Below are 53,942 nucleotides of genomic sequence, written 5' to 3'. Positions count from 1 at the left end.
TGGGGGATCGTCTTGTCGTTCTCGTGCACGAACTCGCCGTTCTGGGAGATCAGCACCGCCCACGTGACCGCGACGTCGTAGTTGTACGTGGTGCTCTTCATCCGGCGTGAGGCTTCCTTCTGCTGCACCACGTGGATACCGGAGCGGCTCACCCGGCCCGGGACGCTCTCCTTGCCGTAGGACGCGGGGAAGTTGTGCAGCAGCGTGCCGTCGCGGTAGATCTCGAACCGCTTGGTCTGCGTGTTCGCCTTGGCCACCAGCGCGCGGTCCGCGATCTTGAACTGCGCGTGCATGTCCGCCTTGCCGTACGCACCGCCGCCGAACGGCACGCCGTAGACGTCGACGTCCAGCTTCACCTCGGTGCTGGGCTTCCAGTACTCCCGCGGCCGCCAGTGCGCCTCGGTGTCGGACAGCCACGCCCACGCGCCCTCGGTCGGCACGGACGTCGTGACGGTCATGGCCTTCTGCACGGAGGCCTTGTCCTGCACCGGCGCGCTGAAGGTCACCTTCAACGGCATCGCGACGCCGTACGTCTGGTTGTCGCCGACGTTCAGCTTCGCGCTGGTCAGCTTGGCGGGCTTGACCGTGCGGAACGAGCCGCTGACCGGCACCTCCGCGCCGTCCTCGCCCTTGGCCGAACCCGACCACGTGTAGAGCCTGTCGTAGCCCAGGTCCTCGGTCGCGACCCAGCGCCCGGCGGTGAGTTCCCCCTGCACCGCCTTGCCCTCGGCGTTGGTGAGCGCGACGGTGGTGAGCGCGCCGCCGGTCACGCCGACCTCGAACGGACCGGCCGGGCTGATCCCCTCACCCGACGCCGGCGTGACCGTCACAGCGGCCTTCGCCTTCTCCTGCGTCTGCTCGACCGGTGCGGTCGACGCCCCCTCGGGCGCGGCGCTGCACGCTGTCAAACCCAGCAGTGCAACCAAAACCAGTGGCCTGAACACGTGCTCCCCCAAGATCCCCTCGCCTGATGCTGAAGAGGACGCACGGCGGTGGAACACGTTGCTTCGCAGATTGCGATCACCCACCTGGACCAGCGGCTTTGCGCCTATTGAGGCACGCAACTGGCCGGTAATGACCTGTAGTGCTATGACCAATCACACGTTAGGCTGACCCGCGCAGGCCGTGGTTTCTGTGTTCGTGCTTCACACGCTCGCGGAACGACACGCGGGCGTGCGGTGCGCTCTCAGCGAGTTTGCCGAACGCCCCCGGGACGGCCGGGGTTGCAAAGTGCAGCCCCAAGCTTTCCTGCGATGGAGGCAGGTTCATGGCACAGGGCACTGTCAAGTGGTTCAACTCCGAAAAGGGCTTCGGCTTCATCGCCCAGGACAACGGCGGCGCTGACGTCTTCGTCCACTACTCGGAGATCCAGGGTCAGGGCTTCCGCACCCTGGAGGAGAACCAGCGAGTGGAGTTCGAGGTCGGCCAGGGCACCAAGGGTCCGCAGGCCCAGAACGTCCGCGCGGTCTGAAGTCTGTAAATAGCCGCAATAGAGCCGTACGTGAGAAGGACCCTCTACCGGGCTCGGTAGAGGGTCCTTCTTCGTTGTTGTCGCCCGGTCTAGTGGCCGCGCTGGCGCGCTTCCCACTCCAGGCGCTGCATGACCCACTCCGTGGCGAGAGCCTGCGGGGAGGTCTGACGTTCGGCGGCGAGCTCCTTGAGCTGCTCGTTGGCCATGAGTTGCAGCCTCAGCTGGTACACCTGCGCACTGCCGAAGCCCGACGCGGTCGTTTCGTTGTCCGCGTCCGGGGCCAGGGCGGCCAGGTATGAGGTCAGCTCCTCGTCGTGCGACGTCTCCGCCTGCTGCGGTTCTTCCGCATCGCGGTGACGGCCGGACTTGGAGCGTCCGAGAGATCCGATAGGCACCGGAACACGATAACGGCTCGGTCACGGAACCCAAACCCCTGTGAGCCGGGTCACCCCAAGGTGTAAATGGCGCTACTCAGAGTGGATCTGCCGCGGGGCTCCCGGATTGCGCGCGAGTGCGACTACGAGCGCGCCGGCCGCCGGGATGGTGCGCCTGATGGGGGTTCGGGGGCTTGCCCCCGAGCCGGGGGTCTGGGGGCGCGGCCCCCAGATGAACACTCCGAATCCGCGAGGCAGCGAAGGCGGAGCCGAGCAGCCTCGCGGACGCGGAGAGGCCCCCGCGCCAGGGGGAGGAACGCGGGGGCCGGAGGGGATCTCCACAGGCGCTGACCGGGGGTGTGTCAGCTTTTGGATTGTTGCACGCGCACGCGGCGGTTGGGGAGTGTTCGCAACGAAGTTCTTATGTTGCCGATGGACGGAAACCCCGTAGTCGCAAGCTATTGGTAACAACGAACACGCTGCTGAAGGCCATTGCGGCCCCCGCGATCATGGGGTTCAGCAGCCCCAGTGCCGCGAGTGGGAGTCCAGCGACGTTGTAGGCGAACGCCCAGAACAGATTCCCCTTGATCGTGCCCAAAGTCTTGCGGGACAACCGGATCGCGTCGGCCGCCACGCGCAGGTCGCCGCGCACCAGGGTCAGGTCGCTCGCCTCGATCGCCACGTCGGTGCCGGTCCCCATGGCCAGCCCCAGATCCGCGGCCGCGAGGGCCGGCGCGTCGTTCACGCCGTCGCCCACCATCGCCACAACTCGGCCCTGTGCCTGGAGATTCCGGACCGCTTCGACTTTGCCGGACGGCAGGACCTCGGCGATCACCTCGTCGATGCCGACCTCGGCGGCGACCTGGCGGGCCGTGGAATCGTTGTCACCGGTCAGCAGCACCGGGTGCAGGCCGAGTTCCTTGAGTTCCGCGATCGCTTGTGCGGACGTGGGTTTCACGACGTCCGAGACGGCGATGAGCCCGACAACCTTGTCATCAAAGGAAACCGCGACAACAGTCCGAGTTGTGTGGGCGGCCAGGGCCTCGGTCAGTTCCCGGGAAAGGGGAACGTCGCGCACCCGGCCGACGGTGACGCTCCGTCCTTCCACGACTCCGCTGACACCGACGCCGTCCGTGGAAACGAAGTCCGACACCGGCGGCACCTCGGGAGCCGCGCGCACGATCGCGGCGCCGATGGGGTGTTCCGACGCGTTCTCGACGGCCGCGGCGAACCGCAGCACCTCGTCGCGGTCCCAGCCGTCGGCGGGCAGCACGTCGACCAGCGTCAGCCGGCCGGTGGTCACGGTGCCGGTCTTGTCCAGCACGACGGTGTCCACCCGCCGCGTCGACTCCAGCACCTCGGGGCCCTTCACCAGGATCCCGAGCTGGGCGCCGCGGCCCGTGCCGACGAGCAACGCCGTGGGGGTCGCGAGGCCCAGCGCGCACGGGCAGGCGATCACCAGCACCGCCACCGCCGTCGTCACCGCGAACTCGAGCGGCCGTCCGGCGAGCAGCCAGGCGCCGAACGACGCCAGCGCGATCAGCACGACCACGGGGACGAACACGGCGGACACGCGGTCCGCCAGCCGTTGCACCTCGGCCTTGCCCGCCTGGGCCTGCTCGACCAGCCTGGCCATCCGCGCGAGCTGGGTGTCCGCGCCGACCGACGACGCCTCGACGACCAGCCGGCCGCCCGCGTTCACGGTCCCGCCGACCACCTGAGCGCCCACGCCGACCTCGACCGGCACCGATTCGCCGGTCACCATCGAGCGGTCCACGGCCGAACTGCCCTCGACCACCAGGCCGTCGGTGGCGATCCGCTCACCCGGACGGACCACGAAACGATCGCGAACCCGGAGCAGGCCGACCGGCACGCGGGTCTCCACGCCGTCGCGCAGCACCGCCACGTCCTTGGCGCCCAAGGCGAGCAACGACCGCAGGGCCGCACCCGCGCTGCGCTTCGACCGGGCCTCCAGCCAGCGCCCGAGCAGCAGGAACACGGTCACGCCGACCGCGACCTCGAGGTAGATGTCTCCAGAGGTCGTCGGCCGCGGCAGCAGGCTGAACTCGTGCCGCATGCCGATGACGCCGGCCTCGCCGAACACCAGCGCGTATAGCGACCACAGGTACGAGACCGTGACGCCCATCGACACCAGGGTGTCCATGGTGCTGGCGCCGTGCCGCGCGTTGACGGCGGCCGCGCGGTGGAACGGCCAGCCGCACACCCACACGACGACGCTCGCCAACGCCAGCGACACCCACTGCCAGGTGGGGAACTGCCAGGCCGGGACCATCGAGAACGCGATCACCGGCACGCCGAGCGCGGCGGCCAGCACGACCCTCAGCCGCAGCTCACCGGCCTCGTCCACCTCGGGAGCCTCCGGCTGGGGCTCCTCGGCGTCGTAGCCCGCCGCCCGCACCGTCGACACGAGGTCGTCCACCCGCAGGTTCTCCGGGAACTGAACGCTGGCCTTCTCGGTCGCGTAGTTCACGGTGGCGGAGACGCCGTCGAGCTTGTTCAGCTTGCGTTCGATGCGGTTCGCACAGGAAGCGCACGTCATGCCGCTGATCGAGAGCTCGACGTGGCGAGGCTCGGTGGTGGTCATGCGACCTGGTACCCGGCCTCGGTCACGGCGGCGACGACCTCGGCGCGGTCGAGTTCGCGGTCGCTGGTCACGGTGACGGCGCCGGTCTCGAGGACGACGTCGACGCCCGTGACGCCGGCGACCTCGGTCAGCTCCTCGGTGACGGAACTGACGCAGTGGCCGCAGGTCATGCCGGTCACGGTGTAGGTGGCGCTGACGCTCATCGGAGCCCTTTCTCTCTACGGGGCTCCGAGTCTATACCCCCCTGGGGTACGGGATCTACTGAGGACTCTCGGGTTTGGGCTGGTCCAGCTTCTGGAGATCGGTCTCGATCTTGTTGACCAGGTCGTCCAGGCCTTCGAGCATCTTGTCGAGCTCGGCCATCCGGGAACCGAAGGCGGACTCGATGTCGGCGTCGATGGTGTTCAGGTCGATGCCGCTGAGCGCCTTGAAGATCGCCTCCTGGTCGACCTCCGGAGGTGTCTGGGACGCGTTTTGGCCCTCTGCTTCGGGGGAAGGCTCCGGCGTGGGGTCGGTCATGGGTCCATCATCCCCTGGCGACTTCCTCACCAGAAACCTGCCGCACCTGTACGGAAAGTAACGCTGGGTGGCGGTGGAATCACTCTGCGGGGGGCTGCGGCCGTTGTCCCAGGTCGCTTAGCCTCCCGACACACCTCAAGTCGGGGAGGGTGCTATGAGCGGGTCGCTGGAAGTGCGGAAGTTCCTGTTCACCCAGGACGACGGCATGTCACAACGGGGTGGGCCCAACGTGCCCGCCCAACGCAACGGAGAACCGTCGCGGATCTCGGACGACCAGGTCCACCGGGCGAGGCTCGCGGTCGCGCGCAGTGCTCTCGGCACGGAGGACTGCCGGATGCTGCTCGACATGCTCGGGCTGTCGCCGGGCGAGGACGGTGGGGCGCCTCCGGTGCAGCGGTGAACGCGAAGGCGGCCCTGACTCGAGGCGCGCACCCCCCGGAGCGCGTCTGTCGGAACAGGGCCGCATCCCGAAACATACCCACGGGTCTCTTTCGCGGCAACGGCTAGTGTTCGGGCCATGCCCCAGCAGGACAGGGCGCACGCGACGCGTGAGGCGATACTCCACGCCGCTGCGGAGGAGTTCGACCGGCTCGGCTACGAGCGCACGTCGCTGACCGCCGTGCTCGCGCGGGCCGGGCTGACCAAGGGCGCGTTCTACTTCCACTTCCCCTCCAAGGAAGCGGTCGCCGACGCGCTGGTCGAACGGCAGAGCGAACTGTGGGCGCGGGTGCGGGAGGCGTGGCGGGAACGCGGCGCCGATCCGCTGAGCACCCTGCACGGGATGTTCGTGGAGTCGGCCGACCGGATGGCGGCGGACGTCGTGCTGCGCGCCGGCGTGCGGCTCAACGCCGATCGCGAGGTCGGTTATCCGGGGGTGCCGAGCACGCACGTCATGTGGGAGAAGCTCGTCGCCGCGTACGTGATCGAGGCGGCCGAACGCGGAGACCTCCGTCCCGGTGTCGATCCCGAGGCCGTCGCCCGCACGTTGTGCAGCGCCGCCCTCGGTTCGCGGTTGATCTCTTCGGCGACGACGGCCTGTGCCGATTACCCGGAACGGATGCGCGAGGTTCTGGGGTACGTGCTGCCGTGCGTGACGGCGGCCGGGTGGAAGTTGTCTGGATCACAAACTGCGTCTGAACCGGCGTGACGGGGCTCCGAGGCCCTGAACAGGCGTTTGTTGATCTGACTGTTTCCGCTCTGGGGCGGGTTTGAGCAGGTCAGCACATAAGTGGGACCCCCGTTTTGGAGGTGCGCGGACCTATGGCATATGCTTACGATGCTTCCAGAGACCAGCTAGTCCCCATCATCTAGCGGCCTAGGATCCCGCCCTTTCAAGGCGGTCGCGCGGGTTCGAATCCCGTTGGGGGCACGCAGTGAGATGTAGTACTGTACGACAAGCAAGAGCAAGGCCCAGTGGCGCAGTTGGTTAGCGCGTCGCCCTGTCACGGCGAAGGTCGCGGGTTCGAGTCCCGTCTGGGTCGCTTTTTCTTCTCATGGCCAGGTAGCTCAGTTGGTACGAGCGACCGCCTGAAAAGCGGTAGGTCGGCGGTTCGACCCCGCCCCTGGCCATCCTTCTTGGAAAGAAGCCCCGCAGTTCGCTGCGGGGCTTCTTTCGTTATGCGGTGAAGGAGATTCGCGCGATCGCTTGGTCGTCGTGCGTTTTGTAGCGCGGCCACCGCCGGTGCTCCGAATCACCGCGTTCCGCTTCCCGGATTCGGTCGAGCACTTCGCCCAGTGGCAATTGCTTCAGGTCTTCCCACGCGAAGAGCCCGTACTCGGACACTCCACAGGAGACACCGTCTGTGAGAGCGATCACACTCGTGATCTCGTTGCGGCGCCAGGAGGTCGTGAGGGCCTGGTGTCCCGCAACGGGATCGGCCTCCGCGACCCAGTAACCGCCCGGCTTGTTCTTCCAGCGGAGGATGTCCGGGTCGGGCCTCAGGTCTTCGAGCCGCGTGTCCTCGAGGACGTGGGGGGACTGTCCGAACGCGACCACCGGGGTGTCGCACAGGACGAGGGCGTCGATCGTCTCGTCGTTCCAGCGGACGATCGAGGCCGTCGACGACGGGGAGTCGCCGGGGGTGAGGCCGTGTTCCCCGGTGAGGTTCTCGATCGCCTGCGCGAGGAGGTCGGTCAGCGGGTCGTCGTTCATCAGCCGCGCCAGTTCGTCGGCGAGTTTCCCGGCGTACCAGCCACCGTTGCGGTCGGGCGGCCTGGTGCGCGAGGTGACGCCGTCGAGCACGATCACGGCGTTGGGGGTGATCCGGATCCGGTCCTCGTTGGTGTGCCCCGGTGCTGCCTGTTCAGCAGTCTCGATCTTCACCCGGCCACCGTACGTGTCAACCTTGGTTGACGAACTGGTGTTGTCAACGTACGTTGACATCATGACGGAAGCGACGGATCTCGCCACAGCGGCCGGTGATCGCGACCCGAAGGTCGGGTTGCGCGCCGTCAGCGCGTTGCGGCGGCTGCTGGAACACCTGGAGGCCGCCCAGGTCCGCAGTGCGCGGACACAGGGTTGGTCGTGGCAGGACATCGCGGCGGAACTCGGGGTGTCCCGCCAGGCGGTGCACAAGAAGCACGGGGGTCGATGATGATCGCGGAGCGGTTCACGAAAGAAGCCCGCGAGGCCGTGAAGGCCGCGGTGAAGGAGGCCGAACGGGTGCACGCACCCGAGGTCGGCGTGGAACACCTGATGCTGGCGATCCTCGACGCGCCGGTGCTCGCCGGGTTCGACCTGCCGCGCGAGGAGCTGGAGACGGCGTTCCGGGACTACCGGCGCAAGGGCGGGCTGACCAAGGCGGACGCGGAAGCGTTGCGGGGCCTGGGGATCGACGTCGACGCGGTGATCGAGACCGCGGAGCAGTCGCTCGGCGAGGGGGTACTGCGACCGGGGCCGCGCCGGCGGTGGTTCGGGATGCCGCTGGAGCCGGACTTCAAGAAGGCGCTGGAGAACTCGTTGCGCGAGTCCCGCGACCTCCGCCACAACTACCTCGGGGTGGAGCACGTCCTGCTGGCTCTGTTGCAGGGCAAGGGGATCGTGGCGGAGGTGCTGACCGAGCGGGGGGTCACGTACGGGGAGATCCGCAAGCGGGCCGCGAGCGCTCGCGCCACGTGAGCGCGGGCAGGAAGAGCTGCGCGAGCGGGCCGACGCCGAGCGCGTAGAGGACCGTGCCGATGCCGACCGTGCCGCCGATCAGCCAGCCGGTGGCGAGCACGACCAGTTCGAGCACGGTCCGCGTGACGCGCAGGGAAATCCCCGTGCGGCGGCAGAAACCGGTGACCAGGCCGTCGCGCGGGCCCGGTCCGAGGCGGGAGCCGACGTACGCGGCGAACGCCACGGCGTTGAGCACGATGCCCAGCGTCAGGAACACGATCCTCGGCAGAAGTCCTTGCGGGGCGGGCAGGATCGCGAGCGTCACGTCGACGCTGACCGCGATCAGCACGACGTTCGCGATCGTGCCCACGCCCGGCTTCTGCTTCAGCGGGATCCAGGCCAGCAGCACCAGGACGCCGGTGATCGCGGTGATCAGGCCGAAGCTCAGCCCGGTGCGCTTCGCGAGGCCCTCGTGCAGCACGTCCCACGGGTTCAGGCCGAGCGTCGCGCGGATCTGCAACGCCATGCTCGCGCCGTAGAGCCACAGGCCTGCGGCGAGCTGCGGGAGGCGGCGGGCGGGTGAGATCCGGACGGAGACCTGGTGGAGTGCGGTCATGGAGGCCATGTGGCCATGCTGCGCCTCGATTGGCCTGGTAATCCATAGCCAATTCGTCATAATTGGCCTCATGCTCCCACCAGGTGGACGTATGTCGGGTGCTCGGCTCGCGCGGTTGCTGGGCGAATGGCGGCGTGGAGGTGCCCGGCAGGGGTCCGTTGATCTCGCCGCTGCGCTGAAACTGCTGGTCGCGGACGGGCGCTTGCCGGTCGGGACGCGGCTGCCGTCCGAACGGGAGCTCACCGGCGCGTTGCCCGTGAGCCGCACCACCATCACCGCCGCGCTGGACCAGCTGCGCGTCGAGGGCGTGGTGGAGTCGCGCCGCGGCGCCGGGTCGTGGATCAACGGACCGGTCGGCACGGGCGGCGGCATCACCGGGGGCGACGACACGTTGATCGACCTGTCCCGCGCCGCGCCGGCGGCGTTGCCGTCCGTGCGGCTCGCCATGGACGTGGCGATGAGCCAGATGCCGGAGCACCTCGCGTCGCACGGGTACGACGAGCGAGGTCTGCTCGTGCTGCGGCAGCGGATCGCGGACCGGTACGCGGCGCGTGGGTTGCCGACCTCACCCGACCAGATCGTGGTGACGTCCGGGGCACAGCACGCGTGGGCGCTGGTGCTGCGGCTGTTCGTCGGGCCCGGTGACCGGGTGCTGGTGGAGCAGCCGAGCTACCCCAACGCACTGGAGGCCGTGCGGGCGTCGTTCGGGATCCCGGTGCCCGTGCCGATGCTGGCCGACGGGTGGGACCTGGACGGTTTCGAGGCCGCTTTGCGGCAGGCGGGCCCCCGTTTGGCCTATTTGATTCCCGATTTCCAGAACCCGACCGGACTTCGAATGTCGTCCGAGTCGCGGGAAATGCTTTCCGCCGTGCTGAGGAAAGCGCGTACTCCACTGGTCGTCGATGAGACCCTGGTGGAGCTGGCGCTGGATCCGGGTCCGTCGCCGTTGCCGATGGCGGCGTTCGGCGGGGACTCGGTGGTGACGCTGGGGTCCGCGAGCAAGTCGCACTGGGGCGGACTGCGGATCGGCTGGATCAGGGCTTCCGCCGACCTGGTGCACCGGCTGCTGTCGACGCGGGCGGCGATCGACCTGGGCACGCCGGTGTTCGAGCAGCTCGTGCTGGCCGCGTTGCTGGAGTCGCCGGAAACCGTTCTGGCGCAACGCCGTGCCGAGGCGCTGGTGCAGCGGGACGTGGCCGTCGCGACGCTGCGGGCACATTGTCCACAGTGGAGTTTTGAGGTGCCGGCCGGTGGGCTCGGGGTGTGGTGCACCCTCGACGGTCCGGTGAGCACCCGCGTCGCCGTCGTGGCGCAGAACCACGGCCTGCGCCTGGTTCCCGGTCCGCGGTTCGCGGTGCACGGAGGGTGCGAGCAGATGCTCCGAGTGCCGTACACGCAGTCACCCGAAGTGCTGCGTCTCGCGATCGGCCGTTTGGGTGTGGTGGCTGCAACCGTTGCAGGAACAGGCTTTCCGGCGGACGCCGACCTGTCGGTGCCGGTCGCGTGAGACACGTCGGCCCGGTCTCCCGCAGCGGTGGAGACCGGGCCGACGAACTAGCAAACGAGAGGCCTGCGGCGGGGGACGTCCCAGGGATTGGCGTCCCCCGTCCGCAGGTTTCCCGTGTGGTCCGAGACTGCGGGGGCAGCGCGGCACTCGGACCAGACCCGACCTGCCAGGGCGCGGTTGGCAGGTCAGGAAGACTGGGTTCCTTGCGTACAACGGGAAATGTGTTGCGGAGTTACTCGCGCGACGGAACGAGACGGTCACAAATCGCGCAGAAGGCAGACTTGTCCTGTCGGACTCAGTCGGGTGACGTTGCCGGAAGGCCCGGAATGCTGCCGGGCGCAGTGCCGTCGCGACGCTCCTCGACCGACCACGTGGTGGGCGGGAAGAGCGAGTTGTGCGACGTCAGGACGGCGAGCACGCCGCGCGTGCCGCCGGAGTTGTCGGTGTGGCCGGACGACACGGAGGCCGTCGCCACGACGGGAGCCTGCTGCTGAACGGGCAGCGGGGCGTCGGAGCCGGGAGCGGACCACGTGAGGTCGCTCACCGGAGCCGGAGCGGTCTGCTGGGGTGCCGCGACGGGAAGATCGGGCAGGAGCGGCACGAGCTTGCGGGCCACCGGGGCCGGCGGTGCGGGCGGCGGCGGAGGCAGCTGGACCTCGGCGGCCAGCCTCGCGGCGATCTTGGCGGCGCGCACCTGGGCCTTGGCCTGGACGACCTCGGGCGGCGCCTCGTTGCGGATGGTGCCGTAGCGCGTGTTGCCCTGCGAGCCGCTCTCGAAGTCGAGGGCCGGGCCCTCTTCCTCGGGCTCCTCGGGCTCGGTGACGACCGGCGCCTCGACGACCGGGGGCACGAGCTTCTCGGGCTGGTGCTTCTCGATGATCGACGCGGTGAAGGCCTGGGCCCACCCGGCGGGGTCCTCGAGCAACTCGGGTGCGGCGGTGGCGGCCTCGGACGGTGCTTCCGCCGTGATGTCGGCGACGGGGGGCGCTTCGGCCGTGATCTCGATGGCCGGGGGCGCTTCCACGGGGGTCTCGGGGCTGGCGGAGGCGGTCGCGCCGCTCAACAGCCAGGCGGCGGCGGTGAACCCGCCGAGCGCAGCGGCCCGCAGCAGCAGTGCACGTGCTCCACCACTCGCCACAGGATCACCACCCGTCCACCGTTTCAGGTCACCCTCAACGCACAGCGCCGTCGGAGGTCGACGTAGAGCTATGTCTAGCACCGGAGAGTGACTTCGTGAACCAACTCGCCGCGAAACACCCGGAAGGGCGGTCCTGTGCGGCTGTCCGTGTCGCCCTGATCAGGCATGAACACCGTCAGTGTCGTCATCGGATCGAGTGACTTTGCGCCTTGGTCCCCTGTGGACCGTGTCGCGGCGGGGGATGGTGTCCGTTGTGGACGCTCTCAAGCAGGTCGGCAGCCTCTCTGAGCTGGTCGATCACGCCACCCGCGCGGTGGGCCCGGTGGTGGTGCACGATCCTGCGGGACCAAACGAGTGCTTGGTCCGTTCGGGGGAACTGGTGGTGCTGCCGACGGATGCACCCACTGTGCGCAAGCGCTTGCGATCGGCCTACTCCCACGAGGAGATCGCCGCAGGTGCCATCCGCATCCACCTGAAGGCCGCCGATCGGGCGTCCGTCGTCCCGATCGCCCTGGAGGTCGGCGCCGCCCCGAACCACGTCCACCTGGCGTGCCCGATCATGATCGGCACTTCCCGCCCGGTGATCGGCGAACGCCTGCCCGACCTCCTCGGCGAGGGCACGGTCGCGTTGCTCGACACCCCTCTCGAAGCCCCGCACGGTGCGTTGGTCGCCGGTGTCCTCCGCCACCACGGCGCCACCGTCCGCTCGTTCCCCGTCCTGACCGCCCCGGGCTTCGGTGACGACCTGACCCTGGCCGCGGCCTTGAGGGCCACCCGCGACCTGCCGGTCGTCCTGGTCGCCTCCGGCACCTACACCTTCGACGACCGCTGTCCGCCGGTCCTCGCCGGCTGCGGCCGCAACGTGGTCGCCGCCGCGGGCAACGGCGGCTCGCCCCGCCCGTGGTGGCCGGCCGCCCTCCCGTCCGTGACGTCGGTGGGCTCCACCGACCCGTTCTCCGGACGCGGCCCCTGGGTGAACGTCCAGGCCCCGGCCGTGGACGTCCCCTCCTCCGTCGGCTCCTCCCAACTGCTGTGCACCGGCACCTCGTTCGCCGCGGCCCTTCACGCCGCCACCCTGGTGCCCGTGCCGTAGCAGCTGAACCCGAGGTGAGCGACGGCCCGCGCGGCCTCCACGGGGTGCGCGATCCGTTCATGCACCTGCTCCATGGCCACGCTGACCTGCGCATCCGGCACTTCGAGCACACTCGCGACGACCGCCCTGGTCCCCGCGTCGAGGAACGCCCGCGCCAGCCCCGACTCGCACGCCGACAGCACCACGGTGTCCGGCGGGTCCTCGATCCGCGCGAGGTCGTAGCCGTAAAGCGGCCCGTCTTCGAGTTCGAGGTAGGAGAACAACGGGTTTTCTTCGTTCACGTGCCCGTGCGCCGCAATGTGCGCGACTCCAGCCCCTTCGAGAGCTTTCAAGGTCTCGTCCACAGTGGATTTCGCGATGGTGCCGCCGTGCTTCTTCCGCAACGCGACCGCCTCTCGTCCCACCCGAGGCCCGGTGACCCACACCCGCTCCCCGGTCCGTCCTCCTCGCCAGCCGCTGAGGCTGGGCAGCACGTGCACCCTGGGCCCCAGCGCGGCCCAGGGCAGGTCGTGCAACACCCCGTCCGGCACCACGACGACCTCCTCGACGTCCGGCAGCAGGTCGAGTTCGACCGCCCTCCCGGCCCGCACCGCGAGCCTCGCCGTCCGGACCAGTTCGCCGGGGTCCTCCACCACCCGCATCCGGGCCCGGCCACCGATCACCGTGACCGCCTTCATCCGCCCGTCGTGCACGACGAAACTGACCAACGGCAGCCCCGTCCCCACCCCCGCCCGCGGCTTCCCCCGCGCCGCCAGAGCGAGCGACAACCGGCGAACGTCCCTCTCCGCCGACTCCACCGGCAACCCGAACGCCCGCGCCCGCCGCAACTCGGCGAGCGCCCGCGCGAGCGCGGGGTCGTTGGGGGGCAACGACACCGGCGCCCGGTGCCGTTCCGACCACTCCAGCACCTCCCGCGCCGTCCTGGCCAGCGTCAACGCGTGCCCGGTCAACTCACGGCGAGGCCAGTCGCCGTGGTGCTCGTCGAGCACCCGGATCCCGGCCCGGCACGCGGCGAGCGCACCCCGCCGATCCGACCGCCGGGCGTGCGCGAGCCACCCCAGCGCGCGGGTCTGCGCGGACCCGCGAAACCGATGTGCCGCAACGGCGTCGACCTTGCCGGCGGCGAGCATGAACTCGACGTCCGCCCCACCCAGCTGCACGGCGGGCCCGGGATCACCGTCCCTCAACGCACACCGCGCGCTCAACACCGCCAACTCCGGTACGTGCCGGTTGCACCGCCGCACCAACTCCATCGCCGGCGCCAACACCCGCCTCGCCTCGGCCGTGAGTCCGGCGGCCAGCAACGCCTCGGCCCGGTCGACGAGAGCCTCGGGCTTGCCGGCCGAATCCAGCCCGGCCCCGGCCGCCTCCTCGTACCGCCGCAACGCCAGCGGCAGGTCCCCGGCCAACATCGCCACGAAGCCCTTGTTGTGCAGGCACATCGCTGCCCGCCCGACCTCCCCCAGCGCCAGCAGCAGGGTGTGCGCGGCGCTGAAGTCCGCGTCGGCGGCCGCCAGCCTGGACGCTTTGCACCGGGCGATCCCGCGCCCGACCAGTGCGTTGGCGAGCCACCTCTGATCCCCGTACCGCCGCAGGTCCCTGATGACGGCGGTGAGTTCGGCGATCGCCAGCCGGGGTTCGGCCGACCCGCAGAGGTGCAACCCGCGCAGACACCTGGCCCGCGTCAACTCCGCACCCCGCAGGTGAGGCGTGGCCAGGTCGAGGTGCCGAAGGCTCTGCCTCGGTCGTCCCCGGTCCAGGTCGATCCACGCCAGCGTGAGGTGGAACCGAGCCTCGCCGGTCAGCTTCAGGCCGCGCTTCGCCAACCGGGCGGCGACGTCGAGGTGGCCGAGTTCGACGTGGGCGACGCTGAGGTCGTGCAACGCGTCGGCGCGCTGGGCCTCGGTGCCGCGGACCTCGGTCGTGGCGATGGTGGCCCGCGGGTCGGCGGTGGCGCTCATGCGACGAACCACCCCGTCGTGAGGCCCAGCTCCGGCACCGTCACGCACAACGGGCCGGGGCTGACGTCGGCGCGGAACCACCCTTCGGCGTCCGGTGCCAGGGCTCGCGTCGACTCCGGCGAGCGGACCTCGACGGGATGGACCTCGTCCAAGACACCGGTCAGGTGGAGGCCTGCCGGGGACGGATCGAGTTGGAGGTGGAGGCGGCCGGTGCCCACGTGGAAGGTGAGGTGGCGGGAGGAGCCGCGGACCGGTTCGTGGACGGGGTCCATCGGGTCGAGGCCCGTGGGGTGTGGGGTGAGCGCCGGTGGGGGTGTGTCGAGGCGGAAGAGGTCGGCGATCTCGTCGAGCAGCGAGTCCCTCATCGAGAACCTCCAGGCTTGCACTGGCTGTGGACTGCGGATGGGCGGTGGACTGCGGACGGGTTGTGGACTGCGGACGGGTTGTGGACTGCAGGTGCCGTCGCCACTTCGCCTGCGTTGTGGGTGGCGAGGGGGCTGTGGACAACGGGCACCGCCGCCACCTCTCCTGCGCTGTGGATGGCGAGCAACGAGGCCGTGTGGATGGCCGGCGCGGGGTCGATGCGGTCCAGCACCCGCGCCAGGCGGGGCAGCAGGTCGTCGGCGCTCATCGCAGGTCCGCCACCTTCCGTCGCAGGTCCGCGAGGCAACGGGTGCGTGTCGAGCCAACGCTCCCCACCTTCATCCCCAGGGCGTCGGCAACCTGTGCATAACTCAGTTCGGGGTTGTGGGCGGCGATCCGCAGCAGCCGCTGGCACCGTTCGTTCAAGGTCGTCAGCGCGGCCCACAGCCGACGCTGCCGCTCCGACGTGATCGCGGCCTCGTCAGGGGTGGGCAGCGGTGACGAGGGCTCCCAGAGGTCGTACGAGACCTCGCGGCCGCGCACCCGCAGGACCGCGATCGACTGCCGGGTGGCGGTACGGACCAGCCACAGGCCCAGCGCCTCGGGCGAGTGGATGCGGGAGAGGTGTTCGGCCAGGCAGAGCCAGGTGCACTGGTAGACGTCGCAGGCGTCGGCGTGGCTCAGGCGGAACGATCTGGGCACCGACCAGACCAGGCGTGAGTAGCGTTCGACCAGCGCGTCCCACGAGCAGGAACCGGTGCGCCAGCCGACGAGGAGTTCCGTGTTCGATTCCATGCCATTTGGAGTCGAACACGGTCCGGGAGGCTCCCGGCCTCACCCGAAAGTGGGTTGTCCACAGGTGTGGAGAAACTCATCCACACCTGTGGACAACTAGAGCTTGTGGAGGCGCTCCACGGCTTCGTCGATCACCGCGTCCTGCTTGCAGAAGGCGAACCGGATCAGGTGCTTCCAGTCGTCCGGGCGGTCGGTGAACACCTGGACGGGGACCGCCGCGACGCCGATCCGGGCGGGCAGGTCGCGGCACAACGACAACCCGTCGGAGTAGCCCAGCGGGCGGACGTCGGCGCAGATGAAGTAGGTGCCCTCGGAGGAACGGACCTCGAAACCGGCGGCGCGCAGGCCCTCGGCGAGGCGGGCTCGCTTCGAGGCCAGGGAGTCGCGCAGGGACGAGACCCAGTCCAGTTCGGCGGTCAGGGCGTGGGCGACGGCGGGCTGGAACGGGGCGCCGCCGACGAAGGTCATGAACTGCTTCGCGGCGCGCACGGCCGAGACCAGCTCGGCAGGCCCGCAGACCCAGCCGATCTTCCAGCCCGTGCAGTTGAACGTCTTGCCGGCGCCGGAGATCGACAACGTCCGCGACGCCATGCCGGGCAGGGACGCCAGCGGGATGTGGACCAGACCGTCGAACACCAGGTGCTCGTAGACCTCGTCGGTGATCGCCAGCAGGTCGTGCTCGACGCACAACGCGGCGATCGCTTGGAGTTCTTCCAAGCGGAACACCGTGCCCGTCGGGTTGTGCGGCGAGTTCACCAGCACGGCACGCGTTCGCGGCGTGACGGCCGCACGCAGGGCATCGACGTCCAACGCCAAACGGCCGGACGCGTCCTCACGCAGGCCAACGGTCACCCGCGTCGCACCGGCGAGAGCCACCGAAGCGGCGTAGGAGTCGTAGTAGGGCTCGATCAGGATCACTTCGTCGCCGGCCTCGACCAGGGCCAGCAACGAAGCCGCGATCGCCTCGGTCGCACCCACGGTGACCAGCACTTCCGAATCCGGATCGTACGAGAGTCCGTACCGCGAACGGTGCGCGGCGACGGCCCGGCGCAGCACCGGCATGCCGGGGCCGGGCGGGTACTGGTTCACCCCCGACGCGATCGCCGACTGGGCCGCCGCGAGCATCGACGCCGGACCGTCGGTGTCGGGGAAGCCCTGACCGAGGTTGACTGCGTCGTGCTGCACGGCCAGCGCCGTCATCTCCGCGAAGATGGTCGACGTGAACGGCTGCAACCGGGGAACTAGCGCTGGTACCCGCACAACGCAGGATCTTCACGGACAATGGTGTCGTGGAGCAACTGACCGCCGCTGACCAGCAGAAGCGCACCGACCTGCGCAAGATGAAGCTCGTCGCGACGAGCTTCCTGATAGGCGCGACGATCATCTTCTTCGGCACGCACGCGTTCGAGGGTGCCTGGGTCGGCTACGTCCGCGCGGCGGCCGAGGCGGGCATGGTCGGCGCGCTCGCCGACTGGTTCGCGGTCACGGCGCTGTTCCGCAGGCCGCTCGGGCTGCCGATCCCGCACACCGCGATCATCCCCGAGCGCAAGAACATGTTCGGCCAGACGCTCGGCGACTTCGTCGGCGTCAACTTCCTCAGCCCGGAAGTGGTGCAGGACAAGCTGCGCAGGGCCGGCATCGCGGAACGCGCCGGTGCGTGGATCAAGCAGCCCGAGAACGCCGAACGCCTCACCAACGAGCTGTCGAACGTCCTCAAGGGCGCGATCACCGTCCTCAAGGACGAGGAGGTCCAGGCCGTCCTGGAGCAGGCGATCGTCAAGCGGGTCACCGCGAAGCCGTGGGGCCCGCCGCTCGGCAAGCTGCTCGGCCAGGTCCTCAGCGACGGCGCGCACCACAAGCTCGTCGACCTCATGTGCGACCGCGCCTATGAGTGGGTGCGCGACAACTACGACAAGGTCAGCCTGATCGTCACGGACCGCGCGCCCACGTGGTCGCCCAAGTTCGTCGACGCCATGCTGGGCGACAAGGTCTACACCGAGCTCGTCAACTTCGCGTGGGCCGTCAAGACCGACGTCAACCACCCGATGCGCCTCGCCGTCGACCAGTTCATGATCGAGTTCTCGTCCGACATGCAGACCGACCCGGCCACCATGCAACGCGCCGAGCAGGTCAAGCAGCAGGTGATCAACCACCCCGACGTGCAGAAGGTCATCAGCAGCGCCTGGGGCACGGCCAAGAAGATGCTGCTCGACGCCGCCGAGGACCCGGGCAGCGAACTCCGCAAGCGCGTCACCCAGGGCATCATCACGCTCGGCACCAACCTCACCGACGACCCCGCGCTGCGCGCCAAGGTCGACGGCTGGCTGGAGCAGGCCGCCGGGTACGTCGTGCAGAACTACCGCGCGGAGATCACCACGCTGATCACGGACACGGTCGAGCGCTGGGACGCCGAGGAGACCTCGCGCAAGATCGAACTGCAGGTCGGCAGGGACCTGCAGTTCATCCGGATCAACGGCACCGTGGTCGGCGCGCTCGCCGGCCTGGTGATCTACACCGTGGCCAACGTGCTGTTCTGAAGATCTCGGGTGCGTTTTCGGAACGTGCGGGCCTTCTCGCGGTTCCCGCACACCTGCATCGAGCACCAGGTGCGCGAGCGGTTGCGCGAACGGTCGAAGAACGCACGCAGGCAATCGTCGGCCGGACAGATCTTGAAGCGTTCCCACGAGCCCAGCACCGCGAGGCGGGCCGAGGCGGCGAGCACCGCGCCGAGCGCGTCCGAGCTGGACAGCACCGGGACGCCGTCGGTGAGCTCGATGTGCACGACGCCCGCGGCCGTCTGGGGCCCTGAGGACCCCTCGATGGACGACCGCAGTGCCGCACGAGCGGCGCGCGCCTGCGCGAGTTCACTGCTCCGCCCGAGGCCGCGCTCGGTCACCCACGCGCGCCAGGAGGCTTCACTGTCCAGTACGTGTCGAGTGTTCAGGAAGTCGAGCAACAGCTCGACGTCGTGATCCCAGCCGACAGTCAGACCAGTCACCCCACCACTGTAGGCGCCACGGCGGTTGCCCGTCAGTGCATCGAGGAATACACCGGGTGTATACATCGTGTGTATAGTGCTCCTCATGTCGATCGGACATGCACTGTTGGGGCTGCTAGAGGGCGGTCCAAGGCACGGTTACGACCTGAAGCGCGCGTATGACGAGCGTTTCGGCCAGGACCGGCCGCTCGCGTACGGCCAGGTCTACTCGACCCTGTCGCGACTGCTGAAGAACGGTCTGGTGACCGAGGCGGGCGTCGAGGCGGGCGACGGTCCGGAGCGCAAGCGGTACGCCATCACCGACGCCGGGGTGACCGACGTCGAACGGTGGCTGGGCACGCCGGAGAAGCCGGAGCCGTACCTGCAGAACACGCTCTTCACGAAGGTCGTGCTGGCGCTGCTGTCGGGCCGCAGCGCGACGGAGGTGCTCGACACCCAGCGGGCCGCGCACCTCACGACCATGCGCGACCTGACCAGGCGCAAGGGTGACGGCGACCTCGCCGACCAGCTGATCTGCGACTTCGCCCTGTTCCACCTCGAAGCGGACCTGCGGTGGCTCGAACTCACCGCCGCCCGCGTCGACAAGCTCGCCGAGGAGGTCGCGGGATGAGCCTGTTGGTCGCGCAGGACCTGCACAAGTCGTTCGGCAAGACGCATGCGCTCGAAGGGGCCGCGCTGACGATCCGCGCGGGGGAGATCGTCGCGGTGATGGGCCCGTCCGGATCCGGCAAGTCCACGCTGCTGCACTGCATCGCGGGCATCCTGCCGCCGGACTCCGGCGTGGTCCGCTACGGCGACCGCGAACTCACCGCGATGTCGGACCGCGACCGCAGCGAGTTGCGGCGCACCGACTTCGGGTTCGTCTTCCAGTTCGGCCAGCTCGTGCCGGAGCTGACCTGCCTGGAGAACGTCGCCGTGCCGTTGCGGCTCAGCGGCACGAAGCGCAGGGACGCCGAACGCCTCGCGCTCGACTGGATGGCCAAGCTGGAGGTGGACACCGTCGCCGACCAGCGGCCCGGCGAGACCTCCGGCGGTCAGGGCCAGCGCGTCGCGATCGCCCGCGCCCTGGTCACCGGGCCGAAGGTGATCTTCGCCGACGAACCGACCGGCGCGCTCGACTCGCTGAACGGCGAGCGGGTGATGCACCTGCTCACGACGGCCGCGCGGGACACCGGTGCCGCGGTCGTGCTGGTCACGCACGAGGCCCGCGTCGCCGCCTACTCCGACCGCGAGGTCGTCGTGCGCGACGGCAAGGCCAGGGACGTGGAGTTCGCCGGATGAGGCACGTGTTCGACGACCTCGCCCTCGGGGTCCGGCTGGCCGTCGGGGGCAGCCGGAAGTCGTGGGGCCGGCTCGTGCTGCAAGGTGTCGGCATCGGCCTGTGCGTGGCGGTGCTGCTGCTCGCCGCCGCCATCCCGAACGCGCTGCAGGTGCGCGACGGCCGGGCGGACGCGCTCAACGACGTGAACCAGGGCAGCGGGCCGGCGCCGTTGCTGATGGAGGAGACGTACGTCCACTTCCGTTCGACCGACATCCCCGGCACGTTCGTCAACGCGCGCACGGAGAACGCCCCGGTGCCGCCGGGGCTCGACCGGTTGCCGAAGGACGGGGAGATCGTCCTGTCGCCGGCCCTCGCGGAGCTGCTCGCCTCGCCGGACGCCGCGCTGCTCAAGCCGCGGTTCCCCCAGGAGGTGATCGGCACGATCGGGCAGGCAGGCCTGATCGGTCCGCACGACCTGCTGTTCTACGCGGGCGACAGCACCATCGCCGACCGCGGGAACAACGGCGTGTACGCGTTCGGGGAGACCTTCGAACGGCGGGGCCCCGACCCGGTGCTGTGGATGTTCAGCCTCATCGGCATCGTCGTGCTGCTGTTCCCGGTGCTGGTGTTCGTCGGCGTGGCGACCCGGCTCGCGGCCGCCCAGCGCGACCGCAGGCTCGCGGCGTTGCGGCTGGTCGGCGCGGCCGCGGGCCGGGTGCGGCTGATCGCGTCCGGGGAGACGCTGGTCGGCGCGTTCGCCGGGCTCGCGTTCGGCACCGGGTTCTTCTTCGCGGCCCGGCCGCTGGCCGCCGACATCCCCGTCGCCGAACTCGCCGTCTACCCGAGCGACCTCCTGCCCACGCCAGGGCTCGCCGCGCTGGTGCTGGTCGCCGTGCCGGTGCTCGCGGTGCTCACGTCGCTGTTCGCCATGCGCCGCACGATCATCGAACCGCTCGGCGTGGTCCGGTACCAGAAGCCGGTGCGGCGCAGGCTGTGGTGGCGCCTCGTGCCGGCGACGGCCGGAATCGCCCTGCTGGTCAGCCAGTCCGGCGCTGTCGTCGCCGGGAACTCGTCGTACCAGTTCTACGTGGTCGCCGGTGTGGTGCTGCTGATGCTGGGCATCCCGGTGCTGCTGCCGTGGCTCGTGGAACGGGTCGCGAACCGGATGCGCGGCGCGACGCCCGCGTTGCAGCTCGCGGTGCGCAGGCTGCAGCTCGACGCGGGCACGGCGGCACGGGTCGTCGGCGGGGTGGCCGTGGTGCTCGCGAGCACGGTGACGTTGCAGGTCATCGTCGCGAGCGTGGAGAAGGACGTGCTCGCCGAGGAACAACGGGACTCGGTCCGCAACTTCGTCGCGCTGACGCCCAAGGACGGCTTCGCCACCACCTCGTTGCGGGAGGCGGTGGCGGCGAGCGACGGCGTGCGGTCCGTGCAGGTGATCGACCGCGTCGTCGGCGAGCTGCCGGGCCACCTCGGGGTGGACGTCGCCGTCGGCACGTGCACGGCGTTGAGGTCGCAGGCGGACGTCACGGACTGCACGGACGGCAAGGCCTACGTGGTGCGGTTCGCGCGGGCCACGGCCCAGCCGCGGTCCGGTGACGTGCTCACGGTCGGCGGCGAGGACTCGTGGACCGTGCCGCGGCTCGAGGAGGTGCCCGGCACCTGGCCCGGCATCTACCTCACCCCGGCCGCGGCCGCGGGCCTCGACCTGGCCACGTCCAAGCCGCAGTTCCAGGCGGAGCTGGACCTCGCGGTGCCGGACGCCGCCGAGCACCTGCGCAACGCCATCGCCCCCTTCGGCTGGCGGGTGCACGCGTACTACTTCGGCCAGGACGACACGTCCGAGGTCGAGATGATCTTCGGCCTGGTCCGGAAGGCGCTGATCGGGGGTTCGCTGCTCACCCTGCTGCTCGCCGGGGCGTCGTTGCTGGTCATGGCGTTGGAGCAGGTGCGGGAACGCCGTCGTTCGCTCGCCGTCATGGCGGCGAGCGGGGTGCCGCGCGGCACGCTCGCGCGGTCGTTGCTGTGGCAGAACGGCGTGCCGCTCGTGCTGTCCACCGCGGTCGCGGTGAGCACCGGCGTGCTGCTCGGCGTGATGGTCACGCGGGTGTTCGACGCCGAGGTCGCCTACGACTGGCAGGGCCTCGCCACGCTCACCGCCGCCTCGATGGCGCTGGTGTTCGCGGTCACTGCTCTGACGTTGCCTTCGCTGAGAAGGGCGACCGGAGCACTTGGCCTGCGGACCGAGTAGTCCGGCTCGTCGACTCGTGCTCTGCCAGGCGGTCCTGCACCAGTCCGTGCCGGAACTGGTAGCAGGCCCCCGCCCGGCAGAGCACGCCGAGCTTGCGGGAGTCCTCCAGGAACACCATGAGCTCCCACGGGAGCTTTCCACGCAGTGCCAACCAGATCCGCGCGACGGTGAACCACCACCAGCGCAGGTGCAGGACGGCCAGCGCGAACCCGAGCATCAGGCCGGAGGCGAGGCCGAGGCCGACCATGCCGGTCTGGCCCGGCCCGAACACCAGTGCCGCCGCCGAGCCGAAAACCACGGCCAGCACGAGAGAACCCGTCCACACCGCGATCCGGTCGCGCGCCATCGTCCACTGTGGACTCGATGCCTGCGAGAGTTCGGCGGCACTGGACAACGCGAACCGCAGCGCGGTCGCGACGGCCAGGCCGAGGCCGACCACGAGCCCGGCGGACAGCCCGTACAGGGCCCCGAAGACCAGACCGCCGGCCAGGCCGAGCACGCCGGGCACCAGCAGCAGGCTGCGCCAGATCCCCAGGCGCGGCTTGGCCCTGCGCTCCTGCGAGGCGGTCAACGTGGCCGCGCCGACGGCGATGCCCGCGACCAGACCGGTGATCGGGGCGAGCGACGGCGTGATCGAGTACGCCATCAGCCAGCCGACGCCGAACCCTCCGATCGCGCCCAGCACGAGCGCGCCGAGCACCGCGAGCCACGTGTTGCCGACCGAACGGCGCAGCTCCCACCAGGCCAGTTCGCGGATGCCGCGGTCGCGCATTTCGTGGGCCAGGAACTCGAGCCACCTGCGGGCCCGGTCGCGCGGCCAGACCTGCGTCGCCCCGGCGTGGTGCGCGAACGCCCTGTTGCCGTACGCGCGCGACACCAGCTCGTCGCAGAGGTGGTCGGAGATCGCCCGCGCGTCCGGGAAGCGGCCGCGGTCGAGCAGTTCGGTCGGTTCCGCCTCGCTGTCGGCGTAGACCATGCTGGCGAGCCACATGGTGAGCGGCGTCGACAGCGCGTCCGCGAGCCTGCCGTCGGGTTCCTCGCGCAGCTGGATGAACACCGGTTCCCAGCGGGCCGCGCCCCAGCTGTCCGCGCTCGCCCGCAGGTAGGCGGCGACCTCGTCCAGGTCGAGCGGGGCCAGTTCCACCACGTCGGCACCGGGCAGCGGACCGGCGAGCCGCACGGCTGCGGCGAACTCGTCGGTGCGGCAGGTCAGCACCATCGGGCGCTTGGCCCCGAACGCCTTGGCGATCCGGCTGAGGGCGTCCGCGCGCTGGTGCGCCGGGATGTCGTCCAGTCCGTCGAGCACGGGCAGGATCTTGTGCTGCTCCACCAGCAGATCACCGGCGTAGCTGCCGTACAGCTCGGTGTTGCGCAACGCCGGGTGGTCCTCGTAGAGCCTGCGGGTGAGCCACGTGCGGATGTCCTCGACCGCCGGGTTCCACGTCGACAGCGGCAGCAGCACCGGGACCATGCCGCCGTCGTAGCGGTCGAGCAGGCCGCACGTCAGCAGCATCGCGACCGTCGACTTGCCGGTGCCGGCCTCGCCGATGATCACCATGCGGCGGTTGACCTGCCGTTCGAACGCGCCCACGACGGCGTCGCTGCGTCCGGGCGGCGCGTCCGGCTCGTCGCTCACGTCCAGCTCGGGCGCGAGCCAGTGCAGGTCGAGCACGTCCGGGTCGGTGAGGCCGCGGGAGCGGACCTCCTCGTTCCACTGCGCCTGCAGGCCGACGGCGAGGGCGCGGCAGGCCGCGTCCAGGTGCTCGTCGGTGCTGAGCGCGGCGTTGTGCCTGCGCTTGACCCACGGGTCGAGCACGGCCAGCAAGCCCAGGAACGCCAGCGCGAGCACGATCAGCCACAGGTGCGGGTTGATGCCGTGGTCGGTGACGAACAGCCCGGCCGCGGTGAGCACGGCCGTCAGCACGCAGCCGGTCAGCAGCGCCTGCTGACGGAATCGGGACATGCGACGAATCATGACGCACCGCATCCACCCGGGGTCGATTCAGTGACCCGTGTCGTGACGTTTGGTTGTTGATCACAAATGCCAGTGCAGCCCGCCCAAAGTCAGGTGCTGGGCGTCCGCGGTGATCGTGACGCCGAAGTCCTGCCGGCGGGGTTCGCCCAGGTCGTGCCACTGCGCGGCGGCCTGCTCGGCCAGGTCCCAGAGCCTGCGCGGGCCGCCCTGGTCGACGTGCGAACCCCGGTGGCGCACCCAGGACCCGTCCGAATGGGCGAGCCAGTCCTGACCCGCCACCACTTCAGGCAGCGCAATGCCCGCGAAGAACTCGAACGGGCTGGCCGGGTCGGTGACGGTGTTCAGCCGCATCGTGGTGGCGCGGCGGTCGTGGTCGCCCACGCGGGCCGGCGCCGTCGGCAGGGCGTGCGCGCGCAACGGCATGAACCGGCCGTCCTCGCTGAGCACGCGGCCCTCGCCGGTGCCGTCGCCGTTCGAGACGATCCGGACCAGGCCCGCGCCGATCGGGCGGTGCAGCGTCGTGACGACCAGGCCGCCCGGCCGCGTCTGCTCCAGCCAGGCGGGCGGGACGGTCGCGACGGAGCAGGTGGCGAGCACGCGGTCGTACGGTGCGTTCGCGGGATGGCCACTCGCGCCGTCCCCCGTCACACAGGTCGGGTGGAAACCGTTGTCGTGCAGGCGTTCGCGGGCCCGGCACGAGATGTTCGGGTCGACGTCGACCGTCGTCACGTTGCCGGAACCCACGGCGTGGCAGAGCAGAGCCGCGTTGTAGCCCGTGCCGGTGCCGACCTCGAGCACTGACTGTCCGTTGTGGACTTCCAACGCCTCCAGCATGATCGCCATGATCGTGGGCATGCTCGACGAGCACGTCGGTGTGCCGCCGGTCACCGTGTCGTCGCCGTCGAACTGGGTAACCCAGATCCGGTCGGCGTAGACCAGTTCGAGCCAGCCGGGGTGGGTGCTCGTGAGGAGTTCCCACTCTCCGGTGTGCAGCTGGCGGTAGAACCGGGGCAGGAACTCGTGCCGCGGGACGGACCTGAAAGCCTTGTGCCACTTGGTTTCGTGCAGCGCGCCAACGCCGAGCAGGTGGTTCGCCAACTCGGCGCGCAAGGCCCCGGCGTCGTCCATGTCGCCTCCCACGGTATCCCTGTGGCGGAGCCCACGCAGCGATTGCTAGCAGGGTGCTTGCAACTGCTAGCACTCGTCGCTAACGTGGTCGGTGGCACGAGGAACGGGAGCGCAGAACAGTGGACAAGTCCATCGACAAAGCAGTCGCGGACCTCGGCCGCAACATCGGTGAGTACATCCGCGAGCAGCGCAACACCGCCAAGATCTCCTTGCGGGAGTTGGCGAAGCAAGCAGGTGTCTCCAACCCGTACCTCAGTCAGATCGAGCGGGGACTGCGCAAGCCCAGCGCGGAGATCCTCCAGCAGATCGCCAAGGGGCTGCGCATCTCGGCCGAAGTGCTCTACGTCGAGGCCGGGATCCTCCAGCAGCGCGAAGGCGGTGCGCTGGCGGACGCCATCGTCGCCGCGACCGATCTGACCGAGCGGCAGAAGCAGGTGCTGCTCGACGTCTACGAATCTTTCCGGCGGGAGAACTCCGCCAGACAACAGGAGGACTGATCCCCATGCCGAAGCTCACCCAGGACGACGTTCGCAAGGCCGCCGAGCAGGGCGCCCACGCCGCACGCCAGGCGCTGCTCGCCGCCCTCGGCGCCGGTGACCTCGCCGCCAAGGCCGTGGTCGAGGCCCTGAGCAAGGCCAAGGAGCGTGCCGACGAGGCTCGCAGCCAGGCCGTCGACATCCCGAACGAGCTCAAGGACCTGCGCGAGAAGCTGCAGCCGGCCGAGCTCAAGAAGCTCGTCGACGCCTACACCACCTCCGCGGTGAACCTGTACACCTACCTCGCCGACCAGGGCGAGCAGACGCTGGAGCAGATCAAGGCCCAGCCGCAGGTCAAGCAGGCCGTGGAGCAGGTCGAGCAGGCCGTCGAGGCCGCGCAGAAGCGCGCCGGGTCCGCTGCCGCCGACGCCAAGGTCCTCGCCGACGACGTCCTCGGCAAGGTGACCCGCCGCACCCGTTCGGTCGGCGAGAAGGTCGCCCACGAGGTCGAGGACGCGGCCGAGAAGCTGGCCGAGGAGATCGTCGAGGTCGGTGGCGAGGCCGCGCACGAGGTCCGCAGCACCGCCCGCAAGACCGCTGCCCGCACCGCGCCGCGCAAGCCGGCCACCACGACCCGCAGCACCACCGCGGCCGCGAAGAAGACCACGCCGACCACCAGCAAGTGAGTCGCGCGGTGACTTCCGCCGGGTGAGTTCGCCGGGGAACCGGGCGGGCGCGCAGGGGGAGTCACCGAGAAGTTGATCTACCGGGGAGCGGTCCGACCAGGGCCGCTCCCCTCTTCTCGTACCGGCACGTAGGCTGGCCCTGTGTTCTACCTGCCGTACATCAGCATCTGGAACCTCGACGGCATCGTGCTCTTCCTCGCCGATGTGGTGTTCAGCTTCTTCGGCCTGTTCGCGTTCTTCCACGCGGTGAGCCAGCGGCCGGACGCCTACACGGCGATCGAGAAGATGACGAAGCCCGCCTGGCTCGGCATCACCGGCGGTGGCACAGCGGCCCTGCTGCTGTTCGAGCCGCGCGGTGCCGGGTCGATCTTCTGGCTCGCCGGCCTCATCGCGGTGCTCGTCTACATGGTGGACGTCCGCCCGCGCCTGATCGAGGTCCAGCGCGGCCCCCGCTGGTGATCACGCACTCCTACGGTTCCGGCTCGCCGGTGACCCTGGTCGCCCACGGCCTCGGCGCCACCCCCGGTGAGGCCCGCATCCCGGCCTCCGGCCTGCCCGGCACCCGCGTCGTCGTGACGCTGCCGTCGCACGGCGCCGCTCCGGACGCGCCTCCCGGTTACTGGGACTACGGCACGATCGCCGCCGACCTCGCCACCGTGGAGGCCCCGCACGCCGTCGGCGTGTCCCTCGGCGCCGGTGCCCTGGTGCGGTTGATGTCTCTCGAGCCCGACCGGTTCTCCCGGGTGGCCCTGCTGCTGCCCGCGGTGCTGGACGAGCCCCGGGCCGCGTTCACCCTGCAGCAGCTCTCGGACCTGACCGTCGGGCCGCCGATCTACGTCGCGGAGCGGCGGGAGGCGTTGCGGCGGCTGGAGGCCGCCGCCGCGCAGCTGCCCGGCCAGGTCGCGGTCTCCGATGCGTCCCTGCTGGGCGCTGTTTCGACCGAGGTGCTGGTCATCGGGGCTGTCGGCGATCCGCTGCACCCCGAGTCCGTGGCCAAGGCGACGGCGGCGGCGTTCCCGTACGGCGAGCTCTGGCTGATCGACTCGCCCTCACCGATGATCACCCACCGGAACGACATCAGGCATCGGTTGGTGTCGTTCTTCGGCGGGTAGCCGAAGTGCATGGCTGAACAGAAGAAGATCGCGTTCCTGGTCGCCGCGGAAGGAATCGAGCAGGTCGAGCTGACCGATCCGTGGGCGCACGTCGAGAAGGCGGGCGGCGTACCGCGCCTGCTCGCGCCGAAGCTCGGCGAGGTGCAGGGGTTCAACCACCTCACGCCCGCCGACACGTTCCCGGTCGACACGACGTTCGCCGACGCGAGCGCGGACGACTACGACGGCGCGGTGATCCCGGGTGGCGTCGCCAACAGCGACTTCCTGCGGATGGAACCCGAAGCGGTCGAGCTGGTGAAGGCCCTCGTCGCCGCCGGCAAGCCGATCGCGGCGATCTGCCACGGACCGTGGTTGCTGGTCGAGTCCGACGTGGTGCGCGGCAAGATGCTGACCTCGTTCCCGAGCCTGCGGACCGACATCCGCAACGCGGGCGGTGACTGGGCCGACGAGGAGGTCCGGGTGTGCGACATGAACGGGTGGACGCTCGTGACGTCCCGCAACCCCGACGACCTCCCGGCGTTCAACCGCGAGGCGCTGAAGGCGTTCGACCTGGGGTGACGTCGGGCCTGGTGATGCGGGATCTGCAGCTCCCGCACCGTGACTAGGCCAGCCGGGTCTCGGCGTAGTGGGCCATCGCGTCCCGCGTCCACTCGGCCATGTTGCCGCCGCCCTCGACCTCGAAGTTGACCCGGAACTCGTCCGAGTCGACGTACAGGTCACCGAGCCCCTTGTAGGACTCGCGGTTGGGCGTCCAGCTCAGGCAGATCCAGTGGTAGTGGCGGTCGATCAGCTCCTGAGTCTCCGGAGCGTCGACCGCCGTGCCCGCGACGTACAGGGCACCGAGACCCTCGGCGATCTCCCGCCACTGGGCCATGAACCGGTCCGCGTCTTTGCGCGTCCAGCCCTTGAGCTTCTGCTTGCTCTCGGCGAGGTGTTCCTCGACGCCCTCGCCGTAGCGTTCGACGAGCTCGGCCTCGTGCCGTTCCTGCTTCTTCGCGTCGAAGCCGTCGAACAGCTCTTCCATCTTCACTTCGTCCCCTCCTTCCAGTTCCGCGATCGTCCGCGCGACGGTGCCGGCGAGCCGGTCCAGCCGTTGCTTCTCGTCCTGCAGCCACCGGTGGTGGTTGCGCAGGACCGTGAGCTGGTCCGTGCCGTTCAGCACCTCCGCCACCACGTCGAGGCCCAGGCCGAGGTCGCGCAGCAGCAGGATCTGCTGCAGGCGATGCACCTGTTCCTTTTCGTAGTAGCGGTAACCGTTGCCGCCGATCCAGGCCGGCGGCAGCAGGCCGATCGAGTCGTAGTGCCGCAGCGTCCTGGACGTCACCTTCGACATCCGGGCCACCTGGGCGATCGACCAGGCCATCTCGGTCCCCCTTCGCGCTCTGAAATCGAAGGTAGAGGTTGACGCAGCGGCAAAGTCAAACAGCATTTGTCGGCCGCCGCAGCTGATGGTGAGCCCGCTGGCAGGATGGGCGGTGTGTGGACCATCGCCGGGTCTCTCGAACCCGTACCTGTGCTTTCCCGCCTCGACCTGGTGCCGGAGCCCGTCGCGGCAGCGTTGAAGACCCTGGACGGCGCGGACCGCGTCGCCGTCGCCGAGATCGATCCGACGCTCGCCGACACCGCGGAGTTCTGCGCGCACTACGGCTCACCGCTGGAAGCCTCGGCCAACTGCGTGGTGGTCGCGGGCAAGCGCGGCGACGTCGTCCGTTACGCGGCCTGCATGGTGCTGGCGACCATGCGCGCGGACGTGAACGGCGTCATCCGCAAGCGGCTCGACGCGCGCAAGGCGTCGTTCGCGCCGATGGACGAGGCCGTGGCGTTGACGGGCATGGAGTACGGCGGCATCACGCCCATAGGCGTGCCGGCGGACTGGCCGGTCCTCGTCTCGCCCGAGGTGGCCGCCGCCCCCGAACTGGTCGTGGGCAGCGGCATCCGGGGCAGCAAGATCCTGATCCCCGGCGACGTGCTGATGAAGCTCACCGGCGCCGAGGTGTTGCCCGATCTAGCTCGCGTACTTGGTTAGCAGCGCGATCGCCTCGTCGACGTCGTCGGTGACGAGGATCCACTGCTCGGCCTCCCGGCCCGCCGCGAGCTTCTGCACGAGCGGTGCGGCCGGGACCTCGTCGGTCCAGAAGTCACGGCCCAGGAAGATCATGGGCGCGGCCGGGCCGACGCTGCCGTAGTAGTTCTGCGTGAAGTCCTGGAAGACCTCCTGGACCGTGCCCGCCTTGCCCGGCGTGTAGACGATGCCGCCGGTCGCGACGGTCAGCAGGCCCTCCTCGCGCACGGAGTTCGCGAAGTACTTCGCGTGCAGTTCGCAGGCCGGGTTGGGCGGCTCGTGGCCGTAGAACCAGGTCGGGATGCCGATCGTGCGCGGTGTGTCGAAGCTGGGGATCTCGGGGAACGCGGCGAGCCAGCGGCCGATCGACTCGTCGTCGTGGCCGAACGACGGGGCCCGCGCCAGCAGTTCGAGCACGTCGGAGTCGGCGGAACCGAGGCGCACGCCCAGCGGCACCGCTTCCATGGCGCCCGGTCCGCCGCCGGTCAGGACGGTGAAGCCCGCGTGGCCCAGCGCCGCACCGAGCGTGACGGCGTTGCGGTACCCCTCGGAGCCGCGGGCCAGCGCGTGGCCGCCCATGACCGCGACCGGCGAGCCCGTCAGCGTTTCGTCGAGGGCCTCGGTGATCGAGTGGTCGTGCAGGCGTTCGGCCAGCGCGTGCAACGGGTCGGGGTGGTGGCCCTGCTGCTTGCTGTGCCGGTAGATGACCGCGTCCGGGGTGTCGGCGTACGACTTCGGGTCGGCCGGGTCGAAGCCCGCGAACAGCTCCGCGGGCGTGTAGAGCGCGGAGCGGTACACGTCGTAGGGCAGGTCCGGGATCACCGGGAAGATCAACGCCCCGGCGGCCTCCGCCCGGCGCTGCATGGTCTCGCTGAGGGTGCATCCGAGCAGCAGGGCGCCGTCCATCGGCACCCGCACGTCCTCGCGATGCAGGTCCAGTCCGATGATGACGGCTTTGCGCAGGTCAGGGGCTGCGCGCAGCTGGTCGAGGTCGGTGATTTCGGTCCGCACGGGAAAAAGCCTATGCCCCGAGCGAACCAACGGGGCCCTGGATCCGAATGTCTTGGTGGGAACTCAGGTCCGCTCGCCATCCCGACGAGCGGCCGCGGGCCGCGCTGCCCGAGAGAGGTTCCCCGCAATGGCTACCGAACAGCTGACCGGCTGCGCCGCCAGAGGCGCCCGCGTGGTCGATCCCCACCGAGTCGAGTACCTGGACTGCGGTGGGTACGGAGTGCCCCTGCTCGGCCACGCCCACCCGGCCGTGGTGCAGGCGGTGGTCGGCCAGGTGCGCCGGCCGTCCCTGCTGGACCGCCTGATGCTCGACCTGGTCACCCCCGACGGGCTCGACCACGTCCACACCTTCCCCTCTGCCTCCGAGGCCGCCCAGTTCGCCGTCGCCCTCGCCCAGGCCAACGGCCGCCCACGCGTCCTGACCACGGGCGAGGTCCCGTACGGCGGCATCGACTCGCTGCGCGCCGTCCTCGCCTCCGGCCCGCCGGCCTGCGTGCTGGTCGAACCCGTCCGCGGCGTCGCACCGCCACCCACCGGTTACCTGAGCAACGTCGCCGAGGTGTGCCGCGAGGCAGGCGCCCTGCTCGTCGTCGACGAGACCCGCTCCGGCCTGGGCCGCCTCGGCGTGTGGTGGGGCGTCGACCTCGACGGCGTGACCCCGGACATCATGCTGGTCGGCGAGGGCCTGTCCGGCGGCGTGCTCCCGATCGCCGCCGTCGTCGCCTCGGCCGCCGTCGAGGTGCCGCTGTGGCGAGGCCACGACGCCGTCTCCCCGCTCGCCTCGGCCGCCGTCAACGCCTGCCTGCGCGTCACCGCCTCCGAAGGCCTGGTCGAACGCGCCAAGCTGCTCGGGGACGAGTTGTTGTACGGACTGCGCGCCGTCACCGCCGGCAAGGCCCACGCGACCGGCCGGGGCTTGCTGCTCGGCGTCGAACTGCCCGACCAGCGCGCCGCCGACGTCTTCACCGGCGAACTCCTGCGGTCCCGCGTGCTGGCGGACTTCCGCGGCCGGACGGTCAGCTTCACCCCGCCGGCCGTGATGTCGGCCGCGGACGCCGGGTGGCTGGTCGAGGCGGTGGGCATGGCGGCCAACAAGATCTGAGTTCGCCGGGTACCCGTCGTGCACCCCTGCCGAGATCCACTGCGGGGGTGCGCGATGCTCAGACTTCTTCCGGTGCTCCTGCTGCTGACGGGGTGCGGCGTGCTGGAGAACTTCAACGCCGACGTCAACGAGGTCGGCAGGCAGATCATCGCCCACTGGAAAGAACGACCGGACGTGGCCGCGGCCCAGTTCGAGTACCGGCACGGCCTGGACCAGGGCGAGAGCGTGACCGTCGAGGTCCTGGTGCACGCGGACAAGATCACTCCGACCACCGTGGACGAGTTGGTCGAGATCGCGAGGCGCGACTACTGGCGCGGCACCTCGCGTGACGTCGGCGCCGGCTACCTCGTCTACTCCACCGACGACCCGCCCTACGCCGACAAGCCGGGAGAGGCCGAACCCATCGGCCAAGGCCGCATCGAGTTCGACGGCGACCCCGCGGCCAGCTACGGCCCCCGACCGACCCGGCCGAGCAAGTGAAGCGCCTCGCGCTCCTGGCGCCGTTGCTGTTCCTCACCGCGTGCGGCACGTCCGACGACACCGTCGAGGACCTGGGTGACCGCATCGAGTCGGTCGCATCGACGTGCCGTCCGACGTTCAGGTCCTGTCGCTGGAGAACCGCAACGACATCGTGCCGCGCCTCGATGCGAGCGACGACCCCGATTCCGCGAACCGGACGACCGTCACGTTCGACAACCAGACCGGCACGTTCGGCGGCAACCACGCGATCCGGGAGAACCACACCGACGCGGCCCGGCAGCTGGATTCGGGTTCGGATCCCTCGGTCGCCCGTTTCGAGGACACCGCCGGGGCGTTCCTGAACGGTGACGACAAGAATTCGGTGACCTGGAACTACCACGTCGCCAGAAAGGGAGTGAATGAACTTCCGCAGCGTGGCCGCAATCGTGGCGGCGGCCGGACTCCTGGCTGGGTGCGGCGCCACCGACGCGAACCGTCCGGCCGTCGACGACATCGGCAAGCAGGTCGTCGCCGGGTGGAAGTCCACGGCAGGGGTCGAGGACGCCGCCTACGGGTACGTGCACGGGCTCGACCTCGGCCAGCAGGTCCACCTGCAGGCGACCCTGTCCGCGGCATCGGTGTCGGACACCAAGTTCGACGAGTTGATCCAGAAGGCACGCGAGGTCTACTGGAAGTCGGGCGAGCGTTCCGTCTCGTTGCCCGTCACCTTCTACTCGTCGGACAAGCCCCCTTCCGGTGAAGTGCGCACCTCGCCGGACTCCGTTTTCAGCGGTGACGTGGAAATCGGCGACCCCGCCGAACTCGAGCAGAAGTTCGGCCCCCGCCCCACCCAGAAATGAGCGACAGCATGACCCCCGACGAATGGCTCGCCGACTTCGAGGCCAAGACCGCCGAACTGCAGCGCAACGCCACGGCGTTCCGTCGCAACCTCGAATCCGCCGGCACGACCGTGACGAGCGAGGACAAGTCCCTCACCGTCACGGTCGCGGCGAACGGCGCCCTGCTCGACCTGAAGATCGAGGGCGACGCCGAGTTGGCGGCCAAGGTCCTCACGCTGGTCCGCAGCGCGCGGGAACAGGCCGCGGAGAACGTGCTCGGCGAGTTCCGGCAGGTCGTCGGCAGCCACTCGAACGAGCTGGACACCGACGTCCAGATCCCGGAACCCGAGCTGCCGCAACAGAATCCGCAGCGCGAGGACGACGACTTCGCGGAGAAGTCCGTCTACCGCAAGGAGAGCTGGTAGCTCAGAAGATCACCGTCTGGTTGCCGTGCACCAGCACGCGGTCTTCGAGGTGCCAGCGCAGTCCGCGCGCCAGCACCACCTTCTCGATGTCGCGGCCCTTGCGCACCATGTCCGCCACGGAGTCGCCGTGGTGCACGCGCAGCACGTCCTGCTCGATGATCGGGCCCGCGTCGAGGTCGGCCGTCACGTAGTGGCAGGTGGCGCCGACGAGCTTCACGCCCCGGCGGTGTGCCTGGTGGTACGGGCGGGCGCCGATGAACGACGGCAGGAAGCTGTGGTGGATGTTGATGGTCTTACCGCTCCAGGCCGCGCACAGTTCCGGCGGCAGGATCTGCATGAAGCGGGCGAGGACCACGGCGTGCGGGTCGTGCTTCTCGACCAGCAGGCGCAGCTGGGCGAACGCCGCCTGCTTGCCCTCGGGGTCGTTGACCGGGAACGGCACGTGGTGGAACGGGATGCCGTGGGCGCGGGTGATGTCGCCGAGTTCGGGGTGGTTGCCGATCACGGCGGAGACCTCGACGTCCAGTTCGCCGGTGGCGACGCGGGCCAGCAGGTCGTAGAGGCAGTGGCCCTCGCGGGACACCAGGATCACCACGCGCTTGCGGGAGCCCGTGTCGGTGACCGTCCACGTCGACTGCGCGCCGAGGGACGCGGCCACGTCGGCGAACCTCGCGCGCAGCTCGTCCACGCCGAACGGCAGGGAGTCCGCGCGGACCTCCTGGCGCGTGAAGAACCAGCCCGTCTCCGGGTCCGTGTGGTACGCGGCCTCGACGATCCAGCCGCCGTTCTCCGCGAGGAACGACGAGATCCTCGCGATGATGCCGGTGCGGTCCGGGCAGCCGAAGGTGATCACATAGCGACGCTCAGGCGATGACACGCCCCCAGAGTATTCGCCGCGGTGTTCACGGCCTGGGCAGCGCCGCCAACAGCGACTCGTCTCCCGTCACGATCGCGTTGCTCGGGCGGCCGTAGACGAAGCGGTAGAGCGCGTCCGCCGTGCCCGCGAGGGTGGCGTCCTCGTCGAACGCGGAGTCCTGCGGGGCACTGACGACCAGTGGCTCGTTCTCGGTCAGCCGGATCTCCCAGGTGCGGCCCGCGTCGGCGGCGTGCACCAGCAGCCTGCCGGTGCCGGTGACGGGGAAGCCCAGCTCGATCCGGCGGCCCACGAGCACGGTGAGGTACTCGTCGACGCCGTCCGCGGCGAACTCCGGGTCGAACGTCAGCGGCGGCAGGTCGCGGCCGGCAGCCAGTTCGGCGTCGAGGCGGTGGATCGACGTCTCGTGGGCCTGCCTGCGCGCCCAGAAGCCCGCGAGCTTCGGGCCCTGGAACGTCCATGCGGGACGGTCGGCCGGCGTCTCGCGCAGCCGGTCCAGGAGCAGGAAAAGGCCCTTCTCCCACCATGAGAGCGCCTCGTCGAAGCCCTCCGGAGCGTGCGGCCACTTCGGCCGCCGGTCCTCGGGCGCGGTGGCCAGGGCCTCCGCCGCCCAGGTGTGCACCTCCGCCTGGTGCCGCACGAGGTCGCGCACCGTCCACTCAGGACACGACGGAACCGGGGCGTCCGGACCGGCCTTCAGGGCCGCCGAACGCATCAACGAAGCCTGGGTCTCGACCTGCGCGACGAAGTCCACGAGAACCACCCTAGGGGGCGACGGCCGCCCATTCGAGCGTGATTTCGCCGAGCCGCCACCGCTTCCGGTCGTCCAGCACCGGCCAGCCGCGTTCCACCAGCAGCCGCACCGACTCCACCCACCGGGCGCGCGGCCCGAACGGGGCGAACGGCGCCGCGGTCGCCCAGCAGGCGTCCAGTTCGCCCAGCAGGGCGTGCACGCGCTCGCCCGGCACGTTCTTGTGGATCAACGCCTTGGGCAGCCGCTCGGCCACGTCGGAGGGCACCTCGATCGCGGACGGCTTCACCGCGAGCGTGAACCACAAAGGCCCGTCCGCCGAAAGCGTCACCCAGGTGCAGCGACGGCCGATCTCGTCGCAGGTGCCCTCGACGACCAGTCCGCCGGGAGCCATCCGGGAGAGCATCGTGTCCCACGCCTCGAACGCCTGCTCCTCGGTGTACTGGCGCAGCACGTTGAAGGCGCGCAACAACACCGGCCGCGCCCCGGCCAGTTCGAACCCGCCGCGCCGGAAGTCCAGGAACGGCGGTGAGGCGACGGCCTTGCCCGCGTCCACCCGGTCCTGGTCGATCTCCAGGCCGAGCACGCGCACGTCGGGGCGGACGGCCCGCAGCCGCGCGGCCATCTCGACGGTGGTGACGGGCGTGGCCCCGTACCCGAGGTCGACCACGAGCGGGTCGGCCGCGTCCTGCAGGAACGTCGCGAGCGTCCCGGCCATCCACCGGTCGACCCGGCGCAGGCGGTTCGGGTTGGTCGTGCCGCGCGTCGGCAGGCCGAGCGCCCGGGCCCGGCCGGCCGCTAGCCGCGGTTTGCGAGCCATTCGGACGTGAACTCGCTCTCCTTGTCGAGCAGCACGGCGACCTGCTCCGCGATCAGCTTCTCGATCTTGCCGCCGAGGAACGGGATGCCGACCTTGACCTCCCCCGAGAGGGTGAGCTTCGAGCCCGTCCCGTCGTCGAGCACGGTGAACGAGCCCTCCAGCCGGCCGGGCACGCCGTTGACCAGCACCTCGACCGTGCCGGCGCCCGCCGCCCAGGTCTCCGTGCGGTTGATCACGAGGTCACCGCCGAGCGCCGCCTTGACCGGCGCCGGCACGTGCTCCGCGGGCACACCCTGCTTGAGCTGGTACGACGTGCGCTCCTCGGTCTGGTCGAACGCCACCAGGGTGGCGCCGGGGCCACCGATCGCGGCCAGCCGGTCCCGCAGGAAGGTCTCGTCGGTCAACGCGCCGAAGACCTTCTCCGCCGAATGGGGTGACGTGGTGTGGTGCTCGATGCGGCGTGCCATGTCGCGGAGGCTACCGTTGACGTCTGTGACCACCACGCAGTCCGTACCTCTGGCCGAGCGCACCACGCTCCGACTCGGTGGCCCGGCCGCGCGGTTCGTCCACGCCACGACCGCCGCTGAGCTGGTCGAAGCCGTGCGAACAGCCGACGCCGCCGCCGACGAGAAGGTCCTCGTGCTGGGCGGCGGGTCCAACCTCGTGATCTCGGACGGCGGGTTCGACGGCGTGGTCGTGCACGTCGCCACCAAGGGCTTCCGGCTCGACCCGCTGGGCGGCGGCATCGTCCAGTTCACCGTCGAGGCGGGCGAGGAGTGGGACTCCGTCGTCGCCGAGGCGGTCGCGCAGGGCCTCGGCGGGCTCGAGTGCCTGTCCGGCATCCCCGGCCTGAACGGCGCCACGCCCGTGCAGAACGTCGGCGCGTACGGCGTCGAGATCTCCCAGGTGCTCCAGTCGGTGGACCTGCTGGACCGCCGCAGCGGCAAGGTGCACCAGGTGCCCGCCGCGAAGCTGGGTCTCGCCTACCGCACCAGCACGCTCAAGGGCACCGACAGCGCCGTCGTGCTGCGCACCCGGTTCGCGCTGACCTCCGGCGGCATGTCCGCGCCGATCCGCTACGGCGAGCTCGCGCGCGTTCTCGGTGTGGCGCAAGGGGAACGCGTGCCCGCCGACGAGGCCCGCAAGGCCGTTCTCGAACTGCGCCGCGGCAAGGGCATGGTGCTCGACGCCACCGACCACGACACGTGGAGCGCCGGCTCGTTCTTCACCAACCCGATCGTCGACGACGCGACGTTCTCCAGCGTCCTGATCCGCATCGCCGAACGCCTCGGCTCCGACGTCGAGGTGCCGAGCTACCCGGCGGGCCACGGCCAGAAGAAGCTCTCGGCCGCGTGGCTGATCGAACGGGCCGGGTTCCGCAGGGGACACCAGGGGCCGGGCGGCCGGGTCTCGTTGTCCGGCAAGCACACGCTGGCCCTGACGAACCGCGGCGGCGCCTCCACCGAGGACCTGCTCGACCTCGCGCGCGAGGTGCGCGACGGCGTGCGGGCGGCGTTCGGCGTGGAACTGCACCCCGAACCGGTCTTCGTGGGCGTCGAGCTCTAGCCCCTGTCCCGCAAGTCCGTCGGGCGGCAGTGGCGGCCGAGGGACCCGGAGGCGGCACCGCCTCCGGCTCGCTCACCCGCGCCTGCCACCTGACGGACTCGCAGGACAGGGCCTAGCGACGCCCCGGCGTTCGGGTGACTCCGTGTGACGAACCGCTACCTGGCGTGTTTCATGGAGTGACAGGGGAACGGAGGTCGCTATGAGCTACCTCGACGACAACGCGCGCGAGGTCATCAGGCCGATCAAGCGCATGGTCGAAGACGAGTTCCTGGCCCGGCCGGGCGTCATCGGCGTCGACATCGGCGAGAAGGTCACGGCGGGACGCCCGACGGGCCGGGCCGCGATCGTGGTCTACGTGTGCGCCAAGGGACCCGAGCACCCGCAGCAGATCCCGCTCGAGGTCAGCGGCGTGCCGACGGACGTCGTGGCCGAGTCGATCGTGCTGCACCGCGCCAGGATCATCCGCTCCGAGGACGAGCAACCCGTTGCGGTGGAACGGCACCAGGTGCTGCGCGGCGGCATCGGCATCGGGCCCGCGCGGTCGTTCCGGGTCGTGCCGCCGGAGGTGCCGAAGGCCGGTGAGTTCGTGATCGCCGGCACGCTCGGCGCGTTCGCGGTCACGAGGGACGAGGCGCGGAAGGTGCTGGGGCTCACCACGTTTCACGTCGGGTGCGTCGACGACTCGTGGGCGGTGGGCGACGAGTTCGTGCACCCGTCCAGAGTGGACGGTGGCGTGCCGGGCGAGGACGTGGTCGCCGTGCTGGACCGGGCGGCGCTGGCGGGCGCGGTGTGCGCGGCGGGGCTCCGGATGGGCCCCCGGCCGTTCCGCGCCGAGGTGCTCGACGTCGGCGCGATCACGGGCAGCGCCGAGGCCACCATCGGCTCGACCGTCCGCAAACGCGGCCGCACCACCGGACTCACCCACGGCGTGATCGAGTCCACGGACTCCACGCTGCGGCTGGACTTCGGGGACGGCATCGGCGTGCGGACCCTGCGCGACCAGATCCGCGTGCACTCGGCCGAACGCTTCGGCGACCACGGGGATTCCGGCGCCGTCCTGGTCGACGCCGACAACCGCGTCGTCGGCCTCTACGTCGCCGGATCGGGCTCGACGGGGTTCGCGAACCCCGTCGAACCCGTCCTGCGTCAGCTCGACGTGGAGTTGCTCACTCCCGGTGTGCCCGCGTCGCGGAGGCCTGGTCCCGAGGCTTGAGCACGATCGTGTCGAGGTTCACGTGCGACGGCCGGGTGACCGCGAACGAGATGACGTCCGCCACGTCGTCGGCCGTCAGCGGCGTGAGGCCCTGGTAGACCTTGGCCGCGCGCTCGGTGTCGCCGCCGAACCGGTTGGCGGAGAAGTCCGTCTCGACCATGCCCGGCTGGACCTCGGTGACCCGCACCGGCCGGCCGAGCAGCTCACCGCGCAACGTCCGGTGCAGCGCCGACTGGGCGTGCTTCGCGCTCGTGTAGCCCGAGCCGTTGTCGTAGGCCTCGTACGCCGCGATGGACGTCACAGAGACGATGTGCCCGTCCCCGGACGCGATCAGCTTCGGGATGAAAGCCCTGGTCACGAGCAGGGTGCCGAGGACGTTCGCCTCCCACATCCAGCGCCACTCGTCGGCGCTGCCCTCGGCCACGGTGGAGAGCCCGCGAGCCCCGCCCGCGTTGTTCACCAGCACGTTCGCGTTCGGCACCTGATCCGCGAAGGCGGCGACCGAGGTCTCGTCGGTCACGTCGAGTTCGAGGGCCGTTCCCCCGATCTCCTTCGCGATAACGTGGAGGAGGTCCAGACGACGTGCGCCGAGCACGACGTGGAACCCCTCGGCGGCGAGCCGCCGCGCGGTGGCCTCGCCGATGCCCGCGCTAGCTCCGGTCACAACTGCGACAGGTCGATTCACGACTGCGATCGTAGGCGGACGGCCCGCGTGTGACCGACGTCACTCACACCCCGCCGGGGTTCTGGACGTCCACCATGGTGGGAGGTCGAAACCGTGAAGAGAACACTTGTCGCGCTGGTCGCTGGACTGACGCTGCTGACCGGCTGCTCGAGTGTCGAGGCAGGCTCGCCCAAGGCCGACAGCTCGCTGCCGTCGGCGAAGGTGACCCTGTCCCCGGTCGACGGAACCAAGGACGTGCAGGTCACGACCCCGGTCCAGGTCACCGTGGTGGACGGCAAGATCGAGTCCGTCGCACTGAAGTCACCCGAGGGCACCGAGGTCAAGGGCACCCTCACCGAGGACAAGTCGGGTTGGACGACGGCCGAGCCGCTCGGCTACGGCAAGACGTACAGCTTCGCCGGCAAGGCCGTCGGGTCGGACGGCAAGCCCGTCGAGCTCAAGGGCTCGTTCACCACCGTCGCGCCCGGTTCGCAGACCCGCGCGACGCTGTGGCCCGGTGACAACCAGACCGTGGGCGTCGCGGCGCCGATCATGGTCAAGTTCGAGGCGCCGGTCGAGGACAAGGCGACCGTCGAGAAGGCGCTGAAGGTCACCAACTCCGCGAACGTGCAGGGCTCCTGGGCCTGGCTGAACGCGCAGGAGGTGCACTACCGGCCGGAGAAGTACTGGCCCGCCAACACCACGGTGAAGGTCGAGGCCAAGCTCTACGGCGTCAACTACGGTGGCGGCGCGTTCGGCAAGGCCGACGTGACCAGCGACTTCACCATCGGCCGCAACCAGGTCGTGAAGATCGACAACCCGACGCACCGGCTCAAGGTGTTCCGCGACGGCCAGCAGACGGCCGACTACCCGGCCTCGTTCGGCAAGGACGCGGACCCCGAGCTCACCACGCCGAACGGCACGTTCGTCGTCATGTCGAAGCACGACACGTTCTCGTTCGACAACCCCCGCTACGGCTACACCAACGTCGTGAAGAAGTGGGCCGTCCGGTTCTCGAACCACGGCGAGTTCATCCACGAGAACAACGACAACGCGGGCAACATCGGCACCAACAACACCTCGCACGGCTGCGCGAACCTGCTGGAGGCCGACGCGAAGGCGTACTTCGACTCGGCGCTGGTCGGCGACCCCGTCGAGGTGACCGGTTCGATCACCACGCTCCCGGCCCAGTTCGACTGGTACGACTGGCAGCTGTCCTGGGAGCAGTGGAAGGGCAAGTCCGCCATCAAGTAGCACCGGCGGGAATGCGTCCCCCGGCCTGGTCGTTCGCACTGGTGTGGATCTGGCACACGTGACGACGACGGGCGGGGGACGTCTTGCGTTGCGGGAGTCGGGTCCGGCCGCCGCGCCGCCGGTGGTGCTGATCCACGGCTGGGCGCAGACGGGTGAGGTCTGGGACCTGCCCGGCTTCCACACCTACGCCGTCGACCTGCGTGGACACGGCGAATCCGACGACTTCGGCGACTACCGGGACTCTCGGCAGTGGGCCGCGGACGTCAGGGCCGTCCTCGACCACACCGGGCCCGCGACCCTCGTCGGGTGGTCCTACGGCGGGCTCGTCATCGCCGACTACCTCCGCGTCCACGGCACCGCGGACGTCACCGCGCTCGTGTTCGTGAGCGCGATCACCGAGATCGGCCGCGGACGCCCGGGAGGCGCCACCGGTCCGGTCATGCGGGCCGCGTTGCCCGGCGCGATCACCGACGACGCCGCGATGGCGACCTTCTGTGCGGCCATGGCACCCGTCCTGCCTGCTGAGATGGTCGCGAAGCTCACTGCCGCCGCCACCTCGGTCAGTCCTAAGGTGCGAGGCGAGCTGTTCCGCAGGGACGTGGACAGCGCCGACGTGCTGAAGGCCGTAGACGTGCCGGCCCTGGTCGTGCACGGAACTCAAGACGAGGTGGTGGCCCCTGCCGCCGCCGAGTACTCCGCCGCCCTGATCCCCGGAGCCGAGTTGAGCCTCTACCCCGACACCGCCCACGCGCCGTTCCTCGAACGGCCGCAGCGGTTCGCCGCCGACCTCCTGCGAGTCGCCCGATGAAGCGCGTCGCGGTGCTCTCAGTGCACACCTCGCCGCTCGAACAGCCGGGGACGGGTGATGCGGGCGGGATGAACGTCTACATCGTGCAGACGGCCACTCGGATGGCTCAACGGGGCGTCGAGGTCGAGATCTTCACCCGCGCCACCTCCTCGGAGCTGCCGCCGGTCGCCGAACTCGCGCCGGGCGTGCGCGTCCGGCACGTCGCCGCAGGGCCGTTCGAGGGTCTGGGCAAGGAGGAGCTGCCCGGTCAGCTCTGCGCGTTCACAGCCGGTGTCCTGCGCGCCGAGGCACGGCACGAGCCGGGCTACTACGACGCGATCCACTCGCACTACTGGCTGTCCGGGCAGGTCGGCTGGCTGGCGCGGGAACGGTGGGGCGTGCCGCTGGTGCACACCGCGCACACGCTCGCCAAGGTCAAGAACCTCGCGCTGGCCGAGGGCGACGCGCCGGAACCCCGGATGCGGGTGATCGGCGAGGAGCAGGTCGTGACCGAGTCGGACCGGCTCGTCGCGAACACCGACATCGAGGCCGGCGAACTGATCAAGCTCTACGACGCGGAACCGTCGAAGGTGGCCGTCGTGCCGCCCGGCGTGGACCTTGACCGCTTCACGCCCGGCTCGCAGGAGCACGCCCGGCGGTGCTTCGGCATCCCGCAGGACGCGATCGTGCTCGCGTTCGTCGGGCGGATCCAGCCGTTGAAGGCTCCTGACGTGCTGCTTCGTGCGGCCGCCGAGATGCTCGTGCGTGATCCGGGACTGCGCTCGCGGCTGGTCGTGCTGATCGTGGGCGGGCCGTCGGGATCGGGGACCGAGCGGCCCAGGGCGTTGGAGGAGCTGGCCGCCGAGCTGCGGATCACCGACGTCGTGCGGTTCCTGCCGCCGCAGCCGGGGCCCACGCTGGCCGAGGTCTACCGGGCCGCCGACCTGGTCGCCGTGCCGAGCTACAACGAGTCGTTCGGACTGGTGGCCCTGGAGGCCCAGGCCTGCGGGACGCCGGTGGTCGCGGCGGCCGTCGGCGGGTTGCCGGTGGCGGTGCGGGACGGGGTGTCCGGGGTGCTCGTGCACGGGCACGAAGCCGGTGAGTGGGCCGCGGCGCTGGGTGACGTGGCGCTGCCGCAGCGGGAGCACCTGGCGAGCAACGCCGTGGGGCATGCGCGACGCTTCTCCTGGGACCGCACGACTGACGCCCTGCTGGCGGGGTATCAAGAGGCGGCAGAGGTGTTCCGCCGGGAGGTTTTCGCTTGAGCGTCGACGGTGTGATCAAGGAGTTCCTGGACGAACGGGAGCTGAAGTACGACCGCCGGGAGCCCGGCAAGTTCTTCGTGACGCTGCCGGGGACCAAGAAGCTCCAGACGAACGTGTGGCTGGTCGAGACCGCGCACGCGCTGGTCGTCGAGGCGTTCGTGTGCCGGCGGCCCGACCAGTCGTTCGAGGAGGTGTACCGCTTCCTGCTGCGACGCAACGCACGGCTGTACGGCGTGCACTACACGATCGACGCCGAGGGTGACATCTACCTGGTCGGACGGGTCGGCAAGCACGCCGTCACGGCCGATGAGCTCGACCGCGTGCTCGGGCAGGTGCTGGAGGCGGCGGACGGCGACTTCAACCCGTTGCTCGAGATCGGGTTCGCCGACGCGATCCGGCGCGAGTGGGCGTGGCGCGTGTCGCGCGGGGAGTCGCTCGCCAACCTGGCGGCGTTCCAACATCTCGTTTCGGACTAGCCGCCGACTCGTTTCGGCCTAGGCGGCAACTCCCGCGGGGCTCCGGTCCGTCCGACTGGCATGCGTAGACCAGTGCTGTGGGTGGGAGTCGCGTTGCTGGCCCTGGTTTCGACGGGGTGTGGCAGCAACTCGAGTGGAGGCTCGTCGGCGCAGGACGCCGCCGCGCCTCAGGCGGAGCGGAACGTCGCGCCGCAGCAGAAGCCGGGCCAGGAGCCCGCGAAGGACAACGCCGGGCAGGCCGTGCAGCCGGTGCAGGACCAGGAGCGGCAGCTGGTCCGCACGGCGACCGTCGACCTGCGCAGCGATGACGTGCTGAAGGCGATCAGCGAGGTCAAGAGCCGGGCGAGCGCGGTCGGCGGGTTCGCGGGGCAGGAGAACTCGACCAAGAAGTCGGGTTCCGTGACCGTGCGGGTGCCGTCGGCCGAGCTGGACCGGGTCGTGCGGGACCTCGCGAGCGTCGGGGAGGTCACCCGCAGCGAGGTGCGCAGCGAGGACGTCACCGACCAGCTGGTCGACACCGAGTCGCGGATGGCGACGGCGAAGGCCAGCGTGGAACGGCTGCGGGTGCTGTTCGAGCGGGCCGGGTCGACGGCGGAGATCGCGCAGGTCGAGGCCGAGCTGACCAAGCGGCAGGCCGACCTCGAGTCGTTGCAGCGGCGGGCCGAGTCGCTCAAGGGCAAGGTCGCGATGGCGACGCTGACGGTGCAGGTGGCCACCGTGCCGATCGCTCCGCCGGAGCCGGAGAAGGCCGGGTTCCTCAGCGCGTTGTCGGGTGGCTGGAACGCGTTGCTGGCCGTCCTGAACGGGATCTTGATCGCCTTCGGCGCCCTGCTGCCGTTCCTGGTGGTGCTGGCGGTGCCCACGGCGGCGGTGATCTACCTGCTGCGGCGGCGCCGTCGCGTCACTCGAATGAACGAAGCAGGGTGATCAAGTTCTACTGAGAGTGTGCCTTTGATGATGCGCGGAACGGCTCGGGAGAGAGGGGGAGTCGCATCGAGCCGTCCCGCGTCAAAGGTCCCCGCTGCAGGGGATCCGTGGACGGGGGGAGCCTACGAATCCCAGGCGGGCCACGCGATTCGACGGGGGATGACGAATCGCGCAAGGTGCCTCGCGCTCGTCGAGTAAGCGTGGGAGCCGACTCGCGGAGGCGGTATCAACTTCTCAGATACATCCTTGCGATCACAAGTGCTTGTATTACTCCATTCGAGTGTATTTAGCCGCGCAAAGTAACGCATCTGTAGCGATCGAGTCGTCCTTGACCTGCCCAGTGGGCTGGATCACGATGTGCCCACAGGCAGGGTGTACAGCGATGTACAGCGATGTGAATGAGGTCGCCGCATGGTCTTTCGCAGTCCGTATCCCGATGTCGAGATCCCCGATGTGTCGCTGCACCAGCTGCTGTTCGGCGACATCGCCGACCGGGTGGACCGGGTTGCGCTGATCGACGGCATGTCCGGCGCGACCTTGACCTACGGCCAGCTGGCCGGGGCGATCGACCGGATGGCGGCAGCGCTCGCCGCCCGAGGTATCGGGAAGGGTGATGTCGTCGGCATCCTCAGCCCGAACACGCCGTACTACGCCGTCGTCTTCCACGGCATCCTGCGCGCCGGCGCCACGGCGACCACGATCAACGCGCTCTACACACCAGACGAGGTCGCGCACCAGCTGCACGACGCGGGCGCCAAGATGCTCTTCACCGTCTCCGTGCTGCTCCCGAACGCCGCACCGGGCGCCGCGAAGGCGGGCGTGACCGACGTCGTCGTGCTCGACGGCGCCGAGGGCTACCCGTCGTTGCCGGAACTGCTGAACAACACGCACCCGGTGCCCGAGGTGGAGATCAACCCGGCCGAGGACCTGGCCGTGCTGCCGTACTCGTCCGGCACGACCGCGCTGCCCAAGGGCGTCATGCTCACGCACCGCAACCTGGTCGCGAACCTCGTGCAGTGCGGGCCGATCCTGTCGGACGTCGGCGCCCACACCCGGATCCTCGCCGTGCTGCCGTTCTTCCACATCTACGGCATGCAGGTCCTCATGAACAACGGCCTGTACATCGGCGGCGTGGTCGTCACGCTGCCGAAGTTCGAGCTGCCCGAGTTCCTGCGCGTGATCGCCGAGCACAAGACCGACCGCGTCTACATCGCGCCGCCGGTCGCCGTGGCCCTCGCGAAGCACCCGATCGTCGACAACTACGACCTGTCGCCGCTGCACACCCTCTTCTCGGGCGCCGCACCCCTGGACGAGGACCTGGCCGCCGCCGTCCGCAAGCGCATCGGCTGCCGGGTCGTGCAGGGCTACGGCATGACGGAGATGTCCCCGGTCTCGCACGCCATCCCGGACGGCCGCGACGACATCTCGGTCGGCACCGTCGGCGTGATCATCCCCAACCTCGAGTGCCGCCTGGTCGACCCGGCCACCGGCGAGGACGTGGGCGTCGGCGAGCGCGGCGAACTCTGGTGCAAGGGCCCGAACATCATGAAGGGCTACCTCAACAACGCCGAGGCCACCGCCGCCACCATCGACGACGACGGCTGGCTGCACACCGGCGACGTGGCCGTGATCGACGCGGACGGCATCGTCTCGATCGTCGACCGCGTCAAGGAACTCATCAAGTACAAGGGCTACCAGGTCCCGCCGGCCGAGCTCGAGGCCGTTCTGCTGACGCACGAGGAGATCGCCGACGCGGCGGTCATCGGCGTGCGCGACGCCGACGGCGAGGAGGTGCCCAAGGCGTTCGTGGTGCGGCAGCCCGGTTCCTCTGTGGACGGTGAGGCCGTGATGGCGTTCGTGGCGTCGCACGTGGCGCCGCACAAGAAGGTTCGCGTCGTGGAGTTCATCGAGGCGATCCCGAAGTCGGCGGCGGGCAAGATCCTGCGCAAGGACCTCAGGGCGCGCGAACAGGCCTGAGCAGGGAAGCTTCGAGGGTGTCGGCCAGCCAGTCGCGGCAGCGATCGGCTGGCCAGCCCAGTACCTGGTGCACGTGCGGCGAACACATCGTCACCAGCACGTCCGCCACCGCCACCACGTCGAACTCCTCCCGCACCTCCCCGGTCGCCACCAGCGCCTCCACGACCGCCAGGCAGTTCGCCCGCATCGCGTGCTCGCCCTCGTCCGAGATCAGCTCGGACACGCCGGCCTCGGCCGCGATCGCCCGCATCGACGTCGGCAGACGCGTGCCTCGGTGCGATCGGCGGGGCACCGGCTGTTCGCGCGGGACGGGTTCGTGGCCGGCGTGCAGATCCCGGTGACGGACCTGGTCAGGTCGATCGAGTGGTACGGCCAGGTCTTCGGCTTCGAGCCCGAGTGGGAGTTCGCCGACGCGGACGGCGTGGTCCGGGGCGTCGCGGGCTACGTGAGCGACGGAGCCGCAGGCCTGAGCCTGAGGCTCAACCCCGAGAAGGCCGAGGCGCTGCAGGGCTTCGACCCGGTCAACTGGGCCGTCGCGACCAGGCGGGACCTGAACGACTGGATCGAGCACCTGGACGGCCTGGGCATCCCCCACTCGCCCGAGATCGAGGCGAGCATCGGGTGGTTGCTGGTCTTCCACGACCCGGACGGCGTGGAGATCCACCTGTACACCGACGAATCCCATGGCGTGGATCACGGTGACCTGCCGGGGTACGGCAGGAGGGTCGGCATGGCAGGCTAGCCGCCATGTCTGTCGGAACCTTGGTGCTGCTCCGCCACGGCGAGAGCACGTGGAACGCGGAGAACCTGTTCACCGGCTGGGTGGACGTTCCCCTGTCGGAGAAGGGCGAGAAGGAGGCCCGGCGCGGTGGGCTGCTCCTCAAAGAAGCCGGTGTGCTGCCGGAGGTCCTGCACACCAGCCTCCTGCGCCGGGCCATCATGACCGCCAACCTGGCGCTCGACGCCGCCGACCGGCACTGGATCCCGGTCAAGCGCGACTGGCGCCTCAACGAACGCCACTACGGCGCGTTGCAGGGCAAGAACAAGAAGCAGACGCTCGAGGAGTTCGGCGAGGAGCAGTTCATGCTCTGGCGCCGGTCCTACGACACCCCGCCGCCGCCCATCGAGCCCGGCAGCGAGTTCAGCCAGGACACCGACCCGCGCTACGCCGGTCTCGGGCCCGACCTGCCGCTGACCGAGTGCCTGCTCGACGTCGTGAAGCGGATGATCCCGTACTGGGAGTCCGACATCGTGCCGGACCTGCGGGCGGGCAAGACGGTGCTCGTGGCGGCGCACGGCAACTCGCTGCGCGCGCTCGTGAAGCACCTCGACGGCATCTCGGACGAGGCCATCGCCGGGCTCAACATCCCCACCGGCATCCCGCTGCGCTACGACCTCGACGAGGACCTGAAGCCGCTCAAGCCGGGTGGCGAATACCTCGACCCGGACGCCGCGAAGGACGCCATCGCGGCGGTCGCCAACCAGGGCCGCTGACCACATTCCGAGAAAGGCGCACCCGGTGCCGGGTGCGCCTTTCTCGCGTCTAAGGACACGGTTGGGTGAACGGCACCTGACCAGGCGCGAAACAACCCTCCACCGAGGTGTCGCGGGCGTCACGGTTCACGCTCTCGTACTAGGCCAGGACACCTCTGAGCTGCTTACCATTCGCTTCGTGACCACAACGGGTTACCTCGCTGTGTCGATCGGCCTCGCGCTCATCGGCGTGATGGCCGCTTTCTTCATCGGCCGGTTCACCGCCCCCAGGCAACCGAAGAAGCCGGAAGGCTTGACGGTCGCCGAACTGATCCAACAGATCATTCACGACTCCCACGACGGCATCGTGGTGCTGAACCACTTCGGTGACGTCGTGCTGCACAACCCCCGTGCCGAAGAGCTCGGGATCGTCCGCAACAACCGCGTGGACGACCGGGCGCGCAAGGCCGCGGAGGGCGTCCGCAACAGCAACGAGGTCGTGTACGTCGACCTCTCGCCGCTCGAGGGCTACCGCACCGGCCGCCAGCCGGAGGCCGTGCACGCCGAGGTGCGGTTGCTGATCGAGAACTTCACCGTGGTCGACGCGACCGACGAGTCCGAGGCCGTGCGGCTGGAGAAGACCCGGCGCGACTTCGTGGCGAACGTCAGCCACGAGCTCAAGACCCCGGTCGGCGCGCTGGCGCTGCTCGCGGAGGCCGTGCTGGACGCGAGCGACGACCAGGAGGAGGTCCGCCGGTTCAGCGCGAAGATCATGCAGGAGGCGACCCGCCTCGGCGCGCTCGTCACCGAGCTGATCGCGCTGTCGCGGCTGCAGGGCGCGGAGAAGCTGCCGGAGCTCGCCGAGACCGAGATCGACGTCGTGATCAACGAGGCGCTGTCGCGGTCCAAGCTCGCCGCCGAGTCGGTCAACATCACGATCACCACCGACGAACCGAGCGGGTTCGTCGTGCCCGGCGACCGGTCGTTGCTGGTCACGGCGCTGACGAACCTCCTGGACAACGCCGTCGCCTACTCGCCGCCCGGCAGCCCGGTGAGCGTCAGCCGCCGGCTGGTGGACGGGCACGTCGAGATCGCCGTGACCGACCGCGGCATCGGCATCGCCGAGGACCAGCAGATCCGCGTCTTCGAGCGGTTCTACCGCGTCGACAAGGCCCGCTCGCGCGCGACCGGGGGCACCGGTCTCGGGCTCGCGATCGTCAAGCACGTCGCCGCCAACCACGGCGGTGAGGTGAAGCTGTGGAGCCTGCCGGGAACGGGCTCCACCTTCACGCTGCGGCTCCCGGCCGCGGCGACCGAACCCAACCCGACCCTCGTCCCCACCGGCGCGGGTGACACTGGAGGAGAGCTGTGACCAGGGTGCTCATCGTGGAGGACGAGGAGTCCTTCGCCGATCCGCTCGCCTTCCTGCTGCGCAAGGAAGGGTTCACCGCGGCGCTCGCGGCCACCGGCCAGGAGGCGCTCGAGGAGTTCGACCGCAACGGCGCCGACATCGTCCTGCTCGACCTGATGCTGCCCGGCATGAGCGGCACGGACGTGTGCAAGCAGCTGCGCCAGCGCTCCGCCGTCCCCGTGATCATGGTGACGGCCCGCGACAGCGAGATCGACAAGGTCGTGGGACTCGAACTGGGCGCCGACGACTACGTCACCAAGCCCTACTCGGCCCGTGAGCTCATCGCCCGCATCCGCGCGGTGCTGCGCCGCGGCGGCGAGTCCGAGGACCTGCTCCCGCAGATCCTGGAGGCCGGTCCGGTGCGGATGGACGTGGAACGCCACGTCGTCACCGTGAGCGGCCAGGACATCAGCCTGCCGCTCAAGGAGTTCGACCTCCTCGAGTACCTGCTGCGCAACGTCGGCAGGGTGCTCACCCGCGGCCAGCTGATCGACCGGGTGTGGGGAGCGGACTACGTCGGCGACACGAAAACGCTGGACGTGCACGTCAAGCGCCTGCGTTCGAAGATCGAACCCGACCCGTCGGCCCCGCGTCACCTGGTGACCGTGAGGGGTCTGGGTTACAAGTTCGAGTCCTGACGGACACGACCAGGTACCGTTTCCGGCGTGCGCCTGGGCGTTCTCGACGTGGGTTCCAACACCGTCCACCTTCTGGTGGTGGACGCGCATCGTGGTGCCCACCCGATCCCGATGACGTCCGAGAAGACGATCCTGCGTCTCGCCGAGCAGCTCAACGACAAGGGTCAGCTCTCGAAAGCGGGCGCTGACCAGCTCGTTCGTGCCGTCGCCGCAGCCAAGGCCTCAGCGAAGAGGTCCGGCTGCGAGGACCTGATGGCGTTCGCGACGTCGGCGGTGCGCGAGGCGGGCAACTCCGCCGAGGTGCTCGACCGGGTCCGCACCGAGACCGGGGTCGACCTCAAGGTCCTCTCCGGCGAGGACGAGGCGAAGTACACGTTCCTCGCGGTCCGCCGCTGGTACGGCTGGTCCGCGGGCAAGTTGCTCTCGCTCGACATCGGCGGCGGTTCGCTCGAGCTCGCCGTCGGCCGCGACGAGAACCCGGACCTGGCCTTCTCCGTGCCGCTCGGCGCGGGCAGGCTCACCAGGACGAGGTTCAAGAAGGACCCACCCAGGCGCTCCGAGGTCCGCGAGACCACCGAGTGGCTCGCCGAGCAGCTCGCGCCCGTGGCGCGGAAGCTGAAACGCGCGGGTGAACCCGATCGAGTGGTTGCGACCTCAAAAACTTTCCGAACGCTGGCGCGGCTCACCGGGGCCGCGCCATCGTCTGCCGGGCCCAGGGCACGACGCGTGCTCACCGACGCGGGCCTGCGGCAGCTGATCGCGTTCATTTCCCGGATGTCGGCCCATGACCTCGCGGAGCTGGAAGGTGTGAGCACGTCTCGCGCCCATCAGCTCGTCGCGGGCGCATTGGTCGCGGAGGCCACAATGCGAGCCCTGTCACTCACGCAGCTGGAGATTTGCCCGTGGGCACTCCGGGAGGGTGTCATCCTCCGACGGCTGGACCACACTGACGGGACGGACCAGAGCGATACTGGACGGACTGGGCAGACCGGGGCACGGTGGAGTTGATGAGTCGAGAGAGCGGATCGGACCAGACGCAGCGCACTGTCGCTGAGCTGCTCGCCCAGTACGGGGGCAGCGCAGAGAGTGCGCCACGTCGGCGACGCCGCCGGGCGGCTGACGAAGAGGACGACGTCCAGCAGCCGGAGACCGCGCCCCAGACGATCATCGAGCGGGTCCTGTCCGACAGCGGTCGGCTGATGGCGATCCGCGACGACGACGTGGCGCCGCAGCCCGGTCGTCGCGCCGCCCCCGAACCGCCCTCGGCACCGCCGCCCGCGGCCGCCGAGCGCACGGCGTACCAGCCGAAACCGCAGGTCGCGCCGGCGCCCCAGCAGCCGAAGCCGCAGCCGTCGCAGCAGATGCCGGTGCCGCCCCCCGCGCCGCCGCCACTGGTCCGCAGACCGCCGAAGCAGGCGCCCCCCGCCGCTCCCGCCGCACCGCCGCCCGCGGCCGCCGAGCAGACCCGGCAGGTGCCGCAGGTCCGCGACCAGCCGTCGCGCTCGGACATGCCCCGGCCCGAGGCCGCGCGCCCCGAGCCGTCCCGCTCCGACCTGCCGCGCCCGGAAGCGCCCGGCAGGCTCGAAGCCCGCCTCGACCAGGCGACCTCGACGCCCGCCGCCGCGCGGACCAGCATCGTGCGCCCGCCGAAGCCCGGTCAGCCGTCGGTGTCCATGCCGATCCCCGCCCCGCCGCGCGAGGCGATGACCGAGCAACTCCCGCGCATCCCGGCCAAGGCGCCGGTGGACAAGATCGCCGCGCTCGAGACCGAGTCCGTGCTGATCGTGCCGCCGGCCCCGCCGAAGCTGCCCGAGCCGTTGCCCGGCAACCAGCCCGACGCCTGGTTCGGCGACGACGACCCGAACGCGCACACCGACCTGTCGATGGCGCCGATGGAGTCGACCGCGGCGCACCCCGGCCCGTACGTGGACGACGACGACTCGCAGGAGTACGCCGTCTACCGCGCCGAAGACGACTACCTCGCCGAGACCGACGAGGAAGACGACGAGGACGAGGGCCCCGCGGGCCTCGACGACGCCGCGGAGGCCGAGGAGGACGAACCGGCGGAGTCGCGCTCGGCGGGCAAGGAATGGCTGATCATGATCGGCCAGCTCGCCGTCGGCGTCCTCGGCGGCGCGGCCCTGTGGCTCGCCTTCAACTACCTCTGGCGCTCGGTCCCCGCCGCCGCGCTGGTCGTGGCGCTCGCGGTTACCGTGGGTCTGGTGTTGCTCGTTCGCAAGATCCGTCGCGCCGACGACCTGCAAACCACCGTCCTGGCCGTCCTCGTGGGCCTCATCGTCACCGTCTCACCAGCGGCGATGCTGCTGGTGAAGAGTTGACGGCCCGCATCCCGGTCGGGCTTTCCACGGCATCGGTCTACCCGCAGCCCGCCGGGGCGGCGTTCGAGATCGCGTCCGACCTGGGCTACGACGGCGTCGAGCTGATGGTGTGGGCCGACCCGGTGTCGCAGGACATCCGCGCGGTCGACCGGCTGTCCGCCCGGACCGGGATGCCGGTGCTGGCCGTGCACGCGCCGTGCCTGCTGATCTCGCAGCGGGTGTGGTCGCCGGATCCCGCCGAGCGGTTGCGGCGTGCGGTCGAGGCCGCCGGCGATCTCGGCGCGCCCACCGTGGTCCTGCACCCGCCGTTCCGGTGGCAGCGGAAGTACGCGGACGGGTTCGCCGAGCTGGTTTCCTCTCTGGAGGAGTCCAGCGGGATCGCCATCGCCGTCGAGAACATGTTCCCGGTGCGGCGGCCGCTCGGGCGGGGGCGGTCGGTGGAGATGAACGCCTTCAAGCCGTCCGTGGACCCGACCGACGTCGGGCACCGGAACTACACGCTGGACCTCTCGCACTCCGCCGCCGCGCACATGGACGCGTTGGAGCTGGCGAAGCGGATGGGCGACGGGCTCCGGCACGTCCACCTGGCGGACGGCTCTGGGGCACCCAAGGACGAGCACATGGTGCCCGGGCGGGGGGACCAGCCCTGCGCCGAGCTCTGCGAGATGCTGGCCCGCGGGGGGTTCGACGGGCAGGTGGTGCTGGAGGTCAACACGCGGCGGGCCGGAACCCCCGCGGCTCGGCGGGAGATGCTGGCGGAGTCGCTGTTGTTCGCGCGGCTGCACCTGGACTGGGACGCGGAGGCGCGGGCCTAGTTCGCGGGTGCCGTGCGCACCGGCTGGTTCGCGTTCCAGCGGGGTCGGCCGCGTACCCAGGCTCTCAGTCACTCGGTCACCTTGCGAGGCTGGGCGCACGCGGGGCCCTTCCGTGCGGTCCACGCGAACGAAAGGTCCCCGCGTGCATCTCGGAAACGGCGTGGCGTGGCGCAACACGCCGAGGTGACGTCGACGGCGGATTCCCGGCTCGCGGCACCAGCACGCCCCTGCGGCCCCCTGGCGAGTGTCGGCAAGGGTCGTTCGGCACTGTTGTGGCGTGGCCGGGTTAGGGTTCGTGGTGTGAACCCGCTGCGAGCGTTGATCATGGCCGCGTCTCGCAACGAGACGGTCCGCCACCTGGTCGCCAACGCGCCCATCAGCCGCGACGTCGTCAAGCGGTTCGTGGCGGGGGAGAGCACCGAGGACGCCGTCGAGGTGGTCAGGAGCCTCGGGCTGCCGGTCACGCTGGACTACCTCGGTGAGGACACCACCGACAAGGCCCAGGCCGAGCGGACGGTGCAGGCGTACCTGGAGTTGCTCGACGCGTTGCACGCCGCCGGGCTGGCGAAGGACGCGGAAGTCAGCGTCAAGTTGTCGGCGGTCGGGCAGACGCTCGACGAAGCGCTCGCCCTGACGAATGCCTCTCGGATCTGTGCCGCCGCCGAGCAGTGCGGGACGACCGTGACGCTCGACATGGAGGACCACACCACCACGGACTCCACGTTGCGGGTGCTCGCCGAGCTGCGGCGCACGTGGCCGTGGGTCGGGGCCGTGCTGCAGACGTACCTGCACCGGACGCTGGACGACTGCAGGCAGCTCGCGGGGGCCGGGAGCCGGGTGCGGCTGGTCAAGGGGGCCTACGCGGAACCGCCTGACGTGGCGATCCAGGACCCGCACGAGGTGGACCTCAACTACGTGCGGTGCGCGAACGTGCTCCTCGCCGGCGAGGGGTACCCGATGTTCGCCACGCACGATCCCCGGCTCGTCGAAATCATTGGCGAGCGGGCCCGCTGGTATGACAAAACTGACTTCGAGTACCAGATGCTCTACGGCATCCGGACCGAGGAGCAGAGGCGTCTCGGCACTCGCGTTTATGTTCCCTACGGTGAGCAGTGGTACGGATATCTCATGCGGCGACTTGCTGAACGGCCTGCCAACGTGACCTTCTTCCTGCGGTCGCTGGCCAGCCGCTCATGACCTTCTCGAAGTCCAGTGCGGTGCGTTCGCTCGGTGACGGAACCTTCACCGCGTCCCTGCCCGCCGAGTGGACCGTCGGGCCCAAGCCCCACGGTGGGTTCCTCCTCGCGGTGATGACCCGGGCCGCCGCTGCGGTGGCCGAGGGTGATCCGCTGGCCGTGTCGGCCCAGT

The 53,942-nt window shown here is 70.2% G+C and carries 62 protein-coding genes and 3 tRNA genes (2 of these 65 running past the window's edge); 41 read left to right on the top strand and 24 right to left on the bottom strand.

Annotated elements, in window-relative coordinates; genetic code table 11:
* Positions 1 to 908, bottom strand: the 5' portion of a protein-coding gene (locus tag QSK25_RS38045; RefSeq protein WP_285645656.1) for a L,D-transpeptidase. The gene continues 217 nt to the left of window position 1, outside the view; the window shows 908 of its 1,125 coding nt (coding positions 1-908); its start codon is at positions 906 to 908; its stop codon lies off the left edge, out of view.
* A gap of 359 nt (positions 909 to 1,267) precedes the next feature.
* Here QSK25_RS38045 and QSK25_RS38040 point away from each other — a divergent pair, with 359 nt between their 5' ends.
* On the top strand, positions 1,268 to 1,471 hold the full coding sequence (locus QSK25_RS38040) for a cold-shock protein (protein WP_030477903.1): 204 nt from the start codon (positions 1,268 to 1,270) through the stop codon (positions 1,469 to 1,471).
* Between the two features lie 89 nt (positions 1,472 to 1,560).
* Here the strand turns inward: QSK25_RS38040 and QSK25_RS38035 are convergent, their stop codons facing one another.
* The 4 genes from QSK25_RS38035 to QSK25_RS38020 form a co-directional block, all read right to left on the bottom strand.
* A complete protein-coding gene (locus QSK25_RS38035) occupies positions 1,561 to 1,866 on the bottom strand; it encodes a hypothetical protein (protein ID WP_285645650.1) in 306 nt (101 codons plus the stop codon).
* Positions 1,867 to 2,266: 400 nt separating this feature from the next.
* Positions 2,267 to 4,450: a heavy metal translocating P-type ATPase gene (locus QSK25_RS38030; RefSeq protein ID WP_285645648.1), complete on the bottom strand. Its 2,184-nt coding sequence runs from the start codon at positions 4,448 to 4,450 to the stop codon at positions 2,267 to 2,269.
* Positions 4,447 to 4,653: a heavy-metal-associated domain-containing protein gene (locus QSK25_RS38025; protein ID WP_285645647.1), complete on the bottom strand. Its 207-nt coding sequence runs from the start codon at positions 4,651 to 4,653 to the stop codon at positions 4,447 to 4,449. Before QSK25_RS38025 ends, QSK25_RS38030 begins: the two co-directional genes overlap by 4 nt.
* Positions 4,654 to 4,708: 55 nt before the next feature.
* A complete protein-coding gene (locus tag QSK25_RS38020) occupies positions 4,709 to 4,969 on the bottom strand; it encodes a hypothetical protein (protein ID WP_285645646.1) in 261 nt (86 codons plus the stop codon).
* A 154-nt stretch (positions 4,970 to 5,123) separates the two neighbouring features.
* Here QSK25_RS38020 and QSK25_RS38015 point away from each other — a divergent pair, with 154 nt between their 5' ends.
* The 5 genes from QSK25_RS38015 to QSK25_RS37995 all read left to right on the top strand — a co-directional run bounded on the left by QSK25_RS38015 (position 5,124) and on the right by QSK25_RS37995 (position 6,538).
* Entirely contained in the window at positions 5,124 to 5,369 is a 246-nt protein-coding gene (locus QSK25_RS38015) for a hypothetical protein (RefSeq protein WP_285645643.1), read from the top strand.
* A gap of 117 nt (positions 5,370 to 5,486) precedes the next feature.
* The gene (locus QSK25_RS38010) at positions 5,487 to 6,116 is read left to right on the top strand and encodes a ScbR family autoregulator-binding transcription factor (protein ID WP_285645641.1); all 630 of its coding nucleotides are present in this window, start codon (positions 5,487 to 5,489) and stop codon (positions 6,114 to 6,116) included.
* Positions 6,117 to 6,265: 149 nt separating this feature from the next.
* Positions 6,266 to 6,338 (top strand) — tRNA-Glu (locus QSK25_RS38005).
* A gap of 38 nt (positions 6,339 to 6,376) precedes the next feature.
* Positions 6,377 to 6,450, top strand: a tRNA-Asp gene (locus QSK25_RS38000).
* A 14-nt stretch (positions 6,451 to 6,464) separates the two neighbouring features.
* A tRNA-Phe gene (locus QSK25_RS37995) sits at positions 6,465 to 6,538 on the top strand.
* Between the two features lie 46 nt (positions 6,539 to 6,584).
* On the opposite strand, the gene QSK25_RS37990 is transcribed toward QSK25_RS37995, so the two are convergent.
* The gene (locus QSK25_RS37990) at positions 6,585 to 7,292 is read right to left on the bottom strand and encodes a hypothetical protein (protein ID WP_285645639.1); all 708 of its coding nucleotides are present in this window, start codon (positions 7,290 to 7,292) and stop codon (positions 6,585 to 6,587) included.
* 61 nt (positions 7,293 to 7,353) lie between these two features.
* Between QSK25_RS37990 and QSK25_RS37985 the strand changes: the two genes are divergently transcribed.
* Both QSK25_RS37985 and QSK25_RS37980 read left to right on the top strand, forming a co-directional pair.
* The gene (locus tag QSK25_RS37985) at positions 7,354 to 7,563 is read left to right on the top strand and encodes an RNA polymerase sigma factor sigma-70 region 4 domain-containing protein (protein WP_285645636.1); all 210 of its coding nucleotides are present in this window, start codon (positions 7,354 to 7,356) and stop codon (positions 7,561 to 7,563) included.
* The gene (locus QSK25_RS37980) at positions 7,560 to 8,087 is read left to right on the top strand and encodes a Clp protease N-terminal domain-containing protein (RefSeq protein WP_285645635.1); all 528 of its coding nucleotides are present in this window, start codon (positions 7,560 to 7,562) and stop codon (positions 8,085 to 8,087) included. Before QSK25_RS37985 ends, QSK25_RS37980 begins: the two co-directional genes overlap by 4 nt.
* Here QSK25_RS37980 and yczE read toward each other — a convergent pair.
* Positions 8,038 to 8,691 carry a membrane protein YczE gene (yczE, locus tag QSK25_RS37975; protein WP_285645634.1) on the bottom strand — a complete coding sequence of 218 codons (654 nt, stop codon included), beginning with the start codon at positions 8,689 to 8,691 and terminating at the stop codon, positions 8,038 to 8,040. The genes QSK25_RS37980 and yczE overlap by 50 nt on opposite strands.
* An 82-nt stretch (positions 8,692 to 8,773) precedes the next feature.
* Here yczE and yczR point away from each other — a divergent pair, with 82 nt between their 5' ends.
* Positions 8,774 to 10,189 (top strand): MocR-like transcription factor YczR, encoded by a 1,416-nt coding sequence (gene yczR / locus QSK25_RS37970; protein ID WP_285645633.1) that lies wholly within the window; start codon positions 8,774 to 8,776, stop codon positions 10,187 to 10,189.
* A 295-nt stretch (positions 10,190 to 10,484) separates the two neighbouring features.
* Here yczR and QSK25_RS37965 read toward each other — a convergent pair whose 3' ends face one another.
* Positions 10,485 to 11,327, bottom strand: coding sequence for a hypothetical protein (locus QSK25_RS37965; protein WP_285645631.1), 843 nt, complete (start codon positions 11,325 to 11,327; stop codon positions 10,485 to 10,487).
* Positions 11,328 to 11,580: 253 nt separating this feature from the next.
* Between QSK25_RS37965 and QSK25_RS37960 the strand changes: the two genes are divergently transcribed.
* The gene (locus tag QSK25_RS37960) at positions 11,581 to 12,420 is read left to right on the top strand and encodes a S8/S53 family peptidase (RefSeq protein ID WP_285645630.1); all 840 of its coding nucleotides are present in this window, start codon (positions 11,581 to 11,583) and stop codon (positions 12,418 to 12,420) included.
* On the opposite strand, the gene QSK25_RS37955 is transcribed toward QSK25_RS37960, so the two are convergent.
* From QSK25_RS37955 to QSK25_RS37940, 4 genes are all read right to left on the bottom strand, one after another.
* On the bottom strand, positions 12,390 to 14,381 hold the full coding sequence (locus QSK25_RS37955) for a CHAT domain-containing protein (protein ID WP_285645629.1): 1,992 nt from the start codon (positions 14,379 to 14,381) through the stop codon (positions 12,390 to 12,392). The genes QSK25_RS37960 and QSK25_RS37955 overlap by 31 nt on opposite strands.
* Complete coding sequence (locus QSK25_RS37950) at positions 14,378 to 14,746, bottom strand: hypothetical protein (protein WP_285645627.1); 369 nt, start codon at positions 14,744 to 14,746, stop codon at positions 14,378 to 14,380. Before QSK25_RS37950 ends, QSK25_RS37955 begins: the two co-directional genes overlap by 4 nt.
* Before the next feature lie 262 nt (positions 14,747 to 15,008).
* The gene (locus QSK25_RS37945) at positions 15,009 to 15,539 is read right to left on the bottom strand and encodes an RNA polymerase sigma factor (protein ID WP_285645625.1); all 531 of its coding nucleotides are present in this window, start codon (positions 15,537 to 15,539) and stop codon (positions 15,009 to 15,011) included.
* A gap of 96 nt (positions 15,540 to 15,635) precedes the next feature.
* Entirely contained in the window at positions 15,636 to 16,799 is a 1,164-nt protein-coding gene (locus QSK25_RS37940) for a pyridoxal phosphate-dependent aminotransferase (protein WP_285645624.1), read from the bottom strand.
* A gap of 29 nt (positions 16,800 to 16,828) precedes the next feature.
* On the opposite strand from QSK25_RS37940, the gene QSK25_RS37935 reads away from it, so the two are divergent.
* Positions 16,829 to 18,076, top strand: a complete 1,248-nt coding sequence (locus QSK25_RS37935; protein WP_502881937.1) for a DUF445 domain-containing protein — start codon at positions 16,829 to 16,831, stop codon at positions 18,074 to 18,076.
* On the opposite strand, the gene QSK25_RS37930 is transcribed toward QSK25_RS37935, so the two are convergent.
* On the bottom strand, positions 18,049 to 18,537 hold the full coding sequence (locus QSK25_RS37930) for a CGNR zinc finger domain-containing protein (RefSeq protein WP_285645622.1): 489 nt from the start codon (positions 18,535 to 18,537) through the stop codon (positions 18,049 to 18,051). The genes QSK25_RS37935 and QSK25_RS37930 overlap by 28 nt on opposite strands.
* A gap of 85 nt (positions 18,538 to 18,622) precedes the next feature.
* On the opposite strand from QSK25_RS37930, the gene QSK25_RS37925 reads away from it, so the two are divergent.
* Genes QSK25_RS37925 through QSK25_RS37915 form a run of 3 tightly spaced genes read left to right on the top strand, consistent with a single transcriptional unit; the run spans position 18,623 to position 22,049 of the window.
* Positions 18,623 to 19,147, top strand: coding sequence for a PadR family transcriptional regulator (locus tag QSK25_RS37925; protein ID WP_285645621.1), 525 nt, complete (start codon positions 18,623 to 18,625; stop codon positions 19,145 to 19,147).
* The gene (locus QSK25_RS37920; RefSeq protein ID WP_285645618.1) at positions 19,144 to 19,818 is read left to right on the top strand and encodes an ABC transporter ATP-binding protein; all 675 of its coding nucleotides are present in this window, start codon (positions 19,144 to 19,146) and stop codon (positions 19,816 to 19,818) included. The genes QSK25_RS37925 and QSK25_RS37920 overlap by 4 nt, the downstream gene beginning before the upstream one ends.
* Complete coding sequence (locus tag QSK25_RS37915) at positions 19,815 to 22,049, top strand: FtsX-like permease family protein (RefSeq protein ID WP_285645616.1); 2,235 nt, start codon at positions 19,815 to 19,817, stop codon at positions 22,047 to 22,049. Before QSK25_RS37920 ends, QSK25_RS37915 begins: the two co-directional genes overlap by 4 nt.
* Here QSK25_RS37915 and QSK25_RS37910 read toward each other — a convergent pair.
* Positions 21,985 to 24,012 (bottom strand): NACHT domain-containing protein, encoded by a 2,028-nt coding sequence (locus tag QSK25_RS37910; protein ID WP_285645614.1) that lies wholly within the window; start codon positions 24,010 to 24,012, stop codon positions 21,985 to 21,987. The two genes, QSK25_RS37915 and QSK25_RS37910, sit on opposite strands and share 65 nt — an antisense overlap.
* A gap of 72 nt (positions 24,013 to 24,084) precedes the next feature.
* Entirely contained in the window at positions 24,085 to 25,152 is a 1,068-nt protein-coding gene (locus QSK25_RS37905; protein WP_285645613.1) for a methyltransferase domain-containing protein, read from the bottom strand.
* Between the two features lie 119 nt (positions 25,153 to 25,271).
* Between QSK25_RS37905 and QSK25_RS37900 the strand changes: the two genes are divergently transcribed.
* The 5 genes from QSK25_RS37900 to QSK25_RS37880 all read left to right on the top strand — a co-directional run bounded on the left by QSK25_RS37900 (position 25,272) and on the right by QSK25_RS37880 (position 27,984).
* Positions 25,272 to 25,649 carry a helix-turn-helix domain-containing protein gene (locus QSK25_RS37900; protein WP_285645611.1) on the top strand — a complete coding sequence of 126 codons (378 nt, stop codon included), beginning with the start codon at positions 25,272 to 25,274 and terminating at the stop codon, positions 25,647 to 25,649.
* A 5-nt stretch (positions 25,650 to 25,654) separates the two neighbouring features.
* Complete coding sequence (locus QSK25_RS37895; protein WP_285645610.1) at positions 25,655 to 26,314, top strand: RelA/SpoT AH/RIS domain-containing protein; 660 nt, start codon at positions 25,655 to 25,657, stop codon at positions 26,312 to 26,314.
* Positions 26,315 to 26,479: 165 nt separating this feature from the next.
* Positions 26,480 to 26,773 (top strand): DUF2516 family protein, encoded by a 294-nt coding sequence (locus QSK25_RS37890; RefSeq protein WP_285645687.1) that lies wholly within the window; start codon positions 26,480 to 26,482, stop codon positions 26,771 to 26,773.
* Between the two features lie 29 nt (positions 26,774 to 26,802).
* Positions 26,803 to 27,426: an alpha/beta fold hydrolase gene (locus tag QSK25_RS37885; RefSeq protein ID WP_285645609.1), complete on the top strand. Its 624-nt coding sequence runs from the start codon at positions 26,803 to 26,805 to the stop codon at positions 27,424 to 27,426.
* A 9-nt stretch (positions 27,427 to 27,435) separates the two neighbouring features.
* A complete protein-coding gene (locus QSK25_RS37880) occupies positions 27,436 to 27,984 on the top strand; it encodes a type 1 glutamine amidotransferase domain-containing protein (protein ID WP_285645607.1) in 549 nt (182 codons plus the stop codon).
* A 43-nt stretch (positions 27,985 to 28,027) separates the two neighbouring features.
* Here the strand turns inward: QSK25_RS37880 and QSK25_RS37875 are convergent, their stop codons facing one another.
* Positions 28,028 to 28,789: a MerR family transcriptional regulator gene (locus QSK25_RS37875; RefSeq protein ID WP_285645606.1), complete on the bottom strand. Its 762-nt coding sequence runs from the start codon at positions 28,787 to 28,789 to the stop codon at positions 28,028 to 28,030.
* 105 nt (positions 28,790 to 28,894) lie between these two features.
* Here QSK25_RS37875 and QSK25_RS37870 point away from each other — a divergent pair, with 105 nt between their 5' ends.
* The gene (locus QSK25_RS37870) at positions 28,895 to 29,452 is read left to right on the top strand and encodes a YbaK/EbsC family protein (RefSeq protein ID WP_285645605.1); all 558 of its coding nucleotides are present in this window, start codon (positions 28,895 to 28,897) and stop codon (positions 29,450 to 29,452) included.
* Here the strand turns inward: QSK25_RS37870 and QSK25_RS37865 are convergent.
* Complete coding sequence (locus QSK25_RS37865; RefSeq protein WP_285645604.1) at positions 29,432 to 30,499, bottom strand: LOG family protein; 1,068 nt, start codon at positions 30,497 to 30,499, stop codon at positions 29,432 to 29,434. The genes QSK25_RS37870 and QSK25_RS37865 overlap by 21 nt on opposite strands.
* A 127-nt stretch (positions 30,500 to 30,626) precedes the next feature.
* On the opposite strand from QSK25_RS37865, the gene QSK25_RS37860 reads away from it, so the two are divergent.
* Entirely contained in the window at positions 30,627 to 31,601 is a 975-nt protein-coding gene (locus QSK25_RS37860; RefSeq protein WP_285645603.1) for an aminotransferase class III-fold pyridoxal phosphate-dependent enzyme, read from the top strand.
* Positions 31,602 to 31,655: 54 nt separating this feature from the next.
* Complete coding sequence (locus QSK25_RS37855; RefSeq protein WP_285645602.1) at positions 31,656 to 32,081, top strand: hypothetical protein; 426 nt, start codon at positions 31,656 to 31,658, stop codon at positions 32,079 to 32,081.
* 117 nt (positions 32,082 to 32,198) lie between these two features.
* Here QSK25_RS37855 and QSK25_RS37850 read toward each other — a convergent pair whose 3' ends face one another.
* Positions 32,199 to 32,405 (bottom strand): hypothetical protein, encoded by a 207-nt coding sequence (locus QSK25_RS37850; protein WP_285645601.1) that lies wholly within the window; start codon positions 32,403 to 32,405, stop codon positions 32,199 to 32,201.
* An 89-nt stretch (positions 32,406 to 32,494) separates the two neighbouring features.
* Here QSK25_RS37850 and QSK25_RS37845 point away from each other — a divergent pair, with 89 nt between their 5' ends.
* A complete protein-coding gene (locus QSK25_RS37845) occupies positions 32,495 to 32,920 on the top strand; it encodes a hypothetical protein (RefSeq protein ID WP_285645597.1) in 426 nt (141 codons plus the stop codon).
* Positions 32,921 to 32,928: 8 nt separating this feature from the next.
* The gene (locus tag QSK25_RS37840) at positions 32,929 to 33,324 is read left to right on the top strand and encodes a YbaB/EbfC family nucleoid-associated protein (RefSeq protein WP_285645595.1); all 396 of its coding nucleotides are present in this window, start codon (positions 32,929 to 32,931) and stop codon (positions 33,322 to 33,324) included.
* A gap of 1 nt (position 33,325) precedes the next feature.
* Here the strand turns inward: QSK25_RS37840 and purU are convergent, their stop codons facing one another.
* From purU to QSK25_RS37820, 4 genes are read right to left on the bottom strand one after another with little or no spacing between them, the layout of a single operon-like run.
* Entirely contained in the window at positions 33,326 to 34,201 is an 876-nt protein-coding gene (gene purU / locus QSK25_RS37835) for a formyltetrahydrofolate deformylase (RefSeq protein WP_285645593.1), read from the bottom strand.
* Between the two features lie 25 nt (positions 34,202 to 34,226).
* Complete coding sequence (locus QSK25_RS37830; RefSeq protein ID WP_285645590.1) at positions 34,227 to 34,952, bottom strand: maleylpyruvate isomerase N-terminal domain-containing protein; 726 nt, start codon at positions 34,950 to 34,952, stop codon at positions 34,227 to 34,229.
* A gap of 10 nt (positions 34,953 to 34,962) precedes the next feature.
* Positions 34,963 to 35,769 carry a class I SAM-dependent methyltransferase gene (locus tag QSK25_RS37825; protein WP_285645589.1) on the bottom strand — a complete coding sequence of 269 codons (807 nt, stop codon included), beginning with the start codon at positions 35,767 to 35,769 and terminating at the stop codon, positions 34,963 to 34,965.
* Entirely contained in the window at positions 35,748 to 36,236 is a 489-nt protein-coding gene (locus QSK25_RS37820) for a DUF2505 domain-containing protein (protein WP_285645587.1), read from the bottom strand. Before QSK25_RS37820 ends, QSK25_RS37825 begins: the two co-directional genes overlap by 22 nt.
* On the opposite strand from QSK25_RS37820, the gene QSK25_RS37815 reads away from it, so the two are divergent.
* Complete coding sequence (locus QSK25_RS37815; RefSeq protein ID WP_285645586.1) at positions 36,235 to 37,335, top strand: UDP-N-acetylmuramate dehydrogenase; 1,101 nt, start codon at positions 36,235 to 36,237, stop codon at positions 37,333 to 37,335. The two genes, QSK25_RS37820 and QSK25_RS37815, sit on opposite strands and share 2 nt — an antisense overlap.
* Before the next feature lie 199 nt (positions 37,336 to 37,534).
* Entirely contained in the window at positions 37,535 to 38,548 is a 1,014-nt protein-coding gene (locus tag QSK25_RS37810) for a chymotrypsin family serine protease (protein WP_285645584.1), read from the top strand.
* Here QSK25_RS37810 and QSK25_RS37805 read toward each other — a convergent pair.
* Positions 38,502 to 39,233 (bottom strand): SDR family oxidoreductase, encoded by a 732-nt coding sequence (locus QSK25_RS37805; RefSeq protein WP_285645582.1) that lies wholly within the window; start codon positions 39,231 to 39,233, stop codon positions 38,502 to 38,504. The two genes, QSK25_RS37810 and QSK25_RS37805, sit on opposite strands and share 47 nt — an antisense overlap.
* Positions 39,234 to 39,326: 93 nt before the next feature.
* Between QSK25_RS37805 and QSK25_RS37800 the strand changes: the two genes are divergently transcribed.
* From QSK25_RS37800 to QSK25_RS37775, 6 genes are all read left to right on the top strand, one after another.
* Positions 39,327 to 40,466 (top strand): L,D-transpeptidase, encoded by a 1,140-nt coding sequence (locus tag QSK25_RS37800; protein ID WP_285645579.1) that lies wholly within the window; start codon positions 39,327 to 39,329, stop codon positions 40,464 to 40,466.
* A 58-nt stretch (positions 40,467 to 40,524) separates the two neighbouring features.
* Positions 40,525 to 41,274 (top strand): alpha/beta fold hydrolase, encoded by a 750-nt coding sequence (locus tag QSK25_RS37795; protein ID WP_285645578.1) that lies wholly within the window; start codon positions 40,525 to 40,527, stop codon positions 41,272 to 41,274.
* Positions 41,271 to 42,518: a D-inositol-3-phosphate glycosyltransferase gene (gene mshA, locus QSK25_RS37790; protein WP_285645575.1), complete on the top strand. Its 1,248-nt coding sequence runs from the start codon at positions 41,271 to 41,273 to the stop codon at positions 42,516 to 42,518. The genes QSK25_RS37795 and mshA overlap by 4 nt, the downstream gene beginning before the upstream one ends.
* On the top strand, positions 42,515 to 42,994 hold the full coding sequence (locus tag QSK25_RS37785; RefSeq protein WP_285645574.1) for a type III secretion system chaperone family protein: 480 nt from the start codon (positions 42,515 to 42,517) through the stop codon (positions 42,992 to 42,994). Before mshA ends, QSK25_RS37785 begins: the two co-directional genes overlap by 4 nt.
* Before the next feature lie 60 nt (positions 42,995 to 43,054).
* The gene (locus QSK25_RS37780) at positions 43,055 to 43,921 is read left to right on the top strand and encodes a DUF4349 domain-containing protein (RefSeq protein WP_285645573.1); all 867 of its coding nucleotides are present in this window, start codon (positions 43,055 to 43,057) and stop codon (positions 43,919 to 43,921) included.
* Between the two features lie 411 nt (positions 43,922 to 44,332).
* Entirely contained in the window at positions 44,333 to 45,898 is a 1,566-nt protein-coding gene (locus QSK25_RS37775) for a 4-coumarate--CoA ligase family protein (RefSeq protein WP_285645572.1), read from the top strand.
* On the opposite strand, the gene QSK25_RS37770 is transcribed toward QSK25_RS37775, so the two are convergent.
* A complete protein-coding gene (locus tag QSK25_RS37770; RefSeq protein ID WP_285645571.1) occupies positions 45,876 to 46,148 on the bottom strand; it encodes a hypothetical protein in 273 nt (90 codons plus the stop codon). The two genes, QSK25_RS37775 and QSK25_RS37770, sit on opposite strands and share 23 nt — an antisense overlap.
* 24 nt (positions 46,149 to 46,172) lie before the next feature.
* On the opposite strand from QSK25_RS37770, the gene QSK25_RS37765 reads away from it, so the two are divergent.
* The 9 genes from QSK25_RS37765 to QSK25_RS37725 form a co-directional block, all read left to right on the top strand.
* Positions 46,173 to 46,640 carry a VOC family protein gene (locus tag QSK25_RS37765; RefSeq protein WP_285645570.1) on the top strand — a complete coding sequence of 156 codons (468 nt, stop codon included), beginning with the start codon at positions 46,173 to 46,175 and terminating at the stop codon, positions 46,638 to 46,640.
* A 5-nt stretch (positions 46,641 to 46,645) separates the two neighbouring features.
* Entirely contained in the window at positions 46,646 to 47,392 is a 747-nt protein-coding gene (locus QSK25_RS37760) for a phosphoglyceromutase (protein WP_285645569.1), read from the top strand.
* Positions 47,393 to 47,570: 178 nt separating this feature from the next.
* Positions 47,571 to 48,743, top strand: coding sequence for a sensor histidine kinase (locus QSK25_RS37755; RefSeq protein WP_285645568.1), 1,173 nt, complete (start codon positions 47,571 to 47,573; stop codon positions 48,741 to 48,743).
* Positions 48,740 to 49,420: a response regulator gene (locus QSK25_RS37750; protein ID WP_109629061.1), complete on the top strand. Its 681-nt coding sequence runs from the start codon at positions 48,740 to 48,742 to the stop codon at positions 49,418 to 49,420. The genes QSK25_RS37755 and QSK25_RS37750 overlap by 4 nt, the downstream gene beginning before the upstream one ends.
* A gap of 27 nt (positions 49,421 to 49,447) precedes the next feature.
* Positions 49,448 to 50,428, top strand: a complete 981-nt coding sequence (locus QSK25_RS37745; protein WP_285645564.1) for a Ppx/GppA family phosphatase — start codon at positions 49,448 to 49,450, stop codon at positions 50,426 to 50,428.
* Positions 50,428 to 51,759, top strand: coding sequence for an Rv0497 family membrane protein (locus QSK25_RS37740; RefSeq protein ID WP_285645563.1), 1,332 nt, complete (start codon positions 50,428 to 50,430; stop codon positions 51,757 to 51,759). Before QSK25_RS37745 ends, QSK25_RS37740 begins: the two co-directional genes overlap by 1 nt.
* On the top strand, positions 51,756 to 52,574 hold the full coding sequence (locus QSK25_RS37735; protein WP_285645560.1) for a sugar phosphate isomerase/epimerase family protein: 819 nt from the start codon (positions 51,756 to 51,758) through the stop codon (positions 52,572 to 52,574). The genes QSK25_RS37740 and QSK25_RS37735 overlap by 4 nt, the downstream gene beginning before the upstream one ends.
* Positions 52,575 to 52,874: 300 nt before the next feature.
* On the top strand, positions 52,875 to 53,771 hold the full coding sequence (locus QSK25_RS37730; protein ID WP_285645558.1) for a proline dehydrogenase family protein: 897 nt from the start codon (positions 52,875 to 52,877) through the stop codon (positions 53,769 to 53,771).
* Positions 53,768 to 53,942, top strand: partial view of a thioesterase family protein gene (locus QSK25_RS37725; RefSeq protein WP_285645556.1) — the beginning only. It continues 608 nt past the right edge of the window; 175 of the gene's 783 nt are visible here — the first part of the coding sequence; its start codon is at positions 53,768 to 53,770; its stop codon lies beyond the right edge, outside the window. Before QSK25_RS37730 ends, QSK25_RS37725 begins: the two co-directional genes overlap by 4 nt.

The organism is Lentzea sp. NBRC 102530, assembly GCF_030269365.1.
Lineage (GTDB): Bacteria > Actinomycetota > Actinomycetes > Mycobacteriales > Pseudonocardiaceae > Lentzea.
Note: the sequence above shows the minus strand (reverse complement) of the source record. Positions and strands in the feature narration are given on the sequence as shown.

Excerpts from the sequence above, each read along its gene's own strand:
- QSK25_RS38040 (WP_030477903.1), top strand. The coding sequence starts at position 1,268 with ATGGCACAGGGCACTGTCAAGTGGTTCAACTCCGAAAAGGGCTTCGGC.
- QSK25_RS38030 (WP_285645648.1), bottom strand. The coding sequence starts at position 4,450 with ATGACCACCACCGAGCCTCGCCACGTCGAGCTCTCGATCAGCGGCATG.
- QSK25_RS38025 (WP_285645647.1), bottom strand. The coding sequence starts at position 4,653 with ATGAGCGTCAGCGCCACCTACACCGTGACCGGCATGACCTGCGGCCAC.
- QSK25_RS38020 (WP_285645646.1), bottom strand. The coding sequence starts at position 4,969 with ATGACCGACCCCACGCCGGAGCCTTCCCCCGAAGCAGAGGGCCAAAAC.
- QSK25_RS38015 (WP_285645643.1), top strand. The coding sequence starts at position 5,124 with ATGAGCGGGTCGCTGGAAGTGCGGAAGTTCCTGTTCACCCAGGACGAC.
- QSK25_RS38010 (WP_285645641.1), top strand. The coding sequence starts at position 5,487 with ATGCCCCAGCAGGACAGGGCGCACGCGACGCGTGAGGCGATACTCCAC.
- QSK25_RS37985 (WP_285645636.1), top strand. The coding sequence starts at position 7,354 with ATGACGGAAGCGACGGATCTCGCCACAGCGGCCGGTGATCGCGACCCG.
- QSK25_RS37980 (WP_285645635.1), top strand. The coding sequence starts at position 7,560 with ATGATGATCGCGGAGCGGTTCACGAAAGAAGCCCGCGAGGCCGTGAAG.
- yczE (WP_285645634.1), bottom strand. The coding sequence starts at position 8,691 with ATGGCCTCCATGACCGCACTCCACCAGGTCTCCGTCCGGATCTCACCC.
- yczR (WP_285645633.1), top strand. The coding sequence starts at position 8,774 with ATGTCGGGTGCTCGGCTCGCGCGGTTGCTGGGCGAATGGCGGCGTGGA.
- QSK25_RS37955 (WP_285645629.1), bottom strand. The coding sequence starts at position 14,381 with ATGAGCGCCACCGCCGACCCGCGGGCCACCATCGCCACGACCGAGGTC.
- QSK25_RS37950 (WP_285645627.1), bottom strand. The coding sequence starts at position 14,746 with ATGAGGGACTCGCTGCTCGACGAGATCGCCGACCTCTTCCGCCTCGAC.
- QSK25_RS37945 (WP_285645625.1), bottom strand. The coding sequence starts at position 15,539 with ATGGAATCGAACACGGAACTCCTCGTCGGCTGGCGCACCGGTTCCTGC.
- QSK25_RS37925 (WP_285645621.1), top strand. The coding sequence starts at position 18,623 with ATGTCGATCGGACATGCACTGTTGGGGCTGCTAGAGGGCGGTCCAAGG.
- QSK25_RS37920 (WP_285645618.1), top strand. The coding sequence starts at position 19,144 with ATGAGCCTGTTGGTCGCGCAGGACCTGCACAAGTCGTTCGGCAAGACG.
- QSK25_RS37915 (WP_285645616.1), top strand. The coding sequence starts at position 19,815 with ATGAGGCACGTGTTCGACGACCTCGCCCTCGGGGTCCGGCTGGCCGTC.
- QSK25_RS37910 (WP_285645614.1), bottom strand. The coding sequence starts at position 24,012 with ATGTCCCGATTCCGTCAGCAGGCGCTGCTGACCGGCTGCGTGCTGACG.
- QSK25_RS37905 (WP_285645613.1), bottom strand. The coding sequence starts at position 25,152 with ATGGACGACGCCGGGGCCTTGCGCGCCGAGTTGGCGAACCACCTGCTC.
- QSK25_RS37895 (WP_285645610.1), top strand. The coding sequence starts at position 25,655 with ATGCCGAAGCTCACCCAGGACGACGTTCGCAAGGCCGCCGAGCAGGGC.
- QSK25_RS37880 (WP_285645607.1), top strand. The coding sequence starts at position 27,436 with ATGGCTGAACAGAAGAAGATCGCGTTCCTGGTCGCCGCGGAAGGAATC.
- QSK25_RS37875 (WP_285645606.1), bottom strand. The coding sequence starts at position 28,789 with ATGGCCTGGTCGATCGCCCAGGTGGCCCGGATGTCGAAGGTGACGTCC.
- QSK25_RS37870 (WP_285645605.1), top strand. The coding sequence starts at position 28,895 with ATGGGCGGTGTGTGGACCATCGCCGGGTCTCTCGAACCCGTACCTGTG.
- QSK25_RS37860 (WP_285645603.1), top strand. The coding sequence starts at position 30,627 with ATGGCTACCGAACAGCTGACCGGCTGCGCCGCCAGAGGCGCCCGCGTG.
- QSK25_RS37855 (WP_285645602.1), top strand. The coding sequence starts at position 31,656 with ATGCTCAGACTTCTTCCGGTGCTCCTGCTGCTGACGGGGTGCGGCGTG.
- QSK25_RS37840 (WP_285645595.1), top strand. The coding sequence starts at position 32,929 with ATGACCCCCGACGAATGGCTCGCCGACTTCGAGGCCAAGACCGCCGAA.
- QSK25_RS37825 (WP_285645589.1), bottom strand. The coding sequence starts at position 35,769 with ATGGCTCGCAAACCGCGGCTAGCGGCCGGCCGGGCCCGGGCGCTCGGC.
- QSK25_RS37815 (WP_285645586.1), top strand. The coding sequence starts at position 36,235 with ATGTCGCGGAGGCTACCGTTGACGTCTGTGACCACCACGCAGTCCGTA.
- QSK25_RS37820 (WP_285645587.1), bottom strand. The coding sequence starts at position 36,236 with ATGGCACGCCGCATCGAGCACCACACCACGTCACCCCATTCGGCGGAG.
- QSK25_RS37810 (WP_285645584.1), top strand. The coding sequence starts at position 37,535 with ATGAGCTACCTCGACGACAACGCGCGCGAGGTCATCAGGCCGATCAAG.
- mshA (WP_285645575.1), top strand. The coding sequence starts at position 41,271 with ATGAAGCGCGTCGCGGTGCTCTCAGTGCACACCTCGCCGCTCGAACAG.
- QSK25_RS37780 (WP_285645573.1), top strand. The coding sequence starts at position 43,055 with ATGCGTAGACCAGTGCTGTGGGTGGGAGTCGCGTTGCTGGCCCTGGTT.
- QSK25_RS37775 (WP_285645572.1), top strand. The coding sequence starts at position 44,333 with ATGGTCTTTCGCAGTCCGTATCCCGATGTCGAGATCCCCGATGTGTCG.
- QSK25_RS37770 (WP_285645571.1), bottom strand. The coding sequence starts at position 46,148 with ATGCGGGCGATCGCGGCCGAGGCCGGCGTGTCCGAGCTGATCTCGGAC.
- QSK25_RS37760 (WP_285645569.1), top strand. The coding sequence starts at position 46,646 with ATGTCTGTCGGAACCTTGGTGCTGCTCCGCCACGGCGAGAGCACGTGG.
- QSK25_RS37740 (WP_285645563.1), top strand. The coding sequence starts at position 50,428 with ATGAGTCGAGAGAGCGGATCGGACCAGACGCAGCGCACTGTCGCTGAG.